General features: G+C 62.9%; 48 protein-coding genes and 2 pseudogenes. 26 read left to right on the plus strand and 24 right to left on the minus strand.

Features of this window, described 5'->3' with window-relative positions:
- Both FQ664_RS28285 and FQ664_RS15520 read left to right on the plus strand, forming a co-directional pair.
- Positions 1–77 (plus strand): hypothetical protein (locus FQ664_RS28285; protein ID WP_370290170.1); only part of this gene is annotated, 77 nt, incomplete at its 5' end.
- A gap of 315 nt (positions 78–392) precedes the next feature.
- On the plus strand, positions 393–1034 hold the full coding sequence (locus FQ664_RS15520) for a dTMP kinase (protein ID WP_144173056.1): 642 nt from the start codon (positions 393–395) through the stop codon (positions 1032–1034).
- Positions 1035–1053: 19 nt separating this feature from the next.
- Here the strand turns inward: FQ664_RS15520 and FQ664_RS15525 are convergent, their stop codons facing one another.
- The gene (locus FQ664_RS15525; RefSeq protein WP_178091000.1) at positions 1054–1476 is read right to left on the minus strand and encodes a hypothetical protein; all 423 of its coding nucleotides are present in this window, start codon (positions 1474–1476) and stop codon (positions 1054–1056) included.
- A 240-nt stretch (positions 1477–1716) separates the two neighbouring features.
- Here FQ664_RS15525 and FQ664_RS15530 point away from each other — a divergent pair, with 240 nt between their 5' ends.
- The 5 genes from FQ664_RS15530 to fnr all read left to right on the plus strand — a co-directional run bounded on the left by FQ664_RS15530 (position 1717) and on the right by fnr (position 5196).
- Positions 1717–2154: a YeeE/YedE family protein gene (locus FQ664_RS15530; protein ID WP_144173059.1), complete on the plus strand. Its 438-nt coding sequence runs from the start codon at positions 1717–1719 to the stop codon at positions 2152–2154.
- 1 nt (position 2155) lies between these two features.
- On the plus strand, positions 2156–2575 hold the full coding sequence (locus FQ664_RS15535; RefSeq protein WP_144173061.1) for a DUF6691 family protein: 420 nt from the start codon (positions 2156–2158) through the stop codon (positions 2573–2575).
- A 107-nt stretch (positions 2576–2682) separates the two neighbouring features.
- Complete coding sequence (locus FQ664_RS15540; protein WP_144173063.1) at positions 2683–3600, plus strand: universal stress protein; 918 nt, start codon at positions 2683–2685, stop codon at positions 3598–3600.
- 141 nt (positions 3601–3741) lie between these two features.
- Positions 3742–4410, plus strand: a complete 669-nt coding sequence (locus tag FQ664_RS15545) for a hypothetical protein (RefSeq protein ID WP_256675976.1) — start codon at positions 3742–3744, stop codon at positions 4408–4410.
- A gap of 54 nt (positions 4411–4464) precedes the next feature.
- The gene (gene fnr / locus FQ664_RS15550) at positions 4465–5196 is read left to right on the plus strand and encodes a fumarate/nitrate reduction transcriptional regulator Fnr (protein WP_144173065.1); all 732 of its coding nucleotides are present in this window, start codon (positions 4465–4467) and stop codon (positions 5194–5196) included.
- Positions 5197–6167: 971 nt separating this feature from the next.
- Here the strand turns inward: fnr and FQ664_RS15560 are convergent.
- From FQ664_RS15560 to FQ664_RS15575, 4 genes are all read right to left on the minus strand, one after another.
- Positions 6168–7034, minus strand: coding sequence for a patatin-like phospholipase family protein (locus FQ664_RS15560; RefSeq protein WP_144173069.1), 867 nt, complete (start codon positions 7032–7034; stop codon positions 6168–6170).
- A 114-nt stretch (positions 7035–7148) separates the two neighbouring features.
- Positions 7149–8753 (minus strand): hypothetical protein, encoded by a 1605-nt coding sequence (locus tag FQ664_RS15565; RefSeq protein ID WP_144173071.1) that lies wholly within the window; start codon positions 8751–8753, stop codon positions 7149–7151.
- A gap of 79 nt (positions 8754–8832) precedes the next feature.
- Positions 8833–10569 (minus strand): hypothetical protein, encoded by a 1737-nt coding sequence (locus FQ664_RS15570; RefSeq protein ID WP_144173073.1) that lies wholly within the window; start codon positions 10567–10569, stop codon positions 8833–8835.
- Positions 10566–12392, minus strand: coding sequence for a tyrosinase family protein (locus tag FQ664_RS15575; RefSeq protein WP_178091001.1), 1827 nt, complete (start codon positions 12390–12392; stop codon positions 10566–10568). Before FQ664_RS15575 ends, FQ664_RS15570 begins: the two co-directional genes overlap by 4 nt.
- A 159-nt stretch (positions 12393–12551) precedes the next feature.
- On the opposite strand from FQ664_RS15575, the gene FQ664_RS15580 reads away from it, so the two are divergent.
- Positions 12552–13031 (plus strand): Lrp/AsnC family transcriptional regulator, encoded by a 480-nt coding sequence (locus tag FQ664_RS15580; RefSeq protein WP_144173075.1) that lies wholly within the window; start codon positions 12552–12554, stop codon positions 13029–13031.
- 126 nt (positions 13032–13157) lie between these two features.
- Here the strand turns inward: FQ664_RS15580 and FQ664_RS15585 are convergent, their stop codons facing one another.
- Together FQ664_RS15585 and prpR are read right to left on the minus strand one after the other, a co-directional pair.
- Complete coding sequence (locus FQ664_RS15585) at positions 13158–13340, minus strand: prevent-host-death family protein (RefSeq protein ID WP_129364267.1); 183 nt, start codon at positions 13338–13340, stop codon at positions 13158–13160.
- Between the two features lie 221 nt (positions 13341–13561).
- Positions 13562–15514, minus strand: coding sequence for a propionate catabolism operon regulatory protein PrpR (prpR, locus tag FQ664_RS15590; protein ID WP_144173077.1), 1953 nt, complete (start codon positions 15512–15514; stop codon positions 13562–13564).
- Positions 15515–15715: 201 nt separating this feature from the next.
- Between prpR and FQ664_RS15595 the strand changes: the two genes are divergently transcribed.
- From FQ664_RS15595 to FQ664_RS15625, 7 genes are all read left to right on the plus strand, one after another.
- Complete coding sequence (locus FQ664_RS15595) at positions 15716–16774, plus strand: phosphotransferase family protein (RefSeq protein ID WP_144173079.1); 1059 nt, start codon at positions 15716–15718, stop codon at positions 16772–16774.
- Entirely contained in the window at positions 16771–17127 is a 357-nt protein-coding gene (locus FQ664_RS15600) for a DUF6285 domain-containing protein (protein WP_144173081.1), read from the plus strand. Before FQ664_RS15595 ends, FQ664_RS15600 begins: the two co-directional genes overlap by 4 nt.
- A 52-nt stretch (positions 17128–17179) precedes the next feature.
- The gene (locus tag FQ664_RS15605; protein ID WP_144173083.1) at positions 17180–18352 is read left to right on the plus strand and encodes an acyl-CoA dehydrogenase family protein; all 1173 of its coding nucleotides are present in this window, start codon (positions 17180–17182) and stop codon (positions 18350–18352) included.
- On the plus strand, positions 18352–19119 hold the full coding sequence (locus FQ664_RS15610; RefSeq protein WP_144173085.1) for an SDR family NAD(P)-dependent oxidoreductase: 768 nt from the start codon (positions 18352–18354) through the stop codon (positions 19117–19119). Before FQ664_RS15605 ends, FQ664_RS15610 begins: the two co-directional genes overlap by 1 nt.
- A gap of 75 nt (positions 19120–19194) precedes the next feature.
- Complete coding sequence (locus FQ664_RS15615) at positions 19195–20847, plus strand: acyl-CoA synthetase (RefSeq protein WP_256675977.1); 1653 nt, start codon at positions 19195–19197, stop codon at positions 20845–20847.
- Positions 20848–20903: 56 nt separating this feature from the next.
- A complete protein-coding gene (locus FQ664_RS15620; RefSeq protein ID WP_144173086.1) occupies positions 20904–21227 on the plus strand; it encodes a DUF485 domain-containing protein in 324 nt (107 codons plus the stop codon).
- Positions 21224–22882 (plus strand): cation acetate symporter, encoded by a 1659-nt coding sequence (locus tag FQ664_RS15625; RefSeq protein WP_144173088.1) that lies wholly within the window; start codon positions 21224–21226, stop codon positions 22880–22882. The genes FQ664_RS15620 and FQ664_RS15625 overlap by 4 nt, the downstream gene beginning before the upstream one ends.
- A gap of 48 nt (positions 22883–22930) precedes the next feature.
- On the opposite strand, the gene FQ664_RS15630 is transcribed toward FQ664_RS15625, so the two are convergent.
- From FQ664_RS15630 to FQ664_RS15675, 10 genes are all read right to left on the minus strand, one after another.
- Positions 22931–23083: an amino acid permease gene (locus FQ664_RS15630; RefSeq protein WP_144173090.1), complete on the minus strand. Its 153-nt coding sequence runs from the start codon at positions 23081–23083 to the stop codon at positions 22931–22933.
- Between the two features lie 68 nt (positions 23084–23151).
- Entirely contained in the window at positions 23152–24066 is a 915-nt protein-coding gene (locus tag FQ664_RS15635) for an NAD(P)-binding domain-containing protein (protein WP_256675978.1), read from the minus strand.
- 54 nt (positions 24067–24120) lie between these two features.
- Positions 24121–25500: an aspartate aminotransferase family protein gene (locus FQ664_RS15640; protein WP_144173094.1), complete on the minus strand. Its 1380-nt coding sequence runs from the start codon at positions 25498–25500 to the stop codon at positions 24121–24123.
- Positions 25501–25595: 95 nt separating this feature from the next.
- Positions 25596–26849: an aspartate aminotransferase family protein gene (locus FQ664_RS15645; protein WP_144173096.1), complete on the minus strand. Its 1254-nt coding sequence runs from the start codon at positions 26847–26849 to the stop codon at positions 25596–25598.
- A gap of 45 nt (positions 26850–26894) precedes the next feature.
- Positions 26895–28319, minus strand: coding sequence for a gamma-aminobutyraldehyde dehydrogenase (locus FQ664_RS15650; RefSeq protein ID WP_144173097.1), 1425 nt, complete (start codon positions 28317–28319; stop codon positions 26895–26897).
- A gap of 79 nt (positions 28320–28398) precedes the next feature.
- Positions 28399–29730: an APC family permease gene (locus FQ664_RS15655; protein WP_144173099.1), complete on the minus strand. Its 1332-nt coding sequence runs from the start codon at positions 29728–29730 to the stop codon at positions 28399–28401.
- Between the two features lie 12 nt (positions 29731–29742).
- The gene (locus tag FQ664_RS15660; protein ID WP_144173101.1) at positions 29743–30900 is read right to left on the minus strand and encodes an iron-containing alcohol dehydrogenase; all 1158 of its coding nucleotides are present in this window, start codon (positions 30898–30900) and stop codon (positions 29743–29745) included.
- A 194-nt stretch (positions 30901–31094) separates the two neighbouring features.
- On the minus strand, positions 31095–31970 hold the full coding sequence (locus tag FQ664_RS15665) for an alpha/beta fold hydrolase (RefSeq protein WP_144173103.1): 876 nt from the start codon (positions 31968–31970) through the stop codon (positions 31095–31097).
- Positions 31967–33493 (minus strand): flavin-containing monooxygenase, encoded by a 1527-nt coding sequence (locus tag FQ664_RS15670; protein WP_144173105.1) that lies wholly within the window; start codon positions 33491–33493, stop codon positions 31967–31969. Before FQ664_RS15670 ends, FQ664_RS15665 begins: the two co-directional genes overlap by 4 nt.
- A 382-nt stretch (positions 33494–33875) precedes the next feature.
- Positions 33876–34457 (minus strand): TetR/AcrR family transcriptional regulator, encoded by a 582-nt coding sequence (locus FQ664_RS15675; RefSeq protein ID WP_144173106.1) that lies wholly within the window; start codon positions 34455–34457, stop codon positions 33876–33878.
- 380 nt (positions 34458–34837) lie between these two features.
- On the opposite strand from FQ664_RS15675, the gene FQ664_RS15680 reads away from it, so the two are divergent.
- From FQ664_RS15680 to FQ664_RS15710, 7 genes are all read left to right on the plus strand, one after another.
- Positions 34838–35725 carry a phytanoyl-CoA dioxygenase family protein gene (locus tag FQ664_RS15680; RefSeq protein WP_144173108.1) on the plus strand — a complete coding sequence of 296 codons (888 nt, stop codon included), beginning with the start codon at positions 34838–34840 and terminating at the stop codon, positions 35723–35725.
- Between the two features lie 71 nt (positions 35726–35796).
- Positions 35797–36012 (plus strand): hypothetical protein, encoded by a 216-nt coding sequence (locus tag FQ664_RS15685; protein ID WP_129364217.1) that lies wholly within the window; start codon positions 35797–35799, stop codon positions 36010–36012.
- Between the two features lie 162 nt (positions 36013–36174).
- Positions 36175–36837, plus strand: coding sequence for a hypothetical protein (locus FQ664_RS15690; protein WP_256675979.1), 663 nt, complete (start codon positions 36175–36177; stop codon positions 36835–36837).
- Between the two features lie 473 nt (positions 36838–37310).
- Complete coding sequence (locus FQ664_RS15695; protein ID WP_144173110.1) at positions 37311–38732, plus strand: DUF1329 domain-containing protein; 1422 nt, start codon at positions 37311–37313, stop codon at positions 38730–38732.
- Between the two features lie 24 nt (positions 38733–38756).
- Positions 38757–40403, plus strand: coding sequence for a DUF1302 domain-containing protein (locus tag FQ664_RS15700; protein WP_368667968.1), 1647 nt, complete (start codon positions 38757–38759; stop codon positions 40401–40403).
- An 8-nt stretch (positions 40404–40411) separates the two neighbouring features.
- Complete coding sequence (locus FQ664_RS15705; protein ID WP_144173114.1) at positions 40412–42826, plus strand: efflux RND transporter permease subunit; 2415 nt, start codon at positions 40412–40414, stop codon at positions 42824–42826.
- A gap of 10 nt (positions 42827–42836) precedes the next feature.
- Positions 42837–43799, plus strand: a complete 963-nt coding sequence (locus FQ664_RS15710) for a WD40/YVTN/BNR-like repeat-containing protein (RefSeq protein WP_144173116.1) — start codon at positions 42837–42839, stop codon at positions 43797–43799.
- 116 nt (positions 43800–43915) lie between these two features.
- Here the strand turns inward: FQ664_RS15710 and FQ664_RS15715 are convergent, their stop codons facing one another.
- A complete protein-coding gene (locus FQ664_RS15715; protein ID WP_144173118.1) occupies positions 43916–44785 on the minus strand; it encodes a phytanoyl-CoA dioxygenase family protein in 870 nt (289 codons plus the stop codon).
- A 291-nt stretch (positions 44786–45076) separates the two neighbouring features.
- On the opposite strand from FQ664_RS15715, the gene FQ664_RS15720 reads away from it, so the two are divergent.
- On the plus strand, positions 45077–46276 hold the full coding sequence (locus FQ664_RS15720) for a PucR family transcriptional regulator (protein WP_144173119.1): 1200 nt from the start codon (positions 45077–45079) through the stop codon (positions 46274–46276).
- Positions 46277–46333: 57 nt separating this feature from the next.
- On the opposite strand, the gene FQ664_RS15725 is transcribed toward FQ664_RS15720, so the two are convergent.
- Positions 46334–46810 (minus strand): TetR/AcrR family transcriptional regulator, encoded by a 477-nt coding sequence (locus FQ664_RS15725; protein ID WP_144173121.1) that lies wholly within the window; start codon positions 46808–46810, stop codon positions 46334–46336.
- A gap of 190 nt (positions 46811–47000) precedes the next feature.
- Between FQ664_RS15725 and FQ664_RS15730 the strand changes: the two genes are divergently transcribed.
- The 3 genes from FQ664_RS15730 to FQ664_RS15740 are packed head-to-tail and all read left to right on the plus strand — an operon-like array spanning position 47001 to position 52681.
- A complete protein-coding gene (locus FQ664_RS15730) occupies positions 47001–48134 on the plus strand; it encodes a MexC family multidrug efflux RND transporter periplasmic adaptor subunit (RefSeq protein ID WP_144173123.1) in 1134 nt (377 codons plus the stop codon).
- Between the two features lie 15 nt (positions 48135–48149).
- Positions 48150–51278 (plus strand): efflux RND transporter permease subunit, encoded by a 3129-nt coding sequence (locus tag FQ664_RS15735; protein ID WP_144173125.1) that lies wholly within the window; start codon positions 48150–48152, stop codon positions 51276–51278.
- Positions 51278–52681 carry an efflux transporter outer membrane subunit gene (locus FQ664_RS15740; protein ID WP_144173127.1) on the plus strand — a complete coding sequence of 468 codons (1404 nt, stop codon included), beginning with the start codon at positions 51278–51280 and terminating at the stop codon, positions 52679–52681. The genes FQ664_RS15735 and FQ664_RS15740 overlap by 1 nt, the downstream gene beginning before the upstream one ends.
- A gap of 86 nt (positions 52682–52767) precedes the next feature.
- Here the strand turns inward: FQ664_RS15740 and FQ664_RS15745 are convergent, their stop codons facing one another.
- From FQ664_RS15745 to FQ664_RS28295, 5 genes and pseudogenes are all read right to left on the minus strand, one after another.
- Positions 52768–53325, minus strand: a complete 558-nt coding sequence (locus FQ664_RS15745) for a TetR/AcrR family transcriptional regulator (protein WP_144173129.1) — start codon at positions 53323–53325, stop codon at positions 52768–52770.
- 177 nt (positions 53326–53502) lie between these two features.
- Positions 53503–53907 (minus strand): phosphate ABC transporter substrate-binding protein, encoded by a 405-nt coding sequence (locus FQ664_RS15750; protein ID WP_144173131.1) that lies wholly within the window; start codon positions 53905–53907, stop codon positions 53503–53505.
- An 11-nt stretch (positions 53908–53918) separates the two neighbouring features.
- Positions 53919–55025: a porin gene (locus tag FQ664_RS15755; RefSeq protein WP_474707146.1), complete on the minus strand. Its 1107-nt coding sequence runs from the start codon at positions 55023–55025 to the stop codon at positions 53919–53921.
- A gap of 83 nt (positions 55026–55108) precedes the next feature.
- A pseudogene (locus FQ664_RS28290) lies at positions 55109–55624 on the minus strand (methyl-accepting chemotaxis protein); the annotation flags it as partial.
- Positions 55625–56014: 390 nt separating this feature from the next.
- Positions 56015–56728, minus strand: a pseudogene (locus FQ664_RS28295) (methyl-accepting chemotaxis protein); the annotation flags it as partial.
- Positions 56729–57019: the final 291 nt, after the last annotated feature.

Consider the following 57019-nt stretch of genomic DNA (forward strand, 5'->3'; position numbering starts at 1 on the left):
TCGACTGCCCGGTCGATTACAGCGAGAACGACCGCATCCTCAACAGCGAGCTGCGTGAGCGCGCGCTGGCGGTGTAAGGCTCAGGTATGGCGCCATCCTCAAGGTTGGTGCCGTCCCCTACAGGGTTCGCAAGCGGTGCGCGTACCCTGTGGGAGCGGCTTTAGCCGCGAACAATCCAACGCGCTGCATGGCACCGGCTGCGCCGGTGTTCGCGGCTAAAGCCGCTCCCACACAGGCCGCTGCCATCCCCTACAAGGACCATACTGGGTCCCAGGCCTGCGCTGCCTGTTCAGATTGCCATTGGCGTACAGATGTTCTCCTTTCGGATAACCCTTGAAGGCAGCCCGCGATCAATGGTCTTATCCCGCACCTGGCCCGACTGGTATTGAACAATGACCCGCCCGCTGTTTGTTTCCATCGATGGGCCCAAGGGCACCGGCAAAACCACACTTCTGGAGGCCGTTACCAAAGCCCTGAGGGCTGACAACCAGAAAGTGATCCGGCTTTGCGAGAAAAAAAGCGACCCCTACCGGGGGGAAACCATGGCCCTCGTCAACCAACTGGTCAGAAACCCCTCCCGGGACCTGGAACTGAGGGTGTGCGAGCGCTTTGCCGAAAGCCGAGCCTGGATTTCCCGGCACGTGCTGCCCAGGCAGCCTGCGGGCAGCATCATCCTGATCGATCGCTGGTACCCGTCTGATGCCGCATTTCGCCGTACCGTGGCGTTCGACGAGATCCTGCGCCTGAACCTAGAGCGAAATGTGCAAGTGCCCGATTTGCATGTCGGGGTTGTCACGGCCCCTGATACCTCATGGGCAAGGGCCGCGGCACGAACGCGCGGGCTGGGTAGTACGTTGATCCATAGCCTGGACGAGCAGGTTGCCTGTAGCGAGGCGTTCGAGCGCGCGGTTGCGGATCACGGCTGGGTTCTGTGCCGTAATGAAGGGAACATCGAGGATGCTACAAGGCAAGTAGTGGCCGAGATCGCTAGCGTGCTTCGATCACGCCATCGACAGCGGTGCGATCGCTGCTGACACAACGGCGAAGTGCTGGTTACTGCTTCATGGGCATATCCATCATCGACGACTGCTGATCCATCATCTTCATCATCATGTCCATCATTCCGTCGCCCATACCCATGCCACCCTTGGCCCCCGACATTCCCATGCCCGAGCCCATGCAGCCCGCGGCATGGTGTTGGTGCATCATGGCCATGCTCTCTTTCATCGTCCTCATGCCCTCGTGCATGGCGGCTCGTCGCTCGGCAGGGGTCTTCGCGGCCGCGGCTTGGTCATGAGCAACCTGCATCTTGTGCATTTGTTCACTCATTACCTTGTTCATGGCCGACTCGGAAGTTGTACTGGCGGCTGGTGCGCTGGCAGTGGCATCGCCAGCGTGATGCTTTTCTTCGGCATGCGCCATGAGTGCACTACCGGCCAGAACAGCAGCAAGAACCAATTTCAATTGCGTTTGCATGGCGAACTCCACGTATCCGGATATGACTGGTGTGCCCCAAGGTCATGGTATGCCTGGACAATTTCAGTGTAGGCAGGCATCTGGCCGCTGATTTGACCTGCATCAAACAAGTGCGGCTCCGTGCACTTTGAGTGGGCTGGTTATCCTCCTTGAAGTTGTCTGCATATAGCCGTGGTATTCTTGAACCTGTTTTATTGAAATGTTAATGCCTCTCTTGTTTCTGGTGCCGGGGGAAATACGATGGCAATTGATTCGCTGGCCTTCACGCCATGGTCCGCGTTGGCCGGCGGTGTGTTGATCGGGCTGGGGGCTGGCCTGTTCGCGGTGGTGAATGGCCGTATTGCGGGAATCAGTGGATTGCTCGGTTCGCTGCTGCAGCAAGGCGGGGAAGGGCGCAGAGAAAAGCTGGCCTTTCTTCTGGGGCTGCTGGCAGCACCGCTGCTGTGGGGGATATTTGCCACGTTGCCGTCGCCCCGTTTTACCACGGCATCGTGGATGCTCATCGTGGCTGGCCTGCTGGTAGGGCTCGGCACGCGCTACGGCAGCGGTTGCACCAGCGGCCATGGTGTCTGTGGCCTGTCGCGCCTGTCACCCCGTTCGGCGGTGGCAACGCTGTGCTTCATGGCCACCGGTTTTGCCACGGTGTATGTAGTCCGCCACCTTCTCCAAGGGGCCTGACATGCCTGTTATCAGTGGGTTCATCGCCGGGGTGCTGTTCGGCGTGGGGTTATTGCTGGCGGGCATGGCCGACCCCGCCAAGGTGCTCGGCTTCCTCGACATTGCCGGGCAGTGGGACCCCTCGCTGGCGCTGGTGATGATCGGGGCGATTGCCACGGCATGGTTGCCGATGCGCTGGGCGCGTGGCCATTCAACGGCATTGCTGGGTGGGGTGATGCAGTTGCCCGACCGACGTGATGTGGACCGCCGCCTTATTGGTGGCAGCCTGGTATTCGGCGTTGGCTGGGGGCTTGCGGGCATCTGCCCGGGGCCGGCTTTGGTGCTGCTGCCTGCTGGTTACTGGCAGGCCTGGCTATTCGTCGCCGCGATGCTGGGTGGCATGGCATTGTTCCAGTGGGTTCAGGTTCGCCGTGGTAGCTGATGGCCGGGTTGCCTGAAAAAACCGGTGGGTCTTTTGATAAACATCAAACAGGGGTGGGCGCCGCTGGCACATGATCGAGTGACACATCCAGACCGCAGAGGTGTGCCATGTCCAACCCGCAAAGACTATTGCTCATCGCATCACCGTTGATGCGTCGCACCCCGGTCTATGACCGCGCCGCAGCGCTGGCCAAGGCCAAGGGTATGGCGCTGCACATCGTGGCATTCGATTACCTGGAAGGGCTGGCCACGGCGGGCCTGGTCAATGACCAGGCACTGGCGACCATGCGCGACGGCTATGTGCAACAGCACCGCCAATGGTTGGAAACCCAGGCGCTGTCGATGCGGCGCAATGGCGTGACAGTGACCACCGAGGTGGTATGGGCCCAGCATCCGCTGGATGAGATTCTGGTGCATCTGCGCGAGCAGCCGTTCGACCTGCTGATCAAGGAATTCGAGCACGAGCCATGGTGGATGCGCGCGATGTTCACCTCACTCGATATCCACCTGCTGCGCGAAACCCGTATTCCACTGCACCTGGTGCACAAGGCCAGCCACGCCCTGCCGCGCAGGATTCTTGCGGCCGTCGACCTGTCCCGACCGGACGATCAGTATGCGGGGTTCAATGACCGCATCATCGGTGAAGCGCTGAAGCTGGCGCTGCAATGCAACGCAAGCATCGAATTGCTGTATGCCTACGATCTCGGCTCCATGTACCTGGATGCTGGCGGTAGCCGGGAACATTCGTTCCTGTTCGATTCAAACCTCGCCCAGACCCTGCACCAGGCCCAGAGCGACGCCTTCCAGGCATTGGCCGAGCGCAACGGGATCGCCGCCGAGCATCGCCACATGCGGGTAGGGGACCCGGCCAAGGTCCTGGCGCTGTTCATGGAAACCAACGACATCGATGTGGTGGTGATGGGAAGCCATCATCACCATGGCGTCGGTTGGTTCATTGGCAGTACCACCGAGCGGGTATTGCACCGGCTGGGCAACAGTGTGCTGATTGTTTCACCCGAGCGTTGAGCGGCAGGGGCCTTGGCTAGCTGAAGCCAGAGGCTACTCGCATCGCCACATGCAGTGTACTGACGGTTCATCCCCATGTAATCGAGACCTGGGAGCCGTAGCGCCAGGCCCCGTGCGTTGATGGCGAGGCGGGAGTTGTTCATGGATACGCAAGCAAGGGCGAAGCTCAGGGCCTGGATAAAACGACCCAGGGGCAGTTTTGGCTGGGTCGCGGCTATCGCTACCTTGGTCGTGGTGGCCTCTGTATACCAGGCACTCAGCCCAGTATGGCGGCTGCCTATGCGTGACCCGGCAGTGCTGCTGGCCTGGTGCGCATTGAGCGCGGCAGTCGGGTGGGCTGTGCAGCGCGGCGTCAAGCGCACGGTTGGGAACGTCATTTTTTCCGGGAGCGCCATCGGCTGGCAGGCACGGCTCGCGCGTATTCGGGCGGTGGCCAGGGAGTCGAACATTCTGTTGGCCATGTTGGCCATGTTGGCGTTGATGGCAGGTGTTGGCGCAGGCACGCTATGGCTGGCCGGGCGCACCGTGGAGAACATCGTCAACGCTTGCGAGGCCAATTTCCAGGCTCAGGTCGCTGTTCCGCAAAACGCGCCCATCGTCGCACAGGTGGCAAAACCGGTCTGCCAGTGCCTGGCGCAGACGTTTCTGGATCGCAACGGGACCATTCGGCTGGCTCTGGTCAACACGCCGTTACTGGACGTGAGTACATTGAAGGGCGTTACCGCCGCTGATGAGCGGCGGTGCCTCGAGCAACTGGATCTGCTCTCGGAGAGAAGCGCTGTGAGACCTTTAATCGGCCAGGTCCGATAGCGCTGGAGAAACGGCTAGTGTTAATGGATGCCCGCATGAAAAAGCGGAGGCATCATGTCAGGCTCTCCTTATATGGGGGCAAGGCCCCATGTGAAGTGCCTTGCATGCTCCTTGAGTCGGCTCTGCCTGCCGGCCAGCCTTGATGTGGATGAAGTTGACCAGCTGGAGCGTATCGTTCGCCGCAGCCGCCCCTTGAAGAAAGGCGAGTATCTGTTCAAGGCCGATGAGCCGATGGAGCAGGTTTTCGCGCTTCGCTCAGGCGCCATCAAGAGTTACCTGCTCGACGCTGATGGCAACGAGCAGGTGTTGGGCTTCGTTTTGCCAGGAGAGATGCTCGGCCTCGACGCCATTGGTGCCGGCCGTTATCGCAGCTATGCCCTGGCCCTGGAGGTTTCGATGGTGTGTTCCATCAGGCTTGATCAACTGGTGGAACTGTCTGGGCAGATTTCCGGATTACGCTATCAGTTGCTGCACATGCTCAGTCTGGGCCTACAGGGCAAGGACGAACATCTGCGTTGTTGTCAGGGGCGCGCCGACCAGCGCTTATCGACGTTCTTGTTAGGTATGTCGGCCCGCTATCAGCAACGCGGCTTGTGTGCCGATGTGTTCTCCCTGCCTATGTCACGGGGCGATATTGCCAACTACCTGGACCTGACGCTGGAAACCGTCAGCCGCCTGTTCAGCCGCTTCATCCAGGCCGGTTTGCTGGAGTGCTCCGGTCGCGACGTAACACTCATCGATCAGCAAGGCCTGGTCGATCTGAGCCGGAGGGAGGAGGCGAGCTGAGTTCTGCAAGCACGCGGTCGAAGCGCAGAACAGGCCCCGCCAACGGTGGCTGCCAGCCACGGGCAGGGCAGGATAGGTAATCCGCTCTTAGCCATATGCGCTGTACGGCAACCCCTGTCTGCTGACAGATGCGCGCCGTTTGCAGCGCCCGTTGCCTGGGTGCGCAGCAATACACTGTGTCCGGCTTGCATGCCTCCAACTGGCGGGCAAGACCGGCCGACGACGGCAGGATCAACAAGTTGCGATGCAATACCGGCTCAGGGGTGAACCACAGGCGGCACTCCTCTGGAAGGTGGCTGATGTTGCAACCATCATGCAGCAGCTGTATCTGCACCCAAGGCAGCCAGCACATGATTTCGTCCAGCGCGCAGAGCAGTGACAGCAACCCCTCTGCGTGGCTGATGACCAACAGGCGGGCACTTAGCAAGGGTACCGGCCATGCCGTGCCTAGCGGGCCGGAGTAGTGCAGCCAGTCGCCAACCTTGCCCAGTGATGTTGAACGCTGGGTAGCCACGATGAACTGCCGGGCAATCCCAGGGAGGCTGAGGTAGCTGCAGGGATGGGCCGCAGTGTGCGCCCCCAGCAAGCAAAACTGGCCGGGCATTACGGCCGCATCCTGCTCGCCGCAGAGCTCCAGGCGGAAGCAGTGCAGGGTGCCTCTACCAGGCAGTACCTCCAGCAAGCGGACACGGCCAGCGTTGTCCCGTGCCATACCCACCTCGATCTTTCACAGGGTCGTCATCACCAGGCTGTGCTCAGGTTAGGCCTGCTGTGGCGTGGTTTTTTGATCATTGTCAAACCGGCGCACCATGTCCCTACCCGGGTGGATCGCTGCCTCATGCCTGGCCATTTACCGCCCCAGGAGACAGCGAAGATCAAGACCGGCGATGCACTGCCCGAGGTAACCACTGGTTCGCGGGTATTGGTGTTCCGTCGAGCAGCTCCGTAAGGCCCTGAACCGGGATCTCGCCTCAATGCTCGCCGGCATGAGCGTGAACGCTCAGGGCACCCGGCACCTTGGTCCGTTCGAGCCCGCCATGGTCCAACCAGCGAAGCGTCTGCTCATAGGCACGCTCCAGCAACGACTCGGTCTGGTCGAAGTTGAATACCGAGACATCGACCGGGCACAAGGGCGGAACGATGTGCAGGCTGGTGAGCGTGCGGAAGTGTTCGATGTCACTCACAAGCTGGCGCATGCTCATCAGGTTGACCGTGTGCAGGGCCAAGGCAACCAGGCCTCGGGGCGGTTGAGTCAGCGCGCAGCTGAGCCCGGTGGGGATTACCACAACGTTGCTGGCGCCCAGCGCTACGGCAGTCGAAATAGGTGTGTTGCTTGCCACACCGCCATCCACCAGGAACTGGCCGCCGATCTGCACGCAAGGGAACACCAGCGGGATCGCGGCACTGGCCAGCAGTGCCTGCTCGAGCTCGCCATTGGACAAGACTGTCTCGGCACCACTGAGCAGGTCGGTGGTGACGATATGCAGGGGCAGTTTCGCATCCTCGATGCGATGAATAGGCAGCGCCTTGCCAAGCAATCGGTGCAAGGCCGCCGGCTGCAGCAGAAAACCGCGCCGTTTGAGCAGGCCTCTGCAGGTATCGAGCCAGGACAGGGGGAAAATGTCGGTTCTACTCAGGCCTCGCCAGAATTCGGCGAGTGTCTCGACACCCTCAGCGTTGGGCCTTGCCGCAAAGTAGGCACCGTTGATCGCGCCTACCGAAGCACCTACCACCATGTCGAATTGGATATTGGCTTCGACCAGGGCCCGCAGCATACCTACCTGGACCGCACCCAGACTACCGCCGCCAGCGAACACGATTGCGGTATGCGTAGGCATGATTGCAGTCTCTGTGCAGGCATGTGTCGGTTGAGTGTAGCTGGCGGGGCGGCTCTGGAGCCGGCGGCTGACAAGGCCCTGTTCGGGGCGACCGGCGATCGCCCCTTTTGCGGTTCAGGGGTGGTCCTTGAGGGTTTCGAAGGCTTTGACGCGCTTGATCAGGCTTTTGTTGCTGGCGGAACCGGCACTGTTGAACAGGAAGGAGAAGTCCGAGGCCAACGAAGGGCTGCCGGCAATCGTCGCGTACTGATGGCACTGGTTGCAGTCATCACCCTGTACGTAGGTCTCCATGGTGGTGTTGGCCACCGGCACATTGCCCTGGCTGATGAACGGCCCGTACGACAGCGGCACCTGCGCGCTGGCGCCCGGTTCCGGGCTGGGCGGGTTGGGGGCGAGGGTCCAGAGTACGTTGATCAGCTTGTAGTACTGGAACACCGACTGGCCTTGGCTGTGCTGCGCGAAGTTGGCTTGCACCGCGCTGTTGAGGGCTTGCAGGTCGCCGGGTACGGGGTGTTCGCGGGTAGTCTGTACCGGCTGGTCGCGCGGGAAGAGATCAGTGCAGTCCTTGTCGGGATGGTGTTGCTTGCACTGTATACGGGCTTGGTTCGGTGTGCACTCGGGGCCGCTGCCGCAGTCGGGGTTGTTGAAGGCGAAACCGTTCGGTGGGGGTTGTTGTGGCGGGAGCTGGGCCGGTTCGGGCACGTTGTCCACCTGCTCGAAGGTGGTCCAGATGAAGTTGGGCGAAGCCTGGGTCTTGTTGATGATATGCAAGCCCACCAGCCCCACCACTTCCTGGGTGCACTCCAGCGTGTCGGGGCGTTTGAGCCAGGCGACGGTGGTCAGGTAGCGCCCGAACAGTTCGGGTTTGCCGGTCAGCACCCGCCAGGCGGCCTTGAGCTCGATCGCGCCCAGTTGCTCCTGCGGCACGGGGGCGGTCGGCAGTGAGCGCATCGGTTCGCCGATGGGCAATGACAGCCCCTCTGGGGTCTGGCCGTCAAGGTTTTGCGCGACCTTCAACTGGTTGGCGGCGTCGTAAAGCCCCTTGTCGACGATGTAGTCGAACTCGGCCTTGCCCACCTTGCGTTCAAAAAACACCAGGTTGCCCGCCTGGTCCGTCAGCCAGCCACCGGACGCTTCCATGACCGAGTCGGGAATGGACGCGAGTGTTCCGGTCGACAGGTGGAAACCGTGCACGGCATTGATCGCACCTTCGGAGGTGGCGTTCATGAACTTGCGTGCGCCTACCTTGAGTGCCTTCAGGCTACCCTGGGTGCTGCAGCCGGACGGCACCAGGGTTTGCACGCCCCAGCCGGTGGGCGTGGGCGCGCCGGGCTGGAAGATGTCGTTGGCGTCCTTGTAGCTGGCCCACACCGGGGCCACGCTCATGGGTTGACCCGGGGCGGAGGGTACACCGAACTGCGCCAGCGTGCTTTTCATGTCAGGTTCGCCCGCCAGGCTGGCGGTGGCCGGCCAACCGGGGTTCACCGGCCAGTTCAAGGCAATGAACAACTGCCAGCCAAAGCAATTCATGAACGCCTGGCTGGTGGCATTGAAGTTGTTGACCGGCAGGAATCCCCCGCTGGCCGGGTTGAACACCAATTGCTGCTGCACACAGGCATCGGCGTCCGACAGCGTGGCTGCCGTGGCGGGTTGCAGGGTCGACAGGCACAGTAAAATGCCGCTCAGCAGCGACAGAAGACTCAAGCGTGAGCTGGACATCATTGCGCTCCTTGCAAGGCGTGAAGCCGCACCCGAAGGTGCGGCGGTAGAGGGGCGTAAGTGGTGTGAGTGGCGTGGCTCAGGCGCCAGGCACCAGCGCCAGGCCGGATTCCCACGGGTGGTCTGCCGCGCTCACGTTCGGGTCTTCGCTCGGGTTGAGGGCACGCACTGTCACCAGGCCGGGTGTAGCGTTGGGGCTGACCGTGATGGTCAAAATGTAGGCCTGGGTGCCGCCCGAGTTGGTCTGGCCGGGAATGGCCGACGCGTCGGGCAGGTACTGGGTGACTTGCGCCGTCACCCCGGGGTTGGAGAATTGCACCCTTGCATTCTGCGCCGTGGTAGTCGGGTCGGCGCCTTGTACCACCAGCACAAACTGGTTGCTGCTGCCTGGTGCAAGCCAGGCGGGCAAGTCGGTGGGGGAGTTACCGTAGAACAGGTCCAGCGGCAGCAGTTGCACTGGCCAGGGTTGCAGGCCAGCCACCCGGTCCTGCACGCAAGGTAGAGAGGCAGGCGTGGTGGCTAGCGGTTTGACGGTGACGCTCAGGCCTACCAGCAGTTGTTGGGCGATGACCCACACATAGTTGACCGGTTGCTTGTTGATGGTGATGTCGTTGATCGAGAAACCGGCGTTTTCCGGTACCTCGAACACCGCCTGCAGGATCTGGTCGGAACCGTTGGCGGCCGACTTGGCCGTACCGCGCGTGATGCGCCAGTACTGGCTCACGTCCTGGCCTTGCGGGCCTTTCCAGGCGCTGAAATCGGTCGGCTGTTGCAAGTACAGGCCAAGGGGGTTGGTCAGCGACAGGCGGTTGTTCACCGCCGTGCTATTGGCCATGAAACCGATGTGCGGATCAGAGTTGCGGTAGTTCTGCCCGTACTGCGCGCAGCAGATCAGCGACTGGGCATTCTGGCTGCTGCTCACTGGCCGCAGGATGGTGGCAGCGGCGGCCAGGTACACCTCGGCACTCAGGGTATTGGGGCCGGAGGTCAGGTGCATTGCCCCGCCGTACTGGCCGGGTACACAGGCCGTTCCGGCGTTCCATTTGTTGACGGTGTCATAGGCCGGCTTGCCGGTGGTGGGGTCCATGACCGGGTCGCCGGCCTTGCCGGTCGGGCAGTCTGCGGTATAGCGCAGGTACAGGTCTTCGAGCTGCACGTTCGGGTCGATGTATTCGCGGTACAGGCCCAGTACTGCGTTCGGGTCGATGCGCCACATGGCCAGGAAGTACGCGGGGTTTTCACAGGTGAAGGTGATCTTGCGCATGTTGCCGTTGGCATCGCGCACGATCGACCACTCGCAGTACTCGTCGAGCCAGCCCCGTGGGCCGGAAGGCGAGAAATCCTTGTAGGCGCCATCCCAGTTGATGCTCGGGCAGCGCTTGGCTGGCAGTTGCAGCAGGGTGCCTTTGTTGTCCGGGTCGTAGAGCATATAGAGGGTGTTGTCGAGGGTGATCTGGCCGTGGTCGGCCAGCTCCATCACCTGGTCCAGGGTCATGGCCTTGCCGCCCAACTGCGGAATGACCGCCGCACCGTTGTTGTAGAAGAACGTCCAGAGCCGGTTGGGGAAGGGCGCCCAGGTGATCGCCGGTGGGGTGACGTCGCCGAAGCCTTCCACCAGCGGGTTGTAGTAACCCGAGCGGGGGGCGTCATTCAGGCCCGACCAGGGGTTGCCGATGATGGACGATTGGGTCCAGCCGGTGAGGTTGTTGTTCCAGTCGGTTTCAAACTGCGGCAACTGGTCTTCCAGGCCCAGCTTGTTGTAGTCCTTGGGCGCTTGGCCGGCGGGAGAGGTGAACTGCTTGAAGGGCGTGCTCATGTCGGTTCTCCAGGTGTGCGTGAGGTGGAAGCAGAGCAGCAGCCGGCGACCGGGGACGGGCCGGCGAGGGTCTGGCGCGGGTCGTCCCACACCAGTTGGGCGATGAAACCGGGCAGGGTCATGTATTCGTCAGGCGTCAGCACGCGGCCACTGTCGAGGTGGGTCACCAGCAGCGACAACTGCACCGCATCGCCGGAGCCAAGGCCCAGCGCAGCGGCGTTGCGGGCCGCATTCAGTGCGCGGGACACGCCATGGGTGATGCACCGGCCCTTGTCGTCCACCAGCCCCATGCCGATACGGCTGAAGCGCCCCACGTAATGGGGGTTTTCCGCGCTCACGTGCTGCGCGGTAGCGTCGGGCTGGTCGAGAAACACGTCGATCAGATAGGTGTCATGGGTGCAGCGCACATGGTCGAACACCACCCACGGCCCGGGCCCTGCGGCGTTGCCCGCGGCAGGCGTGGCGTTTGCGCTGTGCTTGCAGCAGGCGCTGGTGGCCGCCTTGCGCGCACCAAACTGTGGGGCCACTGGCACACCGTAGTCGTAGCCGATGTGCCGGCTGTCCTGGGCCATGTCGGCGATGGTGGTGTAGCGCCAGGCGTCAGCGCTGGTGAAGGTGAGCTGCGTGGCGTCGTGGCCGGCGAACGGCTGGAGCAGGCACTGCGTGGTGTATTGCGCCCCGGGGTTGGCCCTGATCCACACCTCCAGCATGCGGTCGATGTTGGCGTGGTAGGAGCAGAACACCGGGTCGAAGGCGGTGTAGGCGTTGTCGGCCATGTCGCCGCCGATCCAGCCGTGATAGTTGTCGTGGGGTTGCTCGAACAGGCCGTCGAAGTTGAGGGTACGATTGGGGTACAGGCTGTCTTTCTGGGGCGGATCGAACACCGGGATGTTGGCCCACGGGTAACCGGGCACACCCTGTGGCTGGCTGAAGGTGGTGAACTTCAGGGCATCCACCACCTGTTGCTGGAAAATCCGGCTCATGCCGTACAAGCGGGCGCGATCTGCGCGCGAGTCGTCACCGCGGGTGTAGAACAACGGGTCGCGTTGCACATACCGGCAGTCCACCCTGTTGACCGCGCCACTGGTGCACACCTTGGAACAACCATCCTTGGCGGCTGCGTAGCGCAGGGGATTGGGCCGCGTCTCGCCGGTGTGCGGGTGCACATAGGTTTCATCGAGAAAAGCCTGGGGCAGGCCGGCCTGCGGGCTGCCGTCGACACTGGCATCTTCGGCCATCCAGTCCCAGTAGGGGATGGCGCAGTCGATCAGTTGTTCCAGGTACAGCAGGTACGCCCGGTGCCAGAGGGCAAACGCCTCCTGATAATGCAGGCACCAATTGGTGTGGATGTAGGCGTAACGTTGCCAGGGCGAACCGCTGTCGGGGTCGCCAACCTGCATCACGTCGTCCAGGCGGGCGCGGTACAGGTTCAGTTCTTCAAGGCTCAGGGCGCGGATGTCCTGTCGCACCCGCTTGACCGGTTGCGGCAGGTCCGGTGGCGGGATGCGTTCGGCTAGATCGAAAGGTGAACTGGCGTCCAGGCGCCAGCCTTGGTTGACCCACAACCTGAAGGTTTCCAGCGCATCGATCGGCCAGAACTGCTGCTGGTCGAGGGTCAGCGGCATGTTGCGCGAGGCCAGGTGCTGGTAGATGGTTTCTGACCAGGCCTTGACCGAATCCGGGTCGTCCAGGTAGACGAAATAGCCGTTCATGCACCCGGTCCAGGAGGCAGCCACGGCCGCACGCTGCGCGGCGGGAATCCAGTAGGGAGCGCTGAACAGGCCGTGGATGTCCGCGGTCCATGTCGGTTTGGCAATGATCATAAGGTCCCTCTCATGCGCCCCGCAGGCCATATTTGGCCGGGCTGCTAAGCTCAGTTGATGGTAAAGAGCTAGCGCGCAGGGAATCGTGCAAATTGGCGCCTCCTTGCGGTGGATTCATTGCAGTTTTTCAAGGAAGACACGTGAAAAATGACAGACGCCATGGATCTTAAGATTCTGGGAAAGCTGCAAAAGGATTGCAGTCAGAATCTGGAGTTGCTCAGCGACAGCGTCGGGCTGTCTTCCACCAGTTGCTACCGGCGTATCAGGCGCCTGGAGAGCGCAGGCATCATCAAGGCCAAGGTCGCCATACTGGACGAGCGTAAACTGGGCATTCAGGTGACCGCCTTCTTCCTGGTCAAGCTGGACCGCGACAGCAATGACATCGACCGCAAGATGCAGCACATCCTGGCCAGCCACCCTGAGATTCAGGACTGCTACCTGATGACGGGCGAGTTCGATTTCGTGATGGTTGCCAAGTTTCGCGATGCTACCGAGTACACCGACTATATCTACCGGTTTCTTGATACGTACCGGGACATTCCGATTCGCACTTACTCCTCGACCCTGGTAGTGCGTACGGTGAAGAAGTCGTATGAATTACCGCTGGGAGGAGGGCTGCAGCAGGTCGTCGATGCCTGACTGTGCCTGCTTGAGCGCGTCGGATTCTTCGCGGCCAAAGCCGCTCCCACAGGGCACGCGGACTGCATCTACCTCAGGCCCTGTGCACTATCCGGAGCGCTATGGCGTGGACAGACCGTGGTGGTATCACAGTTGATACGGTGCACTCATCGGGGTGGTTGCCCGATTGCCCAGGCCTTCTGCGGCAGTGAGCCGGGCGATTTCAATTCCATTGCGGACTATGACAACCACCGACCCGTAGATCACTTGTTCAAGGATGAACTCAAGGCTGGTTTGGGCTTCGGACAGGTCATATTTCACCAAGGGCACGATGGATTTCCTTTTGGGATGTTCGATTCGCGGGTGGGATAGCACCCCTTAGGCATGCGGCCCAGGTAGGGCTGCATGCTGTGCAATATGATGATGCGTGCATCCAGAAATGTGCTTTCTAAAAGCGCTTTGTTTGCTGGCTAGCTGGAATGAATATTTCAGATATGCCGATTTTGGTGCATAGTTTATTCGCGCCGCCTAAAAGGCTGGCCAGATTTCATTCAAGCCTCAGACCGCAGTCGCCGCCACAACGTGGTCCGGCTTATGCCAAGGCGACGGGCCGCTTCGTCGAGGTTACCGTGGCAGCTCTCCAGGGTTTCCTTTACGTGGCGCAGTTGCGCAGCCTTGCCGATGGTGTGCAGGTCGGTTTCGCGTGATGTTTTTTTCCGGCCAGGTGAAAGGGAAGGGCCTTCGCTCAGCTCAGGCAGCACGCGCGCCAGGTACTGCTCGTCCACGCGGTGTTCGCTTAGCAGTTCGCGCGCCGAGAGCATCGCCCGCTCGATCACGTTTTCCAGCTCCCGGACATTGCCCGGCCAGGTATACCGTTCAAGGTATGGCAGCAGCGCGGCGGGTATTTCGGCGGCGCCCGCCGGTTGGCCCTGGACGAGCAGGCGCTGGCTGATGCCTGTGCAGATCAGGGCAATGTCCTCAGGCCGTTCTCGCAGAGGCGTGGTTTGCAGGCGCAGGATGTTGAGCCGGTAATAAAGATCGGTACGAAAATCGCCATCGTCCATGGCGCGCCGCAGGTCCTGGTGGGTGGCGGCGATGATGCGCACGTCGATGGCAATGGGTTCTGTGCTGCCCAGGCGCAGGACTTCGCGTTCCTGCAAGACGCGCAGCAGGCGCGTTTGCAGCGGCACGGGCATGTCGCCGATCTCGTCGAGGAACAGCGTGCCGCGGTGCGCCGCTTCGAACAGCCCTGGCTTGCCGCCTTTGCGCGAGCCGCTGAAGGCACCTTCCTCGTAGCCGAACAATTCACTTTCCAGCAGCGATTCGGGAAACGCCGCGCAGTTGATGGCAACGAAGGGGCCTTGCCGACGCGGGCTCTCGTTGTGGATCCCTTGGGCCAGCAACTCTTTACCGGTGCCGCTTTCGCCGGTGATCAAGATCGTCGAGTGGCTGGCGGCGAAACGCTTGGCCAGTTGCAGCATGTCGCGGTTGGCCTTGCTGTTACCGTTGAGCTGTTCAAGCCGGTAGCGGGCGTTGAAGGCGCCGGGGCGGCGGGCGGAGCGGATGCGTTGATCCGCGCGCTGCACGGCGGTGATGTCTTGACAGGTGAGTACCAGGCCTGTGCGTTCGCCGTTCTCCAGTATGGGCAGCAGGTTGCTGACCACCGCGTGTGAGCCCAGCCGTATCACCCGGTTTTCTTCGCCGGCCCCCTCCTGCAGCGCTTGTTGCAAGTCCAGCTCTGGGCACAGCTGCTGTAAAGGCCGACCGAGGGCGGCGCTGGCTGGCAATTCCAGCAGTTGCGCCAAGGCCGGGTTGAGTGATTGCACCACACCCTGGTTGTCGACTGCGGCCACGCCGCTCGGGATGTGTTGCAGCACGGCGTTCAAATGCCGGCGCTTGGCGATTTCAATACGCTGGCTGTCGAGGATTCCCATGGCCTCCTCAAGCGCCTTGCGCACGGTGTCCTCGCTCAGCGACAGCACGCCGTGCAGGCCTGCCTGTTCCGCCAGTTCCACCACTGTCGACGAACCGATGATGCTGCGACAGCCCAGCAGGGCGGCTTGCTCGACGGCCTGGCAAGCCTCGTCCAGGGAGGTGTAGGTGGCCTGGTGCACCTGCACGGTGAACAAAGCGCGCAGGGCCTGCAGATCGTGATTGATACGGTTGTAGCTGAGCAGGGCCACATGCGAAGAGTGCTCGCGGGCTTGACCCAATGCGCGCAACAAATCGTCGCCGCCCACGCGCATCGTCAGCACCGGGCGTGTCAGATGCTTGCGCAGGTAGGCGGCAGTGGCGCCGGCGCAGACGAACACATCGGCTTCGCCTCGCTGCTCCAGCTCACGGGCGGTTTCAAGGGCCTCGGATACCGACGTGTCGAGCACCTGGATATGGGCGTCGGGGTAGTCCGCCGCGAGTCCGGCCACCATATGGGCGAGGCGGCTGCCGTGCCGAGGGCGTTGCAGGTGACTGATCAGCACGATGACCTGGGAGGTGGGCGAATGCATGGCGGCGTCTGTTCAGAATTGAATTGTTTCGATACTGAATCATATCGTTGCAAAAGTGAAATACGGCGTGCTTTCACGCGCCATGCTGAAAGGGCTGAAGCGCATGGCCGACGCGGTCTTCAGCAAGTTTTCCAAAAATTGGCCCGAGCATTGCTGAGGGTGTCCTGCCAACCCTAAACCGAAGGCGGGGCCCATAGACCCATGAGCAGTTCCCCTACCATTCCACTGGCCAGCGAAACCTGCGCGGCCAACTCCAACAATCAGCGCCTGGTCGACTTCATCCGCGAACATGCCGCGGCAACGCAGGTGGTCATCCAGGCACGTAAACGCCTGAGCGGCGGCGCCATTCAGGAAAACTGGCTGCTGGACTTGCTGATCGAGGGCGGCCCCTGGGCCGGTACCCGGCGCTGGGTACTGCGTAGCGATGCGCTCTCCGCGCTGCCCGCCAGCCTGAACCGTGAGCAGGAGTTCGCGGTGCTGCAGGTGGTTCATCAGGCCGGGGTGAAAGTGCCGCGCCCGCTGTGGCTGTGCCGCGATGTGCGCGTGCATGGGCGGGTGTTCTTCCTGATGGAGTATGTGCCGGGTATCGCTGCCGGGCGCTTGCTCAGCGCCGATGCCGGCCCCCAGGGCCGCGCAAAACTGGCGGCGCAGCTTGGCGCCAACCTGGCGCGCCTGCATCAGGTTCGCCCACCATGCCCTGCGCTGGGCTTCCTGCCCGTGCCGGACAGATCACCAGCCCTGGCGACGATCGACGCCTACCGCCGCTACCTCGACACCCTCGCCGATGCCTATCCGGTGCTGGAGTGGGGTCTGCGCTGGTGCGAGCTGCATGCGCCGCGCAACAGCACCCTGTGCCTGTTGCACCGCGACTACCGCACCGGCAACTACCTGGCCAGCGAGCAGGGGCTCGAAGCCGTGCTCGACTGGGAGTTCACCGGCTGGGGCGACCCTTGCGAGGACCTCGGCTGGTTCACCGCCCGCTGCTGGCGCTTCACCCGGCCAGACCTCGAAGCCGGTGGCATCGGCCAGCTGGAGGACTTCCTGCGTGGCTACCAGGAGGTGTCTTCGCTGTGTATCGAGCGCAGCCAACTCCACTACTGGCAGGTCATGGCCACCCTGCGCTGGGCGGTGATTGCCCTGCAGCAAGGGCAGCGCCACCTGTCCGGCGAAGAGCCTTCTATTGAGCTGGCACTGACCGCACGGCTGCTGCCGGAGCTTGAACTCGACATCCTGCACATGACCGGAGCCGAAGCGCCATGACCCAGCCCAACGCCCACGAACTGCTCGAGATCGCGCGTGCGACGCTTGTGGAACAGCTGCTGCCAGCGCTGCCCGGCGAGCTGCGCTACCCGGCCCTGATGATCGCCAACGCCATGGCCATTGCGGCCCGCGAAAGCCGCCTGGGTGCCCAGACCGAGGGCCAGGAGCAGGCGCGACTGGCCGGCTTGGTCGGCGAAGCGCCGTCGACGTTGCCCGACATGCGCCGCCAACTGGCCCGGGCCATCCGCCAGGGCAGCCACGACGCCCCGCAAACCCGCCTTACCCTGGTCGAGACATTGCGCCAGACCACGGTTGCCCGCTTGGCGATCAGCAACCCAAAGGCCTTGCCCTGAACGGCGTCAGCCTCCCCATTTTTCCGACAGACAAGAACACACAAGGACAGCCATGAACTTCACCCTCCCGGACGAACTGCTCGCCTTGCAGGCCAAGACCCGAGACTTTATCGCCGAACAGGTCATCCCGTTCGAGAACGACCCACGCCAGGACAGCCACGGCCCCAGTGACGCCCTGCGCCAGGACCTGGTGGCCCGGGCCCGTACCGCCGGCTTGCTGACGCCTCACGCCAGCCGCGAAATGGGCGGCCTGGAGCTGAGCCATGTGGCCAAGGCGATCGTCTTCGAAGAGGCCGGTTATTCACCGCTGGGCCCGGTGGCGCTGAACATCCATGCACCGGACGAAGGCAACATCCACCTGATGGATGTGGTGGCCACCGAGGCGCAGAAGGACCGCTGGTTGCGCCCGCTGGTCCAGGGCCATGCCCGTTCGTGCTTCGCCATGACGGAACCTGCCCCAGGCTCGGGCTCGGACCCTTCGATGCTGCGCACCACCGCCACCCGCGATGGTGACGACTACCTGATCAACGGCCGCAAGTGGCTGATCACCGGGGCCGAAGGCGCCGACTTCGGCATCATCATGGCGCGCATGGAGGACGGCACGGCGACCATGTTCCTGACCGACATGAAGCGCGACGGCATCATTCATGAGCGTCAGCTGGACTCGCTGGACAGCTGCTTCACCGGCGGCCATGGGCAGCTGCGTTTCGACAACCTGCGTATCCCGGCGAGCGATGTGCTCGGCGAGATCGGCAAGGGCTTCCGTTATGCCCAGGTGCGTCTGGCGCCGGCGCGGCTGACCCACTGCATGCGCTGGCTCGGTGCTGCGCGCCGCGCCCACGACATCGCCTGCGCCTATGCGCGCAGCCGCGACGCCTTTGGCAAACCGCTGGGCGAGCATCAGGGGGTAGGCTTCATGCTGGCCGATAACATGATGGACCTGCACGTGGTGCGCCTGGCGGTGTGGCACTGCGCTTGGGTGCTCGACCAGGGCCGGCGTGCCAATGTCGATTCGAGCATGGCCAAAGTGATCAGCGCCGAGGCGTTGTGGCGGGTGGTCGATCGTTGCGTCCAGGTATTGGGTGGGCGCGGGGTTACCGGGGACACCGTGGTCGAACGGATCTTCCGCGACATTCGTCCGTTCCGCATCTATGACGGCCCGAGCGAAGTGCATCGCATGAGCCTGGCGAAGAAGCTTCTCGACCAGCGCCTGGAGGCACACTGATGCAGCCGGACCTGAGCCGAATGTTCGCCCTCGACGGGCGCCGCGCCCTGGTGACCGGCGCCTCCAGCGGCCTGGGCCGCCATTTCGCGATGACCCTGGCCGGCGCAGGCGCCGAGGTGGTGGTGACCGCCCGGCGCCAGGCGCCGCTGCAGGCACTGGTGGAGGCCATCGAAGTGGCCGGAGGGCGGGCGCAGGCCTTTGCCCTCGATGTGACGTGCCGTGAGGACATCTGCCGGGTGCTCGATGCCGCCGGCGCGCTGGATGTGCTGGTCAACAACGCAGGGGTAAGCGACAGCCAGCCCTTGCTGGCTGGCGACGATCAAAGCTGGGACCGCGTGCTCGACACCAACCTGAAGGGCGCCTGGGCCGTGGCCCAGGAAAGCGCCCGGCGCATGGTCGCCGCAGGGAAGGGCGGCAGCTTGATCAATGTCACCTCCATCCTCGCCAGCCGTGTGGCCGGCGCCGTGGGCCCTTATCTGGCGGCCAAGGCCGGCCTGGCTCACCTGACCCGCGCCATGGCGCTGGAGTGGGCGCGCCATGGTATCCGGGTGAACGCCCTGGCGCCCGGCTACGTGATGACCGAGCTGAACGAGGCCTTCCTGGGCAGCGAGGCCGGTGAAAAGCTGCGCTCGCGCATTCCAGGGCGACGCTTCAGCGTGCCGGCGGACCTGGACGGCGCCTTGCTGCTGCTCGCCAGCGATGCCGGGCGGGCCATGAGCGGTACTGAAATCGTGGTCGACGGCGGCCATTTGTGCAGCAGCCTGTAACGCGCCCTGGCGCCATAACAACAAGAAACAAGAGGTATGTATGTGCGTGCAATACCTGAACAAGAGGTACCTGCCATGATGGTTCCAACCCTCGAGCACGAGCTTGCTCCCAACGAAGCCAACCATGTCCCGTTGTCGCCGCTGTCGTTCCTCAAGCGTGCCGCGCAGGTGTATCCGCAGCGTGATGCGGTGGTCTATGGCACCCGGCGCTACAGTTACCGCCAGTTGCACGAGCGCAGCCGTGCCTTGGCCAGTGCCCTGGAGCGGGTCGGTGTGCAACCGGGCGAGCGGGTGGCGATACTGGCGCCGAACATCCCGGAAATGCTTGAGGCCCACTATGGCGTGCCCGGTGCCGGGGCGGTGCTGGTGTGCATCAACATCCGCCTGGAGGCGCGCAGCATTGCCTTCATCTTGCGTCACTGCGCAGCCAGGGTGCTGATCTGCGACCGTGAGTTCGGTGCCGTGGCCCATCAGGCGCTGGCCATGCTCGATGCGCCGCCCTTGCTGGTGGGCATCGACGATGAACAGGCCGAGCGCGCCGACCTGGCCCACGACCTGGACTACGAAGCGTTTCTGGCCCAGGGCGACCCCGCGCGACCTTTGAGTGCGCCACAGAACGAATGGCAGTCGATCGCCATCAACTACACCTCCGGCACCACGGGGGACCCCAAGGGTGTGGTCCTGCATCACCGTGGCGCCTACCTCAACGCCTGCGCCGGCGCGCTGATCTTCCAGTTGGGGCCGCGCAGCGTCTACCTGTGGACCTTGCCGATGTTCCACTGCAACGGCTGGAGCCATACCTGGGCGGTGACGTTGTCCGGTGGCACCCACGTCTGTCTGCGCAAGGTCCAGCCTGATGCGATCAACGCCGCCATCGCCGAGCATGCCGTGACCCACCTGAGCGCCGCCCCGGTGGTGATGTCGATGCTGATCCACGCCGAGCATGCCAGCGTCCCTTCGGTGCCGGTATCGGTGATCACCGGTGGCGCCGCCCCGCCCAGCGCGGTCATCGCCGCGATGGAGGCACGCGGCTTCAGCATCACCCACGCCTACGGCATGACCGAAAGCTACGGCCCCAGCACCCTGTGCCTGTGGCAGCCGGGCGTCGACGAATTGCCGCTGGAGGCCCGGGCCCAGTTCATGAGCCGCCAGGGTGTCGCCCACCCGATGCTCGAGGAGGCCACGGTGCTGGATACCGACACCGGCCGCCCGGTCCCGGCCGACGGCCTTACCCTTGGCGAGCTGGTGGTGCGCGGCAACACCGTGATGAAAGGCTACCTGCACAACCCGGAGGCCACCCGTGCCGCATTGGCCAATGGCTGGCTGCACACCGGCGACCTGGCCGTGCTGCACCCGGACGGCTACGTGGAAATCAAGGACCGGGCCAAGGACATCATCATTTCCGGCGGCGAGAACATCAGCTCGCTGGAGATCGAAGAAGTGCTCTACCAGCACCCCGAGGTGGTCGAGGCCGCAGTGGTGGCGCGCCCGGATTCGCGCTGGGGCGAGACACCTCATGCGTTCGTCACCCTGCGCGCCGATGCGCTGGCCACGGTCACGGAAGGCGACCTGATCCGCTGGTGCCGTGAGCGCCTGGCACATTTCAAGGCGCCGCGACATGTATCGCTGACGGAGCTGCCCAGGACCGCCACCGGCAAGATCCAGAAGTTCGTCCTGCGCGAGTGGGCCCGGCAACAGGAGGCGCAGGCCGCCGACGCCGAGCACTGATCGAGCAGCAACACCTGCATCCCCCATAACAACAAGTACATTGACCGAGGTGTCCCATGTCCAGCCTGTTATACGCGCGTGTTCGCGCCAGTGCTCGGTTCCAGCAACTGGTGATGCGCAGGAACCGTTTTACCCTGCGCCTGTTCGTACTGATCCTGGCCACGTTCTATGGCTACATTGCCTTGGTGTCGTTCTGGCCCGAGCTGATTGCCAGGCGCCTGGCCGAGGGGTCGAACATGACCTTCGGCGTCGCGGCCGGCGCCTTCCTGTTCGTGTTCTTCTGTGCGTTGTCGGCGTTCTATGTGTACCGGGCCAATGGCGAGTTCGATCGCCTGACCCAGGCGCTGGTCGCCGGGCTGGACGAGGAGCAGGGCGCATGAAGAAACTACTGCCTCTGGCTTTGTTACTGCACTGCGGCGTGCTGTTGGCCTCGCCCGCGCTCGACGCGGGCCAGCGTCAGCCGCTCAACCTGCATGCCATCGGCATGTTCATGGTGTTCGTGCTGTTCACCTTGTGCATCACCTGGTGGGCGGCGCGTCGCACCCGCTCGACGGCAGACTTCTACAGCGCCGGTGGCGGCATCCTGGGCTGGCAGAACGGCCTGGCGCTGGCCGGTGACTACATGTCCGCCTCGACGCTGTTGGGGATCACCGCGCTCATCTACACCTCCGGCATGGATGGCTACATCTACCTCATTGCCTTTTTCGCGGGCTGGCCGGTGTTGCTGCTGTTGATGACCGAGCGGCTGCGCAACCTGGGCCGCTTCACCTTCGCCGATATCACCTCCTACCGCCTCGACCAGGGCAAGGTGCGCACCATGGCCGCCATCGGCTCGCTGACCGTGGTGTGTTTCTACCTGGTGGCGCAGATGGTCGGGGCCGGGCAGCTGATCAGACTGCTGTTCGGCCTGGACTACCACATCGCCCTGGTGATCGTTGGCGTGCTGATGATGCTGTATGTGACCTTCGGCGGCATGGTGGCGACCACCTGGGTGCAGATCATCAAGGCGTTCCTGCTGCTGGTCGGCGGTTCGTTGGTGCTGTTCCTGGCGCTGCGCGAGTTCGACTTCAGCTATGACACGCTGGTCAGCCAGGCCATGGACACCCATGCTCTGGGCGAACGCCTGCTGGCGCCCGGCAGCCTGCTGGCCGACCCCTTGACTGCGCTGTCGCTGAGCCTGGGACTGGTGTTCGGCACCGCCGGGCTGCCGCATATCCTGATGCGCTTTTTCACCGTCAGCGATGCCCGCGAGGCGCGCAAGTCGGTGCTCTATGCCACCGGGTTCATCGGCTACTTCTTCAATGTCATTTTTCTGCTGGGCCTGGCGTCGATCGTGATCGTCAGCCAGCAGCCGCAGTTCTTCGAAGGCGGGCAGGTGGGGGGCAAGCTGTTGGGTGGTGGCAACATGGTGGTCATGCACCTGGCCCAGGCCGTGGGCGGCAACCTGCTGCTGGGGTTCTTGTCGGCAGTCACCTTCGCCACCATCCTGGCTGTGGTTTCCGGCCTGGCCCTGGCCGGGGCGTCCGCCATCGCCCATGACCTGTATGCGCGGGTGATCATGAAGGGCGCGGCCAGCGAGACGCAGGAGCTGCGGGTAACCAAGCTGGCCACGCTGGGCCTTGGGCTGGTGGCGATAGCCCTGGGCATCGTGTTCGAAAACATCAACGTGGCGTTCATGGTCGCACTGGCCTTTGGCATCGCCGCTTCGGCCAACTTCCCGGTGCTGTTCCTGTCGATGTTCTGGTCGGGGCTGACCACCCGTGGCGCGTTGGCCGGTGGCTACGTCGGGTTGCTCAGTGCCATGGGCTTCGTGGTGTTTTCCAAACTGGTGTGGGTGGATGTGTTGCATTTCGCCAAGCCGCTGTTCCCCTATACCCAGCCTGCGCTGTTCTCCATGCCGTTGGCGTTCTTGGTGGCCTACGCGGTCTCCCGGCTGGACCGGAGCGCGCGGGCCAAGGCGGAAAGGGCGGCCTTCGCCGACCAGTTCGTACGCGGCCAGACCGGCCTCGGTGCCAGCGGTGCAGTCGATCATTGAGTCACAAGTGGCCGCTGGCGGATGAGCGCCTGCGGCCGCGCTCCCTCCTTAGTACCCCCTGAAGACCTCGCCGATGCTGGTGATCGGATGTCCCATGTGCTGCGCCGCCGCTCGGTTGACGAAGGCCGGCCTGGGGGCAAGCAGGGCACTCAGGAAAATGGCCAGCGTCAAAACGGCCAGCAGAAAACCAAATCGGCGCATGTGAACCTCCAACGGTTTTTGTAATTGTTGTTTTCGAGGGCAATCCGAGAGGCGTTGCAACCGCACAATCACGCCTCTTTGGTATCGCCTTCGCGGGCGAACACCTGGGTGGCGGCCACGATGTCCTGGTCGCCATAACCCATCGATTCCGCGCGCTGCGCGACCTGGCACACCGCGTCGAACACTGGCGTCCAGGCCCCTTGTACCTGCAGGGACTGGGCAATGTGCACGAAGGCGTGCGCATGCACATCGAGCCTCGCCTGATCGCCTGCGAAGTCCTGTGTTTCGAGTCGGCGTGTCGCTTCCTCCAGGGCGTCGGCGACGAAAAAACGTGAGGTGTCGAGCAGGAGCCTGGCCGTCTTCGAAACCGGCAGGCCAAACCGCGCGCTCGCACCCACGGCCTCGAAGAACGCAACGATCGCGGCAAACGCATGGGCGTGGAGTACGGTCGCGAAGGCCAATGCTTCGCCCCAGGGAAGGAACACCGTATGCCCGGCGAGCCCTTCAAGCAGCGCCCGGTGCTGCTCGAAAGCTTCACGATCACCGGTATGGATGCTGTGGCTCTCGCGATGGCCGACGTTGCGCGGGTAGGCCACGATCATCCCTTTGACGTAATGGCCGCCTGCCCGGTTGACGAGGCCCTGAAGCGCCAGGCCCTCGTCCTGGGCGCTGGTGGTGTAGTCGACGATCGTACGATTGGCCAGTGCATGCATCACACCTGGCATCCCGAGCACCTCGTGGGTCGCGTGGTCGTCCAGGAGCACGAAGATCGTGGCTGGGCTTGCAACCAGCGCGGCTTCGGCGCTGTCGCACAGGTGAGCCCCGGCGGCAACGAGCGCCGCGGCCTTGGCGGGTGAGCGGTTCCAGACCGCCACGCGTTTGCCTTGCTTGAGCAACGCGTGCGCCATGATCGTTCCCATGGCACCGAGCCCGACCACGGACACATCGAACTCGAAGCTTTCATCATTATTTTGTTCGCACACGGCCAAAGCCTCCTGATTGTTGTTTGACGTGATGCCCCACTGGGGGCCGTTTGCTCACAGCAGGTTCTGCGAACGGGCCCAGCCCGTCGCGTCCGCCAACGTGCGCTCGAAGGCGCTGAAGATCTTTTCGGTATCGCCCTGCGTGGTGATCAACGGCGGGCAGAACGCGATCGTGTCGTAGATGGCGCGAATGATCAGGCCGTGCTTGTGGGCCTGTTTGAACACGTAGCCACCCAATGCACCGGGCTGGGCGAACGGTTGGCCGGTGGCCTTGTCCGCGACCAGTTCGATCCCGCCCATCAGCCCGACGCCTCGGACGTTGCCGACCAGCGGGTGGTCTTCGAACGCGCGCAGGTGGCGCTGGAACTCGGGGGCCAAGCGCTGCACATGGCCAACCAGGTCGCGCTCTTCGATGATGCGGATGTTTTCCAGCGCAACCGCGGTGGCGACGGGGTGGCCAGTGCAGGTCAGGCCGTGGGCGAATGCCCCCAGGCGCTGGCTCTGGCTCAGCAGGACATCGTTGATTGCATCGGACACCACCACGGCCGCCAGCGGCTGGTAGGACGAGGTGAGTTGCTTGGAGAGCACCATGATGTCGGGCTGGATGTCGTACAGCTGTGCCCCGAACATCGTGCCCAGCCTGCCGAAACCGGTGACGATCTCGTCGATCACCATGAGGATGTCGTAGCGCTTGCACACTGCCTGGATCGCCGCCCAGTAGCCGGTGGGAGGAGGGATCACACCGCCCGCTGCGATCACCGGTTCGCCGATGAAGGCGGCAATGGTTTCCGGCCCTTGCGCGAGGATGTAGCGCTCCAGTTCGTTCGCCAGGCGGGCCGAAAAGGCTTCCTGCGTTTCTCCAGGCCGGGCAAACCGGTAGAAGTTCGGGCACGTCAGGTGATGAACCGGGATGGCCGGCAGGTCGAAGTCGCGATGAATCGAGGGGATGCCGGTCAGGCTCCCGGCGGCGACGGTGGCGCCGTGGTAGGCCTGCTGGCGAGAGATGAACGTCTTCTTGTGCGGTTTGCCCAGCGCGTTGTTCACGTACCAGACCATCTTCACCATCGAGTCGTTGGCTTCGGAGCCTGAGTTGGTGAAGAACACGTGGTTCAGGTCGCCCGGCGCCAGCTCGGCCAGCTTGGCGGCGAGTGCCGCCGCCGGGGCATTGGTCTTGTGGCTGAAGCTGTGGTAGTAGGGCAGTTGCCTGAACTGCTCGACGGCGGCGTCGACCAGGCGCTTTTCACTGAAGCCCAAGGCAACGCTCCACAGGCCCGACATCGCCTCGATGTAGGCGTTGCCTTGCTCATCGAAGACCCGCACGCCATCGCCGCCGGCGATCACGAAGGGCCCGACTTCCTGGTGCTGCGCCAGGTTGGTGTTGGGGTGGATGAATGAAGCCAGGTCATCCTGAACGGTTGAAGTGACGTTGCTCATTGGCGTGATTTCCTGCCACGGTGGTTGTCCGCTGCATGCGATGAGCTTGCGTGCGACATCTGTATCGATACAGGCCGCACGACAGGCCCGTGCAGTTACTGGCTCAGCGCTGCCGCGACCGATTCGCCGAAGGCCTGCAGGCCTTCTTCGAGCTGGTCGGTCGGGGTGTTCACCGGTGGCATCAGTTTGATGATTTCGCCGTTCGGGCCGCAGCGGTCGACCAGCACGCCCGCCTGCAGCACGCGTTGCTGGGCATCCTTGGCGAACACGACGTTGCCGCGGCCGAAGTCGATGCCGGCGATCATGCCGCGACAGCGGGCGGATGCGACGCCTGGAATTTCCGCGAAACCTGCGACTGCGCGCTCAATGGCCGCGCAGTTGTTGGCCAGCAACTTCAGGAACGACTCATCGCGCCAATAGCCGAGCGCGATCTGGGCCGTCAGGAACGCCAGTTGGTTGCCGCGGAAGGTGCCGATGTGATCGCCCGGTTGCCACACATCCAGCCCGGCGCGAATCAATACGATCGCCATCGGCAGGCCGAAGCCGCCGATCGATTTGGCGCAGGTGATCAGGTCTGGCACCACCCCGGAGCGCTCGAAGCCGAAGAAGTCGCCGGTGCGGCCGCAACCGGCCTGGATCTCGTCGCAGATGAGCAGCACGCCGTGATCGGTGGTCCACTTGCGCAAGCGTTGCAGCCATTCGTTGGAAGCCGGGTAGACGCCGGCCTGGATCTGCACGGACTCGACGATCACCGCCGCCGGCAGCTCCGAGCCGCTGCCCTGGTCGTTGGCCAGGCGCTCGAGGAAACCAATGCTGTCGAATTCGCCGTAGGGGCTGTCTTCGTACGGCACGAACACTACATCGGTGGAAAGCCCAGGGCCGCGGCGGGTGCGGTTGCCAGTGACGGCCAGGGCGCCGGCCGTCATGCCGTGGTAAGCCCCGTAGAACGATACGACCTTGCTGCGTCCGGTCGCCTTGCGCGCCAGCTTCAACGCCGCCTCGACGGCGTCGGCACCAGTCGGGCCGGTGAACTGCACCTTGTAGTCCCAGCCGCGTGGCTTGAACAGGTCGCGCTCGATCGCTTCGAGGAACTGGCGCTTGGTAGTAGTGTGCAGGTCGAGGGCGTGGGTCACGCCGTTGGACGACAGGTACGCGATCAAGGCATCGCGCATGCGCGGGTCGTTGTGACCGTAGTTCAGGGCGCCGGCACCGGCGAAGAAGTCCAGGTATTCGCGGCCATCTTCGCCACGGATCTTGCTGCCTTGGGCGGTATCGAACACCAGCGGCAAGTCACGGCAGTACATCCGTACGTTGGATTCGAGCCTTTCGAACGTCTCGATGTTGTTCATGCATAACCTCTTGAAATGATCTTGGCAACGTGGGGCGTGGGGCGGTCAGTGCTTGAACATCACGTGGCGTACCACGGTGTAGTCTTCCAGCCCGTACATCGACAGGTCCTTGCCGTAGCCGGACAGTTTCACCCCGCCATGGGGCATCTCGCTCACCAGCATGAAGTGGGTGTTGACCCAGGTGCAGCCGTACTGCAGGCGAGCGGCCAGGCGATGGGCGCGCCCCACATCGGCGGTCCACACCGACGAGGCCAGGCCGTAGTCCGACTCATTGGCCCAAGCCAGGGCCTGGGCTTCGTCCTCGAATTGCGAAACCGTCACCACCGGGCCGAAGATTTCCCGGCACACTACCTCGTCCTCCTGCGTAGCACCGGCCAGGACCGTCGGCTCGAAGAAGAACCCGTCACCCGCGGGACGCTTGCCGCCGGTGACCACCTCGATGTGAGGCAGCTCCCTGGCGCGGTTGACGAAACCCTCGACACGCTCCAGGTGTTCTTGGGTGATCAGCGGGCCCATCTCGGTGGCCGGGTCATCCTGCAGCCCGCACTTGATGCTGGCGACGGCTTCGCCGAGCTTGCGGACGAACTCCGGGTACACAGCCTTCTGCACATAGAGGCGGCACGCGGCGGTGCAGTCCTGGCCGGCGTTGTAGAAACCGAAGGCGCGGATGCCTTCGACGGCGGCGTCGATGTCGGCATCATCGAAGATCAGCACGGGGGCCTTGCCACCGAGCTCCATGTGCATCCGCTTCACGCTGTCGGCGGTGCCTTCGATGATGCGGCTGCCGGTGCGCACCGAGCCGGTCAGCGACACCATGCGCACCTGGGCGTGGCTGGTCAGCGGCTCACCCACCGAGGCGCCGCGACCGTGGACGATGTTGACCACGCCGGCGGGGAAGATGTCGGCGAGCAGTTCGCCCAGTTTCAGGGTGCTCAGCGGGGTGTGTTCCGACGGTTTGAGCACGACGGTGTTGCCGCCGGCCAATGCCGGGCCGAGTTTCCACGCGGCCATCAGCAGCGGGTAGTTCCACGGCGCGATGGAGGCGACCACGCCCACCGCGTCGCGGCGGATCATCGAGGTGTGGCCCGGGATGTACTCGCCCGCCGCCGAGCCCTGCAGGCAGCGCACGGCGCCGGCAAAGAAGCGGAACACGTCGGATACGGCTGGCAGTTCGTCCTGCAGCACGGCGGTGAACGGCTTGCCGCAGTTGTCCGCCTCCAGGCGGGCGAACACCGGCGCCTGGGCGTCGATGCTGTCAGCGAGCTTGAGCAGCAGCGCCGCGCGGTCTTTCGGTGGCGTTTGCGACCAGGCTTCGAAGGCTGCATCGGCGCTTTGCACTGCGGCATTGACCTGGGCACGGCTGGCCTCGGTGGTCTGTACCAGGACACTGCCCAGGGACGGGTTGTACACGGCGAGGTTTTCGCCTTCGCCAGTCACCAGGGCACCGTTGATCAATAGTTTTGTTTGCATGTCGATTTTCGCCGTTTAGCGGCAAGGCCAGGGCCTTGCCTTGTGATTGTCGTCAGGGGGTTCGATGGCAAGGCGACCGTTACGCCAGCGCGTCGGGCACCGGGTTGCGGAAGAAGCTGGTCCGGCAGGCGAGGTAGGCCGCGCCCAGGGCGAGCCAGCTACAGCCCATGATCAGTGCGTCTTTGTCCAGGCTGACCAGCATCCAACCGGCCGTGACCAGGCCAATGAGCGGGAAGAGCACCCCGCGCAGCAGGCCAGCCCCGTCCTTGACGCGTGCATCGAAGGTGAGCCGCAACGCACACAGGTTGACCGCGGTGAAGGCCAGAAACGCGCCGAAATTGACCAGGGAGGTCGCGGTGGCGATCGTCAGGCCAAAACCCGCGGTGCCGAAAATGCCGCAGAGCAGAATGTTGAAGGCCGGGGTCTTGTAGCGCGGGTGCAGGGCACCGAACAGCTTGCGCGGTAGCTGGTTGTCCCGGCCGAGGGCGTACAGCAGCCGGCCGACGCTGGCCTGGAACGACATGCCCGCGGCGAAGTGGGCGATGATGATCCCCGCCAGGACCACGGCGAAGAACAGGTCGCCACCGATCATGCGGGCGATCTCGAACGCAGCCCCGTCCACAAATTCGAACGTGGGGGAGGGGTGCGCCAGGTACATGAAGTACGAGGAGCCAACGTAGACCGAACCGCCGATCAGCGCGACCATCAGGATCGCGCGCGGCAGCGTGCGGCCTGGGTCACGGGTTTCCTCGCTGAGCGTGGACAGCGCGTCGAAGCCCAGGAACGAGTACGCGGCAATGGCGGCGCCGGCCATGCTGGTGGCGAAGGGCACCTCCTGATTGAAGAACGGCTTGGCCGACAGCAGCCCACCAGGGCCATTGGCTGCCACGATGTAATGCACGCACAGGCTGATGAACACCACGATGATGGCCAGTTGCGCGCCCATCAACAGCAGGTTGAAGCGGTTGGCGACCTGGATACCCAGCACATTCAGCAGCGAGGTGGAGACGATGAACCCGCTGATCCACACCCACTGCGGCACGTCTGGAAAGGCCATGCTGAGGTAGCTGGCGCCGAGCAGCCAGATCAGCATCGGGATGAAGAAGTAATCGAGCAGGGCGGCCCAGCCCACCATGAAGCCGAGGTTGGCGCTGAGCATCTTGCGGGTATAGGTGTAGGCCGAGCCGGCTACCGGGAACACCTTGACCAGTCGCCCGTAGCTCAAGGCCGTGAACACCACGCCGATCGCCGCGATCAAGTACGCCATCGCCGTGGTGTTGCCGCTGGCCTGGGTGATCACGCCATAGGTGCCGAAGACGATCAACGGGGCCAGGAACGCCAGGCCGAACAGCAGCACCGAAAACGGGCCCAGGGTGCGCTTCAACGAAGCGCCAGGGGTTGATTCGCTCATGACTGACAGCCCTCACGCTACGAAGTGGTAAGCAGTGGCGACGATTTCACGGTAGGTTTCCACGGTCATTTCCTTGGCATTGCTGCCGTCGGAGAAGTTGTTCTTCGCCTTTTCAGCGATGCTCAGGAAGTCTTCCTCGCGCACGCCCTTCACCTCGGCGAAGCGGGGAATGCCCAGGTCCTTGCTCATCTGGAACAGGTAGCCGACAGCCGCTTCGGCGGCATCGACCGGCGAGAGGTTGGGGTCGATCCCCAGCGCATAGGCGACCTGGGCGTGGCGGGTGATGTCGGCATCGCGGTTGTGACCGAACACGAACGGCAGGAAGATCGCGTTGCCCACACCGTGCGGCGTGTCGTACATGCCACCGATGGCTTCGGAGATGCAGTGCACGCTGGCAACGTCCGCGTTACCGAAGGCCATGCCGGCGATCAGGCTGGCCACCAGCATCTGCTCGCGGGCGTGCAGGTTGCCCGGCTCCAGCACGGCAGGCTTGAGGTGCTGGCTGATCAGGCGGATGGCATGCAGTGCCAGGCCGTCGCTGATCGGGTTGGACACGCGGCCGGTATAGGCTTCGATGGCGTGGGTGAGGGCATCCATGCCGGTTGCGGCGGCAATCGACGCGGGCAGCGTGTCGAGAATATGGGAGTCGAGCAGTGCCAGAACGGGGCCCACCCGGTAATCCTGGACGCTCATCTTGAAATGACGGGCGGTGTCGGTGATCACCGAGAAGCAGGTCACCTCGCTGCCGGTGCCCGCGGTGGTCGGGATGGCGACGATAGGCGGTATGGCGTGCGTGAGCCTGAAAGAACCCTCGTAGTCCTCGATCCGGCCCTCATGGGTCAGCAGCAGGCTGATGGCCTTGGCCGCATCCATCGCGCTGCCGCCGCCAATGGCCAGCAGGCCCTCGATCCCTTTGCCGCGGTACAGCTGCGCCGCCTGGTTGATGTCTTCGCTGCGCGGGTTCGCCTTGACGTCCGCGATTTCATCGAACGAAATGCCTGACTTTTCCAGGCTGGCATAGACGCTGGTCAACAGCCCTGCGGCCTTGACCCCGGCATCCGTGACGATCAGGACGTGCTTGAGGCCAAGGTCACGCAGATGCTCGCCAGTGCGCTCACGCAGGCCTGGCTCCATCACGACTTTGGTGGGGAGTAAGAACTTGAATTCCATACGTACCTCTTGCTCAGTTGTTGTCGTTGTTTAAAGGGCAGTGGAGGAGCATCGCGCCAGGCCGTGGTAGCGGCTCAGGCGTGTTTGAAGCTGGAATGTTGTTGTTTTTGTGTTCGGGTGAAACCTGTTGCGAGAAGCGTTGGTGGAATAAAAAGAGGGGCGGCCAAGCAATGCGCCCCTAAAGGAAAACAGTGCTAACGCATGTGCCCTGCCAGCAGGGAAAGCAGCGTGCTTGACAGGCAGGTTGGGAAGTCATGGCCCATCCCGGGCAACAGCACCAGGCTCGACTGGCGAATGGCGGCGGCCGTGGCGAACCCTCCGCTGGTCGCGACCATGAGGTCTTTGTCCCCATGGATGACCAGTGTGCTGCAGCGAACCCGCTGCAGCTCCTGGGTGCGGTCGCCGGAATTGATGATGGCGCCGATCTGCCGGGCGGTTCCGAGGTTGCTCGCCTCCCCGCCGCCGCGCTCCCAGGCCTGCGTGGCGTAGTCACGCAGGGCTTGCTCGTCGCATTCGAGCGTCGAGCCGATCAGGCGCATGATGTCCACGTAGTCCCGCACGCTTTCCTGCTGGTTGCGCGGCGGGCGGCGTAGCAGCTGGCAAAGGGCTTTGAGCGCGGGTTGGCCGACGCGCAGCGAGCCGGTGGTCGAGAAGATCGAGGTGAGCGTCCTGACGCGTTCCGGGTAACGGGCGGCGAGGGTCTGGGCGATCATGCCGCCCATCGACATCCCCACCACGTGCGCCGTTTCCAGGTTCAGGCTGTTCATCAAGCCGATCACGTCGTTGGCCATGTCGCCCAGGTCATAGCCGGGGGTGCGCTTGCGCAAGAACTGCTGCAGGGCCGTGGGCGGCGCCACGTCAGTGAAGAACGACCGGCCCGAGTCGCGGTTGTCCAGCGTGATGACGCGAAACCCCCGCTCGACCAGGCCGGCGATGATCGGTTGCGGCCAGTAGGTCAATTGCAGCCCCAGGCCGACGATGAGGATGACCGCAGGCGCCGTTTCGAGCCCGTGGCTGCGATAGCAAAGAGGGCGCTTGCCAGGCAGTTCGCAGAAGCGATCGAGGCTCATCCGCGGCTACCCTGTTGCTGCAGCTCGACGTTCGAGCGCAAGGGCGCGCTGGGTACGGAGGAGAACGCCAGGCACTTGTCAGCCACAGCGCCGCGGCGCAGGAGTTTGGTATCGCGGAAGTAATCCATCGACATCACCCAGGGCTCGCTTGGCCCTTGGCGCGGAATGCTGTCCAAGGCGCGTTGCACATAGCCGGCACCGAAATCCAGCAGAGGGCGGGTCTTGATCCCGTCTGGCGCCCGGGGTTCGCAAACGTTGTAGCCGTGGTTGTCCATGAAGCCCAGCAAGCGACAGAAGTGATCGCACAGCAGGCACACTTTCAGGGTCCAGGAGGAGTTGGTGTAGCCCACCGCGAACGCGAAGTTGGGTACACCGGAGAGCATGGTTCCTTTGTAGGCCAGGGTTTCGCTCAGCACCACTGGCTTATCGTCCTTGTACAGGCTGATTCCCCCGAACATCTGCACATTCAGCCCTGTGGCGGTAATCACGATGTCAGCTTCCAACGCCTTGCCGGACTTCAGCAACAGGCCCGATTCGGTGAATCGCTCGATATGGTCGGTGACGATGTCGGCCTTGCCCGCGCTGATCGCCTTGAACAGATCGCCTTCGGGAACCGTGCACAAGCGCTGGTCCCAAGGGTTGTAGGGTGGATTGAAGTGGATGTCGACCGGATAGCTTTTCGGCAGCTCCTTGCGCGTCAGCCACAGAAGCAGTTTGCGGGAAAGCTTGGGGAAGCGCTGGCAGAAGGCCCAGAAGGCAAGGGTGATCCTGGCGTTCTTGTAGCGCGTCAGGGAGTAAGCGGTTTGCTCGGGCAGGACCTTGCGCAGAAACGCCGCAATCGCATCATTGGCTGGCTGGTTGATGATGTAGGAAGGCGTACGCTGCAGCATGGTGATGCTGGAGACTTTGTCCGCCATCGCCGGGATCAGGGTCACCGCCGTCGCGCCGCTGCCGATTACTACGACGCGCTTGCCTGTGTAATCCAGATTCTCTGGCCAGTGTTGCGGATGAACGATCAGTCCCTTGAACTGTTCGGCTCCCTCGAAGCGGGGGGTGAACCCTTGGTCGTACCTGTAGTAGCCTCCCGCGCTGAACAGCCAGCGACATTCGACTGTACGGGCCTGTCCCAGGTGGCCGTCCTCTATCCGCACCGCCCACAAGCCCTGGTCCGTTTGCCAGTTCGCCGAGACGACTTTCTGCTTGTACTGGATGAAGGACTCCAGTTCATGCTCGTCGATCGCTTCACGCAGGTACTCGAGAATGTCTGCGGCGTCCGCCAGGGATTTCGCCTTGGTCCAGGGCTTGAAGTCGAAGCCGAAGGTGTACAGGTCGGAATCGGAGCGGATGCCGGGATAGCGGAACAGGTCCCAGGTGCCGCCCATTCGCTCACGGGACTCGAGAATCGTGAAGGTCTTGTGAGGCTGATGGCGTCGCAGATAGGCAGCCGCGCCGATGCCAGACACACCGGCTCCCATGATCAATATATCGAGTGGCTCAACCGGAAGAGCAGTGTGCGAGGACATAGGGCTTCCCATTATTGTGTTATAGAGGCTGATCTTTTGACTTGATCATTTGACCATGATGAGACGGCCGATTGCCTGGGACAAGGTGCAAAATGCACCGCGAAGTTATTATTTTGGGACGATTTGAACTTTCCAGTTGCCAGGTCCCTGACTCGATCAGCTATCGCTGGGGTCGTGATCAAAGAGCGGGAGCAGGGCGGCTATCTGGACTGCGTGACTTGGGAGGGGCGTTTCGCCCCAGGTGACATCAGGACTTCGAGTCGTTAGGGCATCGATCGGCAGGGGGGCGAGCGGCAAGATGCGCCAGTCCGCCTGTCTGTAAAACCTTATAGATCCCCGGATTGCCGTGTCACACCGGAGAACGGCGCATCCGGATGGTGTCTCAGTAGCTGGCAACCAGCAGCTTGACCGCCTGGCAGGCCGTCTCGGTCTCGGCCTCAAGGCGCTCGGGGTCGCTGTGGGCGGTCCAGGCGAGCAGCAAGCCATCGAAGAGGTTGATCAGCAGTCGACTGACGGTGGTCAGTGCGGCCTGATCCAGCGCATCGCCGGTGGCCCTCTGGATGGCCTGCTGGGTCGCTTCGAGGGAAACGGTATAGATCTTCGCTGCCATTTCCGGATCGTTGCGCAGGTTCCAGAAGAAGAGTTCGAACTGTGTGATGGCCCGCTCGGGGTGCGCGATGAACCACTTGACCAGCAGGCGCAGCATTTCCCCTACCGATTCCGCAGGGGTGGCGCCTACCGGAGCATGCAGCAACGATTGCTGCGGCATGTTGATCAAGGACTCGTAGACCGCATAGAACAACTCCTCCTTGGTATGAAAAACATAATGCAGCGAGGCCAGCGGCGAATCCGCCGCTGCCGCGATGCGCCGCGTCGTGGCGTTGGCTATACCGTGTTCCGCGATCACCTTGATGGTCGCTTCAATGAAATCCTGTCTGCGTTCTTCCGCGCCTATCCGAGCCATTCAGCGTTCTCCCCTTTCGGCCTTGCGCCAACCGCCGGGTCCGGCGTCGGCGGTGACGAATGCTATCGCAAAGTGATAGCCCAATCCATGAGATGAGTCGATGCCCCCCTTTTCGTCCGCGGTCTTGTCGTCGGTATGTGGCCATTGCCCAGCGGCAGATGCTGAGTGCCGTATCTCACCAAGGCCGTGGCGAGGTGGCAAAAACTAGATCAAATGACTTGATCAAATGACTATATTCGTTAATCATGGCAACGCCGAACAGATCATTACGGGCTTCGGCAGCGGCATAAGAGGTTGCTGTGGTGGTTGCGCCGGTGGGACGAGGGGGTTGCCCGAGCTCGCTGGGTAGAACAATGAACAACCGGACAGGTAGAAGGCAGATGGATACACGAAAACTCTCGACGGTCAGCAGTGATGCGCCAGTCGAACAGGTGGTGGAAATCATTCGGCGTGACGGCGGGGTCATCATTGCCGATTTCGTCTCGCCAGAGACGCTCAAGTGCCTCACCGAAGAACTGGACACCTACTTGAATGTTACGCCCTGCGGAGAAGACCCCTATTTCGCAGGCACGCAGACCCGACGTGTCGCTCGCATCATCGGGCGAAGCGATACGGCGGTGGAGGTTGCACTGAACCCGTTGTTCATCGGGGCGGCCAGGCAGATCTTGCAGACACCGACCCATGTCTGGGTGGGTAGCGACCGCATCGAGATGGCTCCTGATATTCAACTCAGTATTACCCAGGCCATTCAGATCGGGCCGGGTCAAGGCCTCCAGCCCCTGCATCGCGACGATGCCACCTCGCTATGGCGACATCCCCAGTTCGGGCGCGAGGCCCGTCTGCAGATCATGCTGGCCATCTCGGATTTCACCGAAGAGAACGGTGCCACGCGTGTTATTCCGGGCAGTCATCAATGGGATGACGAGCGCATGCCGACCCAGGAAGAAACCATCGCCGCCGAAATGAAAGCGGGCTCTGCGCTGTTGTGGCTGGGGTCGGTCTATCACGGCGGTGGCGCCAATACCACAGCGTCTCCTCGTACTGGTCTGACCATGGCCTACGACTTGGCCATCCTGCGCCTCGAAGAAAATCACTTCCTTTCCATTCCCATTGAACGGGTTCGCCAGCTCCCCGCAGAAATGCAACGCCTGCTGGGCTGGAGTGTGAGTTCCACGCTGCTGGGCTGGGTGGAAATCGATGGACAGATGCGTGACCCGCAAGAGCTCCTGAACATGCCTGCTTTTGCCGAGCCGGGAAAAGGCTTCTGAGAGCCTGAGTGTGCACAGTCCGCTGCGTATTGAATTTCTGCCCTTTTGGGCGCAACCAAGGAGATAACACCATGGCGTTCTCAATCGACTCGAAAGTTGGCGAGCTGCTGGATAACAGCACTACGAGCCAGATCCTTGAAAAGCACTTGCCCGGTATCAGTAAACACCCACAAATTGGCATGGCCCGTGGCTTTGCCTTAGTGACGGCGGCGAAATATTCTGGCGGGTTTATTTCTCAGGAAACGCTGAATAAAATCGATAGCGACCTGAGGTCTCTGGCCAACTAATCGCGGCCATGCTGACCTGCTCGTATAACTGCAGTGACCGGTGCAGGTCAAATAATTCAGCCAGTATTTCCCCGCTGATTGGGTTTGCAATGGCCGTCCGATTGGCTGCCGATTTCGACGTGCAGTGTGATATCGATCCTCAGATTGAGAGAGGCTGTTCTCGTGGAACTGATAGAAGTGAGTATCCTGGGCTCATGTATATTGCTAATCATCTGTGGCCTGTATTATGGGGCGGCATTCATCGGGCGAAGAAATTATCTGATCGGCGGAGAGTTTTTGATTGTCGGGATATCCGCGACGAATTTCGCGGTCTTCATCGTTACGGGCTGGCTGGCAAATTATAACGCTGCCATGTTCCTCGATGCTTTTTCCCGAGGCGTTGGAATTCCTGTTATTGCAACGCTTGGCTTGATGGCGGTAACGCATAATTACAAGCCGTCCCCGGTGAGTGACATTGTGCTGTTCCTGGCTGGCTTTGCGGTTGCAGCCATTTACTTCATGTCGAGTTCATTTAAGCAATTCCTGCCGTATTTTTATATAGTGATGTGGTTGGCTTACACAGCGTACCTGGCCTATTTCATCTGGCGACTGGTTTGTGCCAGAGAACCGCTGCATGCGCTGGCTACCACCTTGGGCGGTGTGGCGGGGCTAACGATAGCATTCCGGTATGACTTCTTTCCGATTCCGGGTGACGATTCAAAGATGGTATTCATGACCTTTGCTTTCTTGACCTGGTCGTACTCGATTGTGCAGTCGTTCTATGCCTATGGTGCCCTTCAGCGCTCTAGAAGTGGCTCCGTTGAGGCGTTACTCAATGTTCGTTAAATTGAGCAACACAGGGTGCGCTGTTGTGCTGCCAAGCCTTTATTCGAAGTAACTCCATGTCGGGTCATAGGCCCGCTTCTTTACCGCCTCCAGGGGCGGTTTTTTTATGGCCAATTGATTCATTTCCATTGCTTGAGTTGTCAGTGGAAAGATTAAGGCTTGCGCAACGACAACGGCGGTGTTCGAAGGGCAAGTCTAACTATGCAGTGCGTCATGGTTGGGCATGCACTGGTAACACATGTTTCTTTACTTCCCATTAAGGTGCAGGCACCGGGTGAACATAAATCGCCACTAACGACTAAATTCCTGATTTATCTAACTTAATCATTGCTTGAGACTTCTGGCATATGGCTTGCAAGCTGATCATTTGACATGGTCAACTGATCATGTCAAATGATCAGCTTGCGATAGGTGCCCATTTCCGTGTGGACGGTCGGGTAGCCGGTCCAGGCCCTTTGTTCGAGGAGCCTCCAATGAAAGAAGTATCTACAGGGCAAAAAGACGACGTGTCCGCCCGCTGTATTTTCAGGCAGCTGCTGGTTACCCTCGCGGTATCGACCGCGATGTGCTCGGTACAGGCCGCACCCCAGGGGGCCGGGGAGCTGGGTTCGAAGCTGACGCCGCTGGGCGCTGAGGTGGCTGCAAGTTCAAGCGGGGATATTCCGGCCTGGACTGCTCCGGGGCCACAAGGTGGGGGGTGGAGCTATGGCCAAGTGCGGGGGGAGCACTGGAAGTTCAAGGATGACAAACCCCTCTACAGCATCGACTCGAACAGCGTGGCGCAGTATGCGAGCAAGCTGTCCCCCGGCCAGCTCGAACTGTTCAAGAAGATTCCGGGCTACCGCATGGATGTCTATCCGACCCGCCGCACCTGTGGCGTACCGGACTTCGTGGCGGATAACACGCGGCAGAACATTGGTTTTGCAAATCTCGATTCCACAGGGGTTGCCCTTGAGGAGGCCCATGTGCCGGGCATCCCGTTCCCTCTGCCCAGTACCGGCGCAGAGGTGATGTGGAACATGAAGATGCGCTATCGCGGCCTTGGTGTCGAAATTCCCAAAAGCATTTCAGGCATTTCGCCGCGCAAGGGCGGGGAGTGGTTACGCCAGTCGTCAGACACCTTCTTCTTCACGCCCTGGGGAAAGAAAGGCGGTGCACTTTTTTCGTCCATTGGCCGCTTGGAAAACGCCACGTTCTCCAGTTACCGGGAGCCAGCGGCGCAGGCCGGTCAAGCTGGGGTGCAGACGACTGTCGCCGGCGAGCAGGCCAGCACCTTCTACTATTTCCCCGGCCAGCGTCGGGTCAGGCGCATGCCGTCGTATTCCTACGACGCGCCACAGATCGGCCTGGATAACCAGTACACCGTCGACGAGGCGAACGTGTTCTTCGGGGCCATGGACCGTTTCGATTGGAAACTGATCGGCAAGCAGGAACTGCTGGTGCCGTACAACGCCTTTGGCGCCTATGACACCGCAGCCAAGGTGGAAAGCTTCGCCGGCGACGATTCCATCGCGCCGCAGTCGCGCCGCTACGAACTGCATCGTGTCTGGGTCGTCGAGGCCAATGTTCGCCAGGGCATGCGCCACCAGGCGCCCAAGCGCCTGTTCTACATCGACGAGGACAGCTGGAACCCGTTGCTGGCCGTTGACTATGACAAGCAGGGACAGATCTGGAAGGTGCGTGAAGGGTTCTCGATCCCCGTCTACGAGACCGGCGCGTGCGACGTGCAGGCCCAGGTCCAGTACAACCTGGCCGATCATCGTTACCTGTTCGACATGACCTCGATCGGTGCGGGCAAAAACGATATTCGCTGGCTCACCGAAGACAGCGGCAACCCTCGCCTGAAACGCGACTTCTTCACCTCCGACAACCTGCGAGCCATCAGCGAGCGCTAAACCGACGCCAGATCGAGAGCCCACATGAAAAAAATAATTACGAAAGCGTCAGGCCTTGTCATCGTGTGCGCAACCCCACTGGCAATGGGGTTCACCTTTGAAACCGAAACCGTCAATGGCTCCTTCGACTCCACGATCACCGCAGGCATGGGCCTGCGTACCGAGTCGCGGGGCTGCAACCTGATCAACCAGGGGCCGACCGGGCACAATGTGCCCTCCGGCTGCCTGGCGCAGAGTTCCGGCGTGGCGGATCAGGGCGACCTGAACTACGACCGCGGCGACATGTTCACCAACTACCTCAAGGGCACCCATGAGCTGTTGCTGAAGATGCCCGAGGACTTCACTTTCATGGCGCGCGGCACCTGGATCCGCGACTTCGCTGCCACCGATACCACCGGCACGCTGTCGTTCAACACGCCTGAGAGTGTTGGCAGCAACGGCCTGACTGACGACGCCCGCGACGACCTTGCCTTCAAGGCCCGCCTGCTGGACCTGTGGGTGAGCAAAGGCTTCGACGTGGGTGGGCAGCGGGTCCGTGCGCGCCTGGGCAACCAGGTGATCAACTGGGGTGAAAGCCTGTTCGTGGCCGGTGGTATCAACAACACCAACGCCTACGACTACCAGGCCCTGGCGCGCCCCGGCGTGCAGCTCAAGGAGGCCGTGTTGCCGGCGCCGATGCTCAGTGTCGCCTCGGGCCTGGGGTCGGGCGTCAATGTCGAGGCCTACTATCAGTTCCGCTGGAACAAGAGCGAGTTGCCGCCGGTGGGCAGCTACTGGTCCACCAACAACGCGCTGGGTGAGGGCAGGGGGGACTACGGGTTCTCCGAGAAGGACGCCCGCGACAGCGGCCAGTGGGGCCTTTCACTGCGCTGGCAACCAGAGGACAGCGACATCAACTACGGCTTCTACGTGATGCGTTATCACGACAAGTTGCCGTCGTTGCGCGTCGCCATTCTTGACCCGGACACCTTCGCCGCGGCCCCGACCTGGGAGTACCAGGAAGACCGGATGATGTATGGCATCAGTGCCAACATGCCGATCGGTGACTGGGCTGTCGGTACGGAGCTTTCGTACCGGCCGAAGGACTCGGTCATGCTCAACCCGGTCATCGACCTGTGCTCCAGCAATGGCGGCAAATGCTGGAAGGACGAAAAGAAGTTCCAGTGGCACCTCACCGGCCTGTACAGCTTCACGCCTTCGAACTCCCCGACGCTGCTCGACTTCACCGGAGCCAGCACGGGCACCTTGCTGTCCGAGCTGGTGGTCATCAAATACCCAGGGCTGCATGACGAGGTCAATGGCGAGCCGCTCGCTGCGGGGCTCAATACCTGGCAGCTGGACCCCGCGACCGCACCCAAGTCCCGTGGCGACAAGACCTCCTCGGGCATTAACCTGGACTTCAGCCTGACCTATGACGGCACCTTGCTGCCGGGCTGGCAGGTCACGCCCGGCGTCTTCTATTCGCGCTCGCTGGGGGGGCGGACGCCGAACCTGAGCGCGACCTTCACCGAGGACGCCAGCAGCATGAACCTGTACCTGAACTTCGTGCGGAACCCGGCCAGTTGGCAGATTTCCCTCAACTACGCGAAGTTCATGGGCGGCGACACGCCCTACGATCAGCTTTATCGTGACCGCGATTACGTCGGCATCGCGATCTCCCGCACCTTGTGAGGCCTGCCGTGAACGGTTCTGTAAAGCTATCCGAAGCCCCGGCACGTGGCCTGTTGTCACGTGTCGAGGGTGTGTTGTTCGGGCATCGCCGGCTGGTGCTGGCGAGCCTGGCGGTGTTCACCCTGATCATGGGCTGGTTCGCCGTGCAACTGCGCATGGATGCCGGCTTCGAGAAGCAGCTGCCGGTAGGCCACGAATACATCAAGACATTCGAGGCCTACCGCAATGACTTGCTGGGGGCGAACCGACTGACCATCGTGGTCAAGGCCCGCCAGGGCGATATCTGGAGCGCCCCAGGCCTGAAACGGCTGTATGACGTCACCCAGGCGGTGACCTTCCTCCCGGGTGTTTCGCGCAGCAGCGTGCGTTCGTTGTGGACGCCCAATGCCTTCGTCAACGAAATCACCGAAGAGGGTTTTCGCGCTGATCCACTGGTACCAGGCACGGTATCGCCCGAGCACCTGGATGACCAGATCATCGCTACGATCGCCAACTCCACTGCCCAGGGCGGCTTCATCGGCACGCTGGTTTCCCGTGATCAGAGCAGCGCGATGATCACGGTGGAACTCAACGAGTACGCCACCAATGGCGCCCACCTGGACTATGTGGCGTTCAACCACAGGCTGGAGAAAGAGATCCGCCAGCAATTCGAGGATGGCGATTTCGAAATCCAGATCATCGGTTTCGCCAAGCAGATCGGCGACATCGCCGACGGCGCTTCTGCGGTGCTGGAGTTTTGTCTGCTGGCGCTGCTGCTGACGGCGGGGGCGGTGTACTGGTATTGCCACTCACTGCGCTTCACGCTGCTGGCGCTGGTCTGTTCGCTGGCCTCGCTGGTGTGGCAGTTCGGTAGCCTGCGCCTGTTGGGGTACGGGCTCGACCCGTTGGCGGTGCTGGTGCCCTTCCTGGTATTCGCCATCGGGGTTTCCCATGGCGTGCAGCAAATCAACTTCATTGTCCGCGAGATCGCCATCGGCAAGAGTGCCGAAGAGGCGGCGCGCTCGAGCTTCACCGGGTTGTTGATCCCCGGGACGCTGGCGCTGGTGACCGCGCTGGTGTCCTTCGTGACGCTGCTGTTGATCCCCATCCCGATGGTGCGGGAGCTGGCGATCACGGCTTCGCTTGGCGTGGCCTACAAGATCATCACCAACCTGGTGATGTTGCCGTTGATGGCGTCCTTGCTGAGTGTCGATGACAAGTACGCGACCGCCCAGGAGGTTTCCCGGCAGCGCCGTACCCGCTGGCTGCGTGGCCTGGCCCGGCTCGCCGAACCGCGCAAGGCGCTGTGGGTGCTTGGCGCGGCCTTGCTGGTGTTCCTGGTGGCGATCTGGCAAAGCCATGACCGCGTCGTTGGCACACTGCAGGCGGGTGCGCCGGAGTTGCGCGAAGATGCCCGCTTCAATCGCGATGCGGTCTCTATCGCCAGCAATTACGACATTGGTCTGGACTGGCTCAGCGTGGTGTTCGAAGTCAACAAGGCCCCCTCTGGCGAAGACAGCCAGGTGGCCTGTGAGGATGTCGCCCTGGGCCAGTACCAGGATCGTTTCGTGTGGGCCATGCAAGGGGTGCCTGGCGTCCTTTCGGTCGCGTCCTTCTCCAGCAACATGCGCCAGTTCAACGAGGGCTACAACGAAGGCAACCCGAAGATGGCGGCGGTGCCCATCGACCCGATGAACTATGCCGCGCTGGCCACCGAGGTTGCACGCACGCCCGGGCTGATGCGCACCGACTGCAGCATGTCGGCGGTGCACCTGTACCTTGCCGATCACAAGGCCACGACGATCAACCGGGTGGTCGAGGCCGCCAAGGCGTTCCGCAGCGAGTACCCGCTGCCTGGCATTTCGGTGCGCCTCGCTTCGGGCAACGCCGGGGTGCTGGCAGCCATCAACGAAGAAGTGGAAAAAAGCGAAACACCCATGCTGCTTTATGTCTATGCCGCCATCGCATTGCTGGTGTTCGTGGTGTATCGCGACTTGCGGGCAGTCTTGGTGTGTTGCCTGCCACTGACCATCGGCACCTTCATTGGCTACTGGTTCATGAAGGAACTGCAGATCGGCCTGACCATCGCTACCTTGCCGGTGATGGTGCTGGCGGTGGGCATTGGCGTCGATTACGCCTTCTACATCTACAACCGCCTGCAACTGCACCTGGCCCATGGGCAGTCGATCACCAAGGCAGTGGAGTACGCGCTGCTCGAAGTGGGTGTCGCCACTATTTTCACCGCCATCACCCTGGCCGTGGGCGTGGCCACCTGGGCGTTCTCGGAGCTCAAGTTCCAGGCTGACATGGGCAAGCTGCTGGCCTTCATGTTCATCGTCAACATGGTCATGGCCATGACCGTGCTGCCGGCCTTCGCCGTGTGGCTGGAGCGGGTATTCCCACGTAGGCGCCCTGTGCGCATGACCGGCGCGCTGGTGCACTGAGGAGAGAAGCATGAATTTCAGGTTTTCATTCACCGCGGCCTTGCTCGCAGCAGCATTGCCGCTGCTGTCTCTTCAGGCCGCGCCGTTGCAGGCCGTGCCGGCCGTACAGGCGAGCAATGCCACGCAGGCCACCATGCTGGCCGCAGGCAGGGCCGGGGAACGCGTGGTTGCCGTGGGCGACCACGGTGTCGTGTTGTTGTCCGACGACCAGGGCAAGCAGTGGCGCCAGGCGCGCTCGGTACCGTTGTCCACACCATTGACGGGGGTGGCGTTCGTGGATGCCAAGCGCGGGTGGGCGGTAGGCCACTGGGGCGCGATCCTGGCCACCACCGATGGCGGGGAATCCTGGCAGGTCCAGCGCCTGGCCACCGAAGAGGACCGGCCGCTGTTCGCCGTGCACTTCTTCAATGCCCGGCAGGGGGTGGCGGTAGGGCTCTGGTCGTTGGTGCTGACCACCGCGGATGGGGGCCAGACGTGGGCCGAGCAGCCGGTGCAAGCCCCCCCGGGGGCCAAGCGGGCCGACCTCAACCTGATGGGGCTGTTTGTCGACAGCCGCGGAACGCTGTACGCCACGGCCGAGCGTGGGCAGGTGCTGCATTCCGCAGACCAGGGGAAAAACTGGCGTTACCTGGATACCGGCTACGAAGGGACCCTGTGGTCTGGCGCGGTACTGGCCGATGGGCGTCTGCTGCTGGGTGGCCAGCGCGGCACCCTGTTGCAGGGTTCAGCGGATGGCAAGGGGTTTCGCCGAGTGGCAACGCAAAGCAAGGGCTCTGTCACTTGCGTAGCGGTAGCGGGCTCTCGTGTGTTGGCGGTCGGGCTGGATGGGCTGAGCGTGCAGAGCAGCGATGGCGGGCACAGTTTCCAGGAAACGCAGACAGCTGATGGTCTTTCCCTGACGGCGGCGTTGTTCAACGCCGAAGGCGTACCTGTCTTGTTTTCACGTCGAGGGGTAATGCCTTACCAGGAGTGAAGGGCTGGCCACTCGCTCAGAGGCCAGGCATCGCAAACCGATGGCTGGCCTGTTTCCTTGCCTGGGCGTTCTGGTGGTCGTGGCACCTTCAGACCCAGGCAAGTCAACGTTGGACGCTAGAGCTGAAGGAAATCCGCCAGGTCTGCGTAGTTATGTTGCCAAAGGCCAGGGCTGCCATTGGGGTATTGGGAGCGGAAACCGAGGATCTTCTGAACCCGCGGAGAAAGCGTGCGCACCAGCTCGAGCGGCACGATCAACGGGTAGGCTTCTTCTGGCGTGATGATTGACGCCTGCATCGGGATGGTCAGCCCGCGACGGTAGTCGTCAGCGGTCACGTTGGCCCCGCCGCCATGAACGACCTTGCCGCCGAACAGCACGGCATCTCCGGCTTTCAGCAGGGCAGGAATCGTCATCTCCGGGGTTCCGACATCGTAGAAATCATCCCAGTCCTGACTCCCGGGGATCAACCGCGTGGCGCCGTTTTCCGCGGTGAAATCGGTCAGCGCCAGCATCAGGTTGGTGATGGCGCGTGGCGCATGTTTGTTCATGGCCACGAACGGATGGTACTGCATCATGTCACGGTGCAGCATTTGCGCTTTGTTGCCTGGGCCGATTTCGATCAACTGGGCCGTGGTCAACCACCAGTCACCGCACTCCGGGGTGTAAAGCACGCTCCCCAGTTCGTGGAAAAGGTCGTCATCGAGGATTTCCTCACGAAAGGTCTTGCTGTGGGTGACGAGGTTGGTGAGCCGTTTGGTCTGATGGCCATGGAACTCGGCGATCAGCTCGTGCTCGTGCCTGGAGCCGGCATCGAGCGCGGCCAGGGGGGCGTCGAGTTCGTTATTGATCCGTACGACTTGTTCGGAGGTCATGAAGTTGCGGATGATGACCGCACCTGCCTGATCGCTCAGCAGGGCAATCTCTTGCGCTGAAGTCGAGCGGGTTACAACGGGCAGGCTGGCTAAGGTATTGCGAGAGGCTGGCATTGAAAGCACTCCGGATTGAAAGAACGGTTGGCGTAGGCGGGTTGATGCGCGGTCAACGGGCATCGACGAACAAGCCCGCTTGTCACTGCGCTAAACCCAAAAAAGAACACGGAGCGTCACGGTGCCTCCTTGCATTTTTTGTTCAGGCAGTGAGTTCATGCTAGGTTTCCACTGGCCTTGCGCCAAGGTACGAACTGCACCATTTTCCAGACGATTTTTGAGTGATTTGCACTGCCTATGACCAGTACGCCATTGCCTTGGCCACGCCCCTCGGAAGCCGTTCGCGAGCTCATGCGCAAAGGCGCCGAGCTCGCTCAGGCGCTGCCGCCGGAGTGGGTCGAGCGCCTCAATCAGGCGCTGTTCTCTTCACCGGAAGATGCCAGGCTGCTGGAGGATCCGGTCATCCTCGCGGCATGCCGGCGCGCCAACCGGGCAGAGTTGCTGCACTGGGCTAACGCCAATCTGCAGCGTCCTGGGGAACCGGTGGAGTCCTACGTGTCTGCTGACATGGTGGACACGGCCAGGGAGCTCGCTCGCAGAGGTCTGTCCGAACTGCTGATGAATGTCGCAAGGTCGACACAGAACGCAGCCTGGGAGCTGTGGATGAAGATGGCCTTCAGCCTCACGCAGGATCCCGCGGTGCTCGAGGAGTTCCTGGAGGTCTCGTCGCGGTCGATCTCGGAATTCATCGACAGCAACATGCGGGTGGTGACCCAGATCATCCTCGAAGAAAAGAGCGCCCAGGCCCATGACGATCCTGTCGATAAACGCGGTCTGGTCAGTCGGCTGCTCGATGGCAGGGATGTGGATGCGGAGCAGTTCGGCAGGCGACTGGGCTACAGCCTGGCTCAGAAGCACCATGCCTGCCTCGTCTGGAGCGAGACCCCGGACGCCGAGATTCGCCCCCTTGAAGATATGGCGCGCGCCCTGGCGCAGCTCACGGGCACGGTCGCACCGCTGATTGTCTTTGCGGGCCCTGCGACCCTGTGGGTCTGGAGCAATGCGGCAAAGCCGCTGGACCTGAACCGGCTGCAGGGCGTGGCTCGGCAATTTCCGAAGATACGCGCGGCAATTGGTTCGGCGGGCGCGGGGATGAACGGCTTCCGTCGCTCGCACCTGGAAGCCTTGACCACCCAGAGTTTGATGGGCCGTTTGGCGGGGTCACCCGCCATTGCCACGATCGATCAGGTGAGGATGGTGTCCCTGATGACCCAGGACGCCCGCGCGGCCAGGCAGTTCGTCCTGAGCACGCTTGGCCGCCTGGCGACCGAGCCCACGGTCCTTCAGCATTCGTTGCATGCTTTCCTGGCTAACGGCTGCAATATCACCCAGACCGCCGAAGTGCTGGGTACCCACCGCAATACACTGTTGCGCCGGCTGGAGCGTGCCCAGGACCTGCTGCCGGTCCCGTTTGCCGACCATCGTATCCAGATCGCCGCCGCACTCGAGCTGGTGATCTGGAACACGCCGCTCGATGGCGACGAGCAATAGCGTTTCATCCCTTCCTTTGACCTGACAGGTCATCACTGCTGTTGCCGCGCGCGGCGCTCAACGAGGCGCCCGCGTTGCAATGCCCTGCAAAAACGCGTTTTCCAGCATCGTTGCGCTCTCTCTTGGCGCGCGCCCTCGTTGGCGGGCATCAACTGCGCCATGCAGCAGCGATACGAACATCTCGGTCAGCAGCGCTGCGGTGACATCCGTTCGAAATACACCCTGTCGCTGGCCGCTGAGAAACAACCCATCGAGCCTTTCCAGATAGAACTGCAGGTCGTGTTGCACGCTCATGTGCACAGGGTAACGGGAGGCAAGGAAAGCGATCAGCTCACCTTGGGCCAGGTGCGCGTGAATCAGCTGACGCAACGCAGCCAGGGGCTGGGTCAAGGCCAGCGTGTCGCTGTTGTCGAGAATCTGCAGGAGCGTGCCTTTGGCGTGCTGTTCGAGCTGGCTATCGAGGTTGTCCCGCGTACCGCAGTAACGGTGCAAGGTTGCCCGACTGATGCCCGCCAATGCCGCCAGCTCGCCCATGGAGGCTCTGGGCCGCAAGGCAGCAGCGGCATAGAGGGTATTCACCAGCTTGCCGGGAAGCGATGGAGGTGGGAAGGCTGAAATTGTAAAGGTCATTTAGAGTCCTGGATGATTATTGTGAGACATTATTGACTCATCCGGGTTTGAAAAGTAGCATCCGCCCCGTTTTCAATCAAGGCTCGGGTGAGTGATGGGCAAGACAGGTTCGATAAGAGTGGGCGTATTGGCCGTGGCGATCGCCTTGGCCGGGTGCGAGCCCGCAGCAGAGCAGGACGGTGCAGCCAATGCGAGCTACCCGGTGGAAATCGTGACGTTGGCGTCCGAGCAGGTGGCCTTTGCCGCCGAGCTGCCGGGCCGGGTCGAGCCGATGCGCGTCGCCGAGGTGCGGGCGCGGGTGCCGGGTATCGTGTTGCACAAGCGCTTCGAGGAAGGGGCTGACGTCAAGGCGGGGGATGTGCTGTTCCAGATCGACCCGGCGCCGTTCAAGGCCGCCCTGGCCCGCGCCGAGGCCGACCTGGCCCGTGCCCAGGCGGTGCAGCAGGAGGCCCAGGCGCGCGTGAAGCGCTATGCGCCGCTGGTCAAGATCGAAGCGGTCAGCCAGCAGGATTTCGACAGCGCCACCGCCGAGTTGCGCAGCGCCGGTGCGGCGGTGCGTTCTGCCCAGGCCGACGTGCAGGCCGCACGCCTGAACCTGGGCTATGCCACTGTCACCGCGCCGATCTCCGGACGCATTGGTCGCGCGCTGATCACCGAAGGCGCGTTGGTGGGGCAGGGTGATGCGACGCTGATGGCGCGTATCCAGCAGCTCGACCCGATCTACATCGACTTCACGCAGTCTGCCGCTGATGCGCTGCGCCTGCGCCAAGCGCTGACGGACGGCGCACTCGCGGCCGACAGCCAGCATTTGACCGCGCAAGTGGAAGGCACCGACTTCCAGCGCTCGGGCGAGCTGATGTTCACCGATGTGAGTGTGGACCGTGGTACCGGCCAGATCATCCTGCGCGGGCGTTTCGACAACGCGGACGGCACGCTGTTGCCGGGCATGTATGTGCGCGTGCGCACACCTCAAGGTACCGACAACCACGCCATCCTGGTCCCTCAGCGTGCGGTCCAGCGTGGCAGCGACGGCCAGGCACGGGTTTTGGTCGCCGCCAATGGCATCGCTGAAGCACGCGCCGTGCAAACCGGCGTGATGCAAGGCGCACGCTGGCAAATCACCGAAGGACTCAAGCCAGGTGATCAGGTGATCGTCGGTAGCCCGGCAGGGTTGGCCCCCGGTATGCCGGTGGCGCCGGCACAGCAACAAACGGCTGCCGCCCAGTGATGCGAGGAAAGTGAGATGTCCAGGTTTTTCATCCATCGCCCTAACTTCGCCTGGGTCGTGGCGTTGTTCATTTCACTGGCAGGATTGCTGGTGATTCCATCCTTGCCCGTGGCCCAGTACCCTAATGTGGCGCCACCGCAGATTTCCATCACCGCCTCCTACCCCGGCGCTTCGGCCAAGGTCATGGTGGAGTCGGTGACCAGCATCATCGAAGAGTCGCTAAACGGCGCCAAGGGCCTGCTGTACTACGAGTCCACCAACAACTCCAACGGCGTGGCCGAAGTGATGGTGACCTTCGAGCCGGGCACCGACCCGGACATGGCGCAGGTCGATGTGCAGAACCGTTTGAAACAGGCCGAGGCGCGCATGCCTCAGGCGGTGCTGAGCCAAGGGCTGAAGGTGGAGCAGGCCAGCTCCGGCTTCCTGCTGATTTACGCCCTGACCAGCACGGCCGGCAAGCGTGGCGATACCACGGCCCTGGCCGACTATGCCGCACGTAACATCAACAACGAACTGCTGCGTGTGCCCGGTGTGGGCAAGCTGCAGTTTTTCGCCTCGGAAGCGGCCATGCGGGTCTGGGTAGACCCGCAGAAGCTGGTGGGCTATGGCCTGTCCATCGACGACATCAACACGGCGATTCGCGGCCAGAACGTCCAGGTTCCGGCCGGCAGCTTCGGCAGCACACCGGGTGCCAGCGAGCAGGAGCTGACCGCGACCCTGGCCGTGCAGGGCACCCTGGACACGCCGGAGGCTTTCGCCGGCATCGTCCTGCGCGCCAACCCGGATGGCTCCAGCGTGCGCCTGGGTGATGTCGCGCGCATGGCCATCGGTAGCGAGAACTACAACCTGTCGGCACGCCTGAACGGCCAACCGGCGGTAGCCGGCGCGGTGCAACTGGCGCCGGGCGCCAATGCGATCCAGACCGCCACGCTGGTCAAGGAACGCCTGGCCGAGCTGGCGCAGTTCTTCCCCGAAGGCGTCGAGTACGCGGTGCCGTACGACACCTCGCGTTTTGTCGATGTGGCCATCGAGAAGGTGATCCACACCCTGATCGAAGCCATGGTGCTGGTGTTCCTGGTGATGTTCCTGTTCCTGCAGAACGTGCGCTACACCCTGGTGCCCTCGATCGTGGTACCGGTGTGCCTGCTGGGGACACTGATGATCATGAAACTGCTCGGTTTCTCGGTGAACATGATGACCATGTTCGGCATGGTGCTGGCCATCGGTATCCTGGTGGACGACGCCATCGTGGTGGTGGAGAACGTCGAGCGCTTGATGGCCGAGGAAGGCCTGTCGCCGGTGCAGGCGACCATCAAGGCGATGGGGCAGGTGTCCGGGGCGATCATCGGTATCACCCTGGTGCTGGCGGCGGTGTTCCTGCCGCTGGCGTTCATGTCCGGTTCGGTGGGGGTGATCTACCAGCAGTTCTCCGTGTCGCTGGCGGTGTCGATCCTGTTCTCCGGTTTCCTGGCGCTGACCTTCACGCCCGCGCTGTGCGCCACGCTGCTCAAGCCGGTGCCCCATGGTCACCATGAAAAGGGCGGTTTCTTCGGTGCCTTCAACCGTGGCTTCGCCCGTGTTACCGAGCGCTATTCGCGGCTCAACAGCGAACTGCTGGCGCGGGCCGGGCGCTGGATGCTGGCGTACGTCGGCATCCTGGTGGTGCTGGGTTATTCCTACCTGCGCCTGCCGGAGGCCTTCGTGCCGGCTGAAGACCTTGGTTACAGCGTGGTCGACGTGCAGCTGCCACCGGGCGCCAGCCGGGTTCGTACCGATCACACCGCCGAGGCATTGGAGACATTCCTGATGTCCCGTGAGGCGGTGGCCAACTCGTTCATCGTCAGTGGCTTCAGTTTTTCGGGCCAGGGTGACAACGCCGCGCTGGCGTTCCCCACCTTCAAGGACTGGTCGCAGCGTGACAAGACGCAATCGGCGGAGGCGGAAACGGCAGCGATCAATGCGCAATTCGCCGCCAACGGTGACGGCTCCATCACCGCGGTCATGCCGCCGCCCATCGCCGGCCTGGGCAATTCCGGTGGTTTCGCCCTGCGCCTGATGGACCGTGGCGGCCTTGGCCGCGAAGCGCTGCTCGCCGCCCGTGACCAGTTGCTGGCACGCGCCAACGGCAACCCGGTGATCCTTTACGCGATGATGGAAGGCCTGGCCGAGGCGCCGCAGTTGCGCGTACACATCGACCGGGACAAAGCCCGCGCCCTGGGCGTGAGCTTCGAGGCCATCAACAGCACCCTGGCCACCGCTTTCGGTTCGGCGGTGATCAACGACTTCACCAATGCCGGGCGCCAGCAGCGCGTGGTGGTGCAGGCTGAGCAAGGCGAACGCATGACCCCCGAAAGCGTGCTGCGCCTCTATGCCCCCAACGCCAGCGGCCAGCAGGTGCCGTTCAGCGCCTTCGTCACCACCCAATGGGAAGAGGGCCCGGTGCAACTGGTGCGCTACAACGGCTACCCGTCGATCCGCATCACCGGCGACGCCTCGCCAGGGCACAGTACCGGCCAGGCGATGGCCGAGATGGAGCGTCTGGTCAGCGAGCTACCGCCGGGTATCGGCTACGCCTGGACCGGCCTTTCCTACCAGGAAAAGGTGTCCAGTGGCCAGGCTGCCAGCCTGTTCGCCCTGGCCATCCTGGTGGTGTTCCTGCTGTTGGTGGCGCTGTACGAAAGCTGGGCGATCCCGCTGACGGTGATGCTGATCGTACCGATCGGCGCCCTGGGTGCGGTGTGGGCAGTGACGCTCACCGGCATGGCCAACGACGTTTACTTCAAAGTCGGCCTGATCACCATCATCGGCCTGGCGGCGAAGAACGCCATCCTGATCGTCGAGTTCGCCAAGGAACTGTGGGAGAAGGGCTACAGCCTGGGCGATGCCGCCATCGAGGCTGCGCGGCTGCGTTTCCGTCCGATCGTGATGACGTCCATGGCGTTCATTCTCGGCGTGGTGCCGCTGGCTATCGCCTCCGGCGCGGGGGCGGCCAGCCAGCGCGCCATCGGTACCGGCGTGATTGGCGGCATGCTCAGTGCCACCCTGCTGGGGGTGGTGTTCGTGCCGATCTGTTTTGTCTGGGTGTTGACGCTGCTCAAGCGTAAGCCCGCCCCTATGCAACAGGCTGTCGAGGGTAGCAAGTGATGCTCATGCTCAATCGTGTGTTTCCCGTCGTTCTGGCCTTGACCTTGACCGGTTGTTCCCTGGCGCCCACCTACCAGCGCCCTGACGCGTCAGTGGCGGCTGGATGGGCAGGCGCTGCCGGACGTACAGGCCGCTCGGTGGAGCAACTGGATTGGCAGGCCTTCATCGTCGATCCCGTGCTGCGTCAGCTGGTCGATACCGCGCTGGCCAACAACCGCTCCTTGCGCCAGTCCCTGCTCGACATCGAGCAGGCCCGTGCTCAGTACCGGATCCAGCGGGCCGATCAGGTGCCGGGGCTGAACGCCAGCGCCGCGGGCAACCGCCAGCACCTGCCGTCGGCGCTGTCGAGCGATGGCCGCGAGGGTGTCAGCAGCACATACCAGGTGGGGTTGTCGCTGCCGGAATATGAAGTGGACCTGTTCGGCCGTGTCAAAAGCCTGAGCGATGCAGCCCTGGAGCAGTACCTGGCCACCGAGGAAGTCGGGCGTGCCGCGCGCATTGCCCTGATCGCCGAAGTGAGCCAGGGCTACCTGACCTTGGACGGTGCCGAGCGGCGCCAGGCGCTGACACGTCAGACGCTGGCAAGCCGCGAGGACTCGCTGGCGTTGGTTGGCCAGCGGCGCGCCGCTGGTACGGCGACGGCACTGGATCACCAGGAAGCACTGGGGCTGGTCGAACAGTCCCGTGCCGAGCTCGAAGTCACCGTGCGCCAGCAGCGCCAGGCCTACAACGCGCTGGTGCTGTTGCTGGGCAGTGGCGAGGCGGCCAAGGTGATTCCCGCTGAGCGCCCGGATGAGCCGATGGTGCTCAATGACATTGCGCCGGGCGCGCCGTCGGCGCTGATCGAACGCCGCCCCGACATCCTCGCCGCCGAGCACCGGCTGCGTGCGCGCAATGCCGATATCGGCGCGGCGCGGGCGGCGTTTTTTCCGCGCATCAGCCTGACCGGTAGCTTTGGTGCCGCCAGTGCGCAGATGTCCGGTCTGTTCGACGGCGGCTCGCGCAGCTGGAGCTTCATGCCGCAGCTGTCGCTGCCGTTGTTCGACGCCGGACGCAATCGTGCCGGGCTCAGCCTGGCCGAGGCGCGCAAGGACTCGGCCGTGGCGGCCTATGAAGGCGCGGTTCAGGTTGCCTTCCGCGAAGTCGCCGATGCGCTGGCCGCCACCGACACCCTGCGCCGCGAAGAAACCGCGCGCCGGGCCCTGGCCGACACCAGCCGCGCGACCCTGGCGTTGGCCAAGGCGCGGTATGAGGGTGGAGTGGACAGCCATTTGCGTTACCTGGACGCGCAGCGCAACAGCTATGTGAACGAAGCAGCCTTCATTGAAGCCAGTACCCAGCGCCAGCTGGCGTTGGTCGACCTGTTCCGCGCGCTCGGCGGCGGCTGGCCGAGCAAGGGCTGAAACAGCCTCCTTTGGTTGGCATGTCCAGCCACTTGGCCCCAGGGATCGATGCCCTGGGGCTTTTTTTTTTGGCTGGCGAAGGCAGGTCAGCGAGCAGGTGCCGCAGCGCCGCCGAGGAACAGCAATTCCAGCGTCTGCACGGACGTCGCGCTGGCTGCCCGCCCGCGCCGTTCGGCATCGACGATGCCGTACACCATGCTCAGGAACATTTCGGTGAAGATCGCCGCGCTGATATCGATACGGAAAGCGCCGGCCTGCTGGCCACGCAGGAAGAAGGCATCCAGGGCGTCGGCATAGGCCCGCCACGGGCGATTGGCCTCGCTGTCGTCGAACGAGTCCGGGCGGTACTGGAACAGCAGGAAGATCATCATCTGGCGATGCTTGAGGTGCTCGACGATGAGGCGGTGCAGGGCGGTGCGCGGGTCGCTGTCGTGCAGGTCAGCATTACCGATGACCTGCGTGAGGACCTGGTCGCCGTAGCTCTCCAGCATGTTCACCAGGTTGTCGCGGGTGCCACAGAAGCGGTGCAGGGTCGCCTTGCTGACGCCCGCTGTCTCGGCCAGTTCCTTCAAGGTGGCTCGGGGGTGGACGACGATCGCATCGGCCAGGGCTTTGAGCAGGCGCTCATCGGTAGGAAGGTGCATCAGAAGATTCCACACTGCATATCGTGGGGCCATTGTGAATGAAAACGGCTTCCACGGCACCCATTTGAGTAAATAGTGGTTCAATCAAGGCTTGCGGGTTGCAGCCGCGCACGCGCTTGCCTGCCGGTGCCAGGCACCGCCTCCCTCGACGTGCCAGGTCGAGGGAGGCGGTGAAGCTCAGGGCAGGGTGAAGAGCACTTTGACCTTGTCATTGACGGCCGAGGCGTCGACATAGCCGATGGCATTCGCCTCGCTGCCGACCTTGGCGATCACCGCGGCGTCATCATCCACGCTTTGCAGCGGTTGCCCCTTGCCCGTGAACACCAGGCCTGACCAGTACGACTTGAGCTGGGATTCGTTCTTGTTGGTCAGCGCGCTGTAGAACCTTTCCTTGTTGGGGTTCCAGCCTTTCTGGTCGAGGCCCTTGAGGCTGCTGTCCTTGCCCAGGAATATGTTGGCCACCTCGGCCTGGGACGGAGCGGCGCTGGCGCCGGCATTGACGATCACGGCCACTTCGGCGCGGGCCAGGGTGCTGGCTGTGGCCAGGGCTGCGGCGAACATTGCGGTGAGGAGTGGTTTCATGTGGGCGCTCCTTAGAAGACGAAATCGACGCCGACGCTGATGATGTCGCCGTCGTAGTTGCGCGAAGGAGTGCCGGCAGCACCGTTGCTGGCCGCGAAGACTGCATGGTCGAAGGCCTCCTGGGCGTTCTGCACGAAGGTGCCGCGGTAGCCGCTGCCGCGCGTGTCCACCCGCTTGTACTCGCCCTTGAGCACCAGGTTCGGCGCCAGGTCGTAGTTCACGCCGTAGGTCCAGGAGCTCTGGCGGCCAGCGTCTTCATCGAGCTGAGCGTAGGTGAGGTGGACCAGCACGTCGCCAAAGCGGCGCCCACCCATCAGGTAGAAGGCATCGATGCTGCCTTGCTGGTCGCCTTCGGTGTTGTTGCTGGTCCACTCGTTCGAGGAGATCCAGGTGCCGTTGTCGTACTGATAGCCGAGGGAGGCGAAGCGGCCTTTCTTGCGGTTGAGGCTCAGGAAGTCGACACGTGTGGGCGCCCCCCCTGGAGCAACGACCGAGGCGCTGAGGTCGGTATCGATGTCAGCTTCGGCATAGCCGATGCGCAGCGTGCCGAAGTCGTAGGTTTCCAGGCTGACGTTCGCCGCGAAGATCTTTTTGTAGTCGATGTCGTACCGGTTATCCATGGCGAACAGGTTGCGGTTGGTGGCCTGGCCACCTGCCACCTGGAACGTCACGGAACCAATGCCGGTGGGCACGGTGTAGAGGACATCGGCGCCTTCGTAGTTGCTCAGCTGGACCTGGCTGTAGACCTCATCCGGCAGCCGCAGCCACGGGTGGGTGACGCCGACGTCGAGGGTTTCGGAGTACATGTAGATCGGCAGGCGCAGCCGCCCTGCGCGCAACCTCAGGCCTTCGGTCGCCTTCCAGGAGAGATAGGCCCATTCCAGGTTGCCTTTCCAGGTGTCCTGTTCCGGTTTGAGGGTGCCTTGCACGGTAACCGATAGCGTGTCCGTGAGCCCATATTGGAGCTGGCCGCCCAACCGGGAGAGCTGGTCACCACGCCAGGCGTCCGTCGTCTGCCCGCTGATGCCGAAACTGCGCCCTTTGTCCTCGCCCCCCAGGTGGGTGAGGCCGGCGGTGCCGAAGCCGTTGAATTGATAGTCTCCCTGATCCAGGGCCATTGCCGGGGTGGCCGCGATAAGGCCTGCGATACCGAATGCTCTAATGCCTTGCATGCTTCAACTGCTCTCGTGAGGGGGAAGGGTCAAATGCGGAACTGAGCGGTGGCGCTGCGCAGGTGGTTACCCGTACCGACCAATTGCTCGCCGAGCCGTGCAGTGGCGTCGGCACCTTGCGTGGTGGCCTGGGTATCCTGTTGCAGCCTCTCGGTGTCTTGCTGGATCGAACGGGAAAGGCCGATCTGCTCGTTGGTGAAACGGGCGATACCGGCGTTCAACTCATCTATCTGGCGAACGGCCCCGGTGATCGCCTCCAGGGTCTGCGTGGCATGTTCAGAGCGCTCGATGCTCGCCCTGGCCTTTTCGCCGTTCAGGTTCATCGCCTGCAAGACGCTGCGGGCACTGTTTTGCAGGCGCTGGATGATGTCCTGGATCTGCGCGGTGGAAGCGGTGGTTTTCTGGGCCAGGTTGCGCACTTCGTCGGCGACCACGGCAAAACCTCGCCCTTGCTCGCCTGCCCGTGCCGCTTCGATGGCGGCGTTCAGGGCGAGCAGGTTGGTCTGTTCGGCGATGCTGCGAATGACCGTCAGCACCGAGCCGACGTGCTGGGTTTCTTCTTCGAGTTGTTCCATGGCCTGCACCGAGCTGAGCACGCTGTTACCCAGGTCGCCGATGCTCGAGGACAGGCTGTCGATGTTGTGCCTGGCTGCGCTCGCCTGGCGCGCTGCGGCGCTGGCTTGCGCGGAGGCCTGACCGGAGCGCTGCGCCACTTCCTGAATGCTGTTGGTCATGGTGTCGATGTCACGGCTGATGGACTCGGTGCGCTCCTGCTGCGAGCGCGCATTGTCTTCCGCGCCCTGGGTGAGCCGATGCAGCTCGCGGGACATCTGCTCCAGGGGCGCGGCGGACGTGATGATCTGGCGCAGGGTGCCTTGCAAGCTGTCCAGCAAGCCGTTGAACAGGCCGATCATTTCGCCGATTTCGTCCGCGGAGTCGACATTCACACGGCGGGTCAGGTCGCCATCGCCGCTGGCAATGGTCTTGAGCGAGCCGATCACGCCTCGGACATTGCTCATGACCTGACGAATCACCCAGGCCGCGCTGGCGCTGACCACCAGTAGCAGGCAAACACTGAGCAGGTAGCCGACGCGCGTGGTGGTGGCGTTGTCGGCGCGGACTTGGGTCAAGCTGCCCTGGAAGTCGGCGTAGACGTGGCTGCGAAACTGTTCGCCCAGCGCCTTGGCGTTCTTGAGGTCGCTGGCCATGCGCTCGAAATGGGGGCGCAAATCATCGAACGCAGCCCCGTCGAGCAGTTGCCCGGAGGAGGCGAACGCGTTGTCGGCGTAGCGCTTGATCGCCGCGGACCAGGCTTGCAGCTCCTGGTGCCGGCCGGGCCGTTCAGCAGTCAGCGGCTCCAGATCGCGTAGCCGGGCAAGGACGTCGGCCAGCACCTTGCGCGCTTCATTCAGAGTGTCCCGCTCGCCCGCTGCGACGGCGCTGTTGAGCAGGCCGGGTAGGCGGGAAAACTGGAAAATCACGTTGTCGGCAGCTTCCAGCGTCGGGTAGCTCTGTTTTTCCAGCGACACCAGTCGATTGTCGTTGTCGTCCAGCTGCACCGCGGTGTAGCCGACGAACAGCAATAGGCCGAACAGGGCGACGGCGGGCGGCAGAGAGAGTTTCAAGGTCAGCGAAATGGTTTTGAACATGGGGGGCGGGCCTCGGCGGGACGAAGGGCAAAGCGCAGGCAAGCAGGGCCGCAAAAGCCGGTGCGCTTTTGGTCGGGCGTGCTATCGCTATGCTTCGGACAAAGGGCTGTCCTTCGACAGTGAAGTTGGCGCTAAGTGATCATTGCGCCCCTCCGTGACCCGTTGAAGATTGCCCGTCTGCTTGTGTGAAGCGATAAGCCCAGGCCAGCTTTGGAGCCGTGCGGGGGAGGCGAGGGTGCCCTTTCAGGCAGCCCGCATGCGCGTGGAAGGTATGGCGCCGCCAGTTCTGGC

Origin of the sequence: Pseudomonas persica, from assembly GCF_900291015.1 — a bacterium.
Taxonomy (GTDB): domain Bacteria; phylum Pseudomonadota; class Gammaproteobacteria; order Pseudomonadales; family Pseudomonadaceae; genus Aquipseudomonas.

Coding starts and splice junctions, on each gene's coding strand:
- FQ664_RS15580 (WP_144173075.1), top strand. CDS start 12,552: ATGGATCTTAAGATTCTGGGAAAGCTGCAAAAGGATTGCAGTCAGAAT.
- fnr (WP_144173065.1), top strand. CDS start 4,465: ATGTCAGGCTCTCCTTATATGGGGGCAAGGCCCCATGTGAAGTGCCTT.
- FQ664_RS15535 (WP_144173061.1), top strand. CDS start 2,156: ATGCCTGTTATCAGTGGGTTCATCGCCGGGGTGCTGTTCGGCGTGGGG.
- FQ664_RS15575 (WP_178091001.1), bottom strand. CDS start 12,392: ATGATCATTGCCAAACCGACATGGACCGCGGACATCCACGGCCTGTTC.
- FQ664_RS15525 (WP_178091000.1), bottom strand. CDS start 1,476: ATGCAAACGCAATTGAAATTGGTTCTTGCTGCTGTTCTGGCCGGTAGT.
- FQ664_RS15655 (WP_144173099.1), bottom strand. CDS start 29,730: ATGAGCGAATCAACCCCTGGCGCTTCGTTGAAGCGCACCCTGGGCCCG.
- FQ664_RS15545 (WP_256675976.1), top strand. CDS start 3,742: ATGGATACGCAAGCAAGGGCGAAGCTCAGGGCCTGGATAAAACGACCC.
- FQ664_RS15595 (WP_144173079.1), top strand. CDS start 15,716: ATGAGCAGTTCCCCTACCATTCCACTGGCCAGCGAAACCTGCGCGGCC.
- FQ664_RS15670 (WP_144173105.1), bottom strand. CDS start 33,493: ATGTCCTCGCACACTGCTCTTCCGGTTGAGCCACTCGATATATTGATC.
- FQ664_RS15730 (WP_144173123.1), top strand. CDS start 47,001: ATGGGCAAGACAGGTTCGATAAGAGTGGGCGTATTGGCCGTGGCGATC.
- FQ664_RS15745 (WP_144173129.1), bottom strand. CDS start 53,325: ATGCACCTTCCTACCGATGAGCGCCTGCTCAAAGCCCTGGCCGATGCG.
- FQ664_RS15605 (WP_144173083.1), top strand. CDS start 17,180: ATGAACTTCACCCTCCCGGACGAACTGCTCGCCTTGCAGGCCAAGACC.
- FQ664_RS15620 (WP_144173086.1), top strand. CDS start 20,904: ATGTCCAGCCTGTTATACGCGCGTGTTCGCGCCAGTGCTCGGTTCCAG.
- FQ664_RS15540 (WP_144173063.1), top strand. CDS start 2,683: ATGTCCAACCCGCAAAGACTATTGCTCATCGCATCACCGTTGATGCGT.
- FQ664_RS15600 (WP_144173081.1), top strand. CDS start 16,771: ATGACCCAGCCCAACGCCCACGAACTGCTCGAGATCGCGCGTGCGACG.
- FQ664_RS15570 (WP_144173073.1), bottom strand. CDS start 10,569: ATGAGCACGCCCTTCAAGCAGTTCACCTCTCCCGCCGGCCAAGCGCCC.
- FQ664_RS15640 (WP_144173094.1), bottom strand. CDS start 25,500: ATGAGCAACGTCACTTCAACCGTTCAGGATGACCTGGCTTCATTCATC.
- prpR (WP_144173077.1), bottom strand. CDS start 15,514: ATGCATTCGCCCACCTCCCAGGTCATCGTGCTGATCAGTCACCTGCAA.
- FQ664_RS15680 (WP_144173108.1), top strand. CDS start 34,838: ATGGATACACGAAAACTCTCGACGGTCAGCAGTGATGCGCCAGTCGAA.
- FQ664_RS15560 (WP_144173069.1), bottom strand. CDS start 7,034: ATGCCTACGCATACCGCAATCGTGTTCGCTGGCGGCGGTAGTCTGGGT.
- FQ664_RS15715 (WP_144173118.1), bottom strand. CDS start 44,785: ATGCCAGCCTCTCGCAATACCTTAGCCAGCCTGCCCGTTGTAACCCGC.
- FQ664_RS15735 (WP_144173125.1), top strand. CDS start 48,150: ATGTCCAGGTTTTTCATCCATCGCCCTAACTTCGCCTGGGTCGTGGCG.
- FQ664_RS15520 (WP_144173056.1), top strand. CDS start 393: ATGACCCGCCCGCTGTTTGTTTCCATCGATGGGCCCAAGGGCACCGGC.
- FQ664_RS15650 (WP_144173097.1), bottom strand. CDS start 28,319: ATGCAAACAAAACTATTGATCAACGGTGCCCTGGTGACTGGCGAAGGC.
- FQ664_RS15610 (WP_144173085.1), top strand. CDS start 18,352: ATGCAGCCGGACCTGAGCCGAATGTTCGCCCTCGACGGGCGCCGCGCC.
- FQ664_RS15530 (WP_144173059.1), top strand. CDS start 1,717: ATGGCAATTGATTCGCTGGCCTTCACGCCATGGTCCGCGTTGGCCGGC.
- FQ664_RS15665 (WP_144173103.1), bottom strand. CDS start 31,970: ATGAGCCTCGATCGCTTCTGCGAACTGCCTGGCAAGCGCCCTCTTTGC.
- FQ664_RS15750 (WP_144173131.1), bottom strand. CDS start 53,907: ATGAAACCACTCCTCACCGCAATGTTCGCCGCAGCCCTGGCCACAGCC.
- FQ664_RS15685 (WP_129364217.1), top strand. CDS start 35,797: ATGGCGTTCTCAATCGACTCGAAAGTTGGCGAGCTGCTGGATAACAGC.
- FQ664_RS15630 (WP_144173090.1), bottom strand. CDS start 23,083: ATGCGCCGATTTGGTTTTCTGCTGGCCGTTTTGACGCTGGCCATTTTC.
- FQ664_RS15725 (WP_144173121.1), bottom strand. CDS start 46,810: ATGGGCGAGCTGGCGGCATTGGCGGGCATCAGTCGGGCAACCTTGCAC.
- FQ664_RS15755 (WP_474707146.1), bottom strand. CDS start 55,025: ATGGCCCTGGATCAGGGAGACTATCAATTCAACGGCTTCGGCACCGCC.
- FQ664_RS15660 (WP_144173101.1), bottom strand. CDS start 30,900: ATGGAATTCAAGTTCTTACTCCCCACCAAAGTCGTGATGGAGCCAGGC.
- FQ664_RS15720 (WP_144173119.1), top strand. CDS start 45,077: ATGCGCAAAGGCGCCGAGCTCGCTCAGGCGCTGCCGCCGGAGTGGGTC.
- FQ664_RS15565 (WP_144173071.1), bottom strand. CDS start 8,753: ATGTCCAGCTCACGCTTGAGTCTTCTGTCGCTGCTGAGCGGCATTTTA.
- FQ664_RS15740 (WP_144173127.1), top strand. CDS start 51,278: ATGCTCATGCTCAATCGTGTGTTTCCCGTCGTTCTGGCCTTGACCTTG.
- FQ664_RS15675 (WP_144173106.1), bottom strand. CDS start 34,457: ATGGCTCGGATAGGCGCGGAAGAACGCAGACAGGATTTCATTGAAGCG.
- FQ664_RS15710 (WP_144173116.1), top strand. CDS start 42,837: ATGAATTTCAGGTTTTCATTCACCGCGGCCTTGCTCGCAGCAGCATTG.
- FQ664_RS15695 (WP_144173110.1), top strand. CDS start 37,311: ATGAAAGAAGTATCTACAGGGCAAAAAGACGACGTGTCCGCCCGCTGT.
- FQ664_RS15615 (WP_256675977.1), top strand. CDS start 19,195: ATGATGGTTCCAACCCTCGAGCACGAGCTTGCTCCCAACGAAGCCAAC.
- FQ664_RS15645 (WP_144173096.1), bottom strand. CDS start 26,849: ATGAACAACATCGAGACGTTCGAAAGGCTCGAATCCAACGTACGGATG.
- FQ664_RS15625 (WP_144173088.1), top strand. CDS start 21,224: ATGAAGAAACTACTGCCTCTGGCTTTGTTACTGCACTGCGGCGTGCTG.
- FQ664_RS15700 (WP_368667968.1), top strand. CDS start 38,757: ATGAAAAAAATAATTACGAAAGCGTCAGGCCTTGTCATCGTGTGCGCA.